The 51,555-nt window shown below is 60.9% G+C and carries 47 protein-coding genes and 2 tRNA genes (1 of these 49 running past the window's edge); 43 read left to right on the forward strand and 6 right to left on the reverse strand.

Annotation, left to right across the window (positions count from 1 at the left end; all coding sequences use genetic code 11):
• The 9 genes from ACKTSJ_RS00575 to ACKTSJ_RS00615 form a co-directional block, all read left to right on the forward strand.
• Positions 1-215 carry the end of an NADH-quinone oxidoreductase subunit M gene (locus tag ACKTSJ_RS00575; protein ID WP_407896336.1) on the forward strand. 1,267 nt of this gene lie to the left of the window's left edge, so 215 of the gene's 1,482 nt are visible here — the last part of the coding sequence; its start codon lies off the left edge, out of view; the stop codon is at positions 213-215.
• 9 nt (positions 216-224) lie between these two features.
• Complete coding sequence (gene nuoN, locus ACKTSJ_RS00580) at positions 225-1,676, forward strand: NADH-quinone oxidoreductase subunit NuoN (RefSeq protein ID WP_407896338.1); 1,452 nt, start codon at positions 225-227, stop codon at positions 1,674-1,676.
• Between the two features lie 99 nt (positions 1,677-1,775).
• A complete protein-coding gene (locus tag ACKTSJ_RS00585) occupies positions 1,776-2,192 on the forward strand; it encodes an NfeD family protein (RefSeq protein ID WP_407896340.1) in 417 nt (138 codons plus the stop codon).
• 11 nt (positions 2,193-2,203) lie between these two features.
• The gene (locus ACKTSJ_RS00590; RefSeq protein ID WP_407896342.1) at positions 2,204-3,109 is read left to right on the forward strand and encodes an SPFH domain-containing protein; all 906 of its coding nucleotides are present in this window, start codon (positions 2,204-2,206) and stop codon (positions 3,107-3,109) included.
• Between the two features lie 188 nt (positions 3,110-3,297).
• Positions 3,298-3,852: an NUDIX domain-containing protein gene (locus tag ACKTSJ_RS00595; RefSeq protein ID WP_407896344.1), complete on the forward strand. Its 555-nt coding sequence runs from the start codon at positions 3,298-3,300 to the stop codon at positions 3,850-3,852.
• 161 nt (positions 3,853-4,013) lie between these two features.
• A complete protein-coding gene (locus tag ACKTSJ_RS00600; RefSeq protein WP_407896346.1) occupies positions 4,014-5,231 on the forward strand; it encodes an ammonium transporter in 1,218 nt (405 codons plus the stop codon).
• Positions 5,232-5,453: 222 nt separating this feature from the next.
• Positions 5,454-6,242, forward strand: a complete 789-nt coding sequence (locus tag ACKTSJ_RS00605) for a 3'-5' exonuclease (RefSeq protein ID WP_407896348.1) — start codon at positions 5,454-5,456, stop codon at positions 6,240-6,242.
• Positions 6,239-7,546, forward strand: coding sequence for a 23S rRNA (uracil(1939)-C(5))-methyltransferase RlmD (gene rlmD, locus ACKTSJ_RS00610; RefSeq protein ID WP_407896350.1), 1,308 nt, complete (start codon positions 6,239-6,241; stop codon positions 7,544-7,546). Before ACKTSJ_RS00605 ends, rlmD begins: the two co-directional genes overlap by 4 nt.
• A 92-nt stretch (positions 7,547-7,638) precedes the next feature.
• Positions 7,639-8,103 carry a rhodanese-like domain-containing protein gene (locus tag ACKTSJ_RS00615; RefSeq protein WP_407896352.1) on the forward strand — a complete coding sequence of 155 codons (465 nt, stop codon included), beginning with the start codon at positions 7,639-7,641 and terminating at the stop codon, positions 8,101-8,103.
• Positions 8,104-8,162: 59 nt separating this feature from the next.
• Here ACKTSJ_RS00615 and ACKTSJ_RS00620 read toward each other — a convergent pair whose 3' ends face one another.
• The 3 genes from ACKTSJ_RS00620 to ACKTSJ_RS00630 form a co-directional block, all read right to left on the reverse strand.
• Complete coding sequence (locus tag ACKTSJ_RS00620; protein ID WP_407896354.1) at positions 8,163-8,849, reverse strand: Bax inhibitor-1/YccA family protein; 687 nt, start codon at positions 8,847-8,849, stop codon at positions 8,163-8,165.
• Positions 8,850-8,942: 93 nt separating this feature from the next.
• Positions 8,943-9,491, reverse strand: coding sequence for an NUDIX hydrolase (locus tag ACKTSJ_RS00625; protein ID WP_407896356.1), 549 nt, complete (start codon positions 9,489-9,491; stop codon positions 8,943-8,945).
• Entirely contained in the window at positions 9,491-10,282 is a 792-nt protein-coding gene (locus ACKTSJ_RS00630) for an outer membrane protein assembly factor BamD (RefSeq protein ID WP_407896358.1), read from the reverse strand. The genes ACKTSJ_RS00625 and ACKTSJ_RS00630 overlap by 1 nt, the downstream gene beginning before the upstream one ends.
• Between ACKTSJ_RS00630 and rluD the strand changes: the two genes are divergently transcribed.
• The 5 genes from rluD (at position 10,281) to ACKTSJ_RS00655 (ending at position 14,866) form a co-directional block, all read left to right on the forward strand.
• Positions 10,281-11,267, forward strand: coding sequence for a 23S rRNA pseudouridine(1911/1915/1917) synthase RluD (gene rluD / locus ACKTSJ_RS00635; RefSeq protein WP_407896360.1), 987 nt, complete (start codon positions 10,281-10,283; stop codon positions 11,265-11,267). The genes ACKTSJ_RS00630 and rluD overlap by 2 nt on opposite strands.
• Positions 11,264-12,001, forward strand: coding sequence for a peptidoglycan editing factor PgeF (pgeF, locus tag ACKTSJ_RS00640; protein ID WP_407896362.1), 738 nt, complete (start codon positions 11,264-11,266; stop codon positions 11,999-12,001). The genes rluD and pgeF overlap by 4 nt, the downstream gene beginning before the upstream one ends.
• Before the next feature lie 178 nt (positions 12,002-12,179).
• The gene (locus ACKTSJ_RS00645; protein WP_407896431.1) at positions 12,180-12,953 is read left to right on the forward strand and encodes a ZIP family metal transporter; all 774 of its coding nucleotides are present in this window, start codon (positions 12,180-12,182) and stop codon (positions 12,951-12,953) included.
• 9 nt (positions 12,954-12,962) lie between these two features.
• Positions 12,963-13,820, forward strand: coding sequence for a cation diffusion facilitator family transporter (locus tag ACKTSJ_RS00650; RefSeq protein WP_407896364.1), 858 nt, complete (start codon positions 12,963-12,965; stop codon positions 13,818-13,820).
• 140 nt (positions 13,821-13,960) lie between these two features.
• Positions 13,961-14,866 (forward strand): crotonase/enoyl-CoA hydratase family protein, encoded by a 906-nt coding sequence (locus ACKTSJ_RS00655; RefSeq protein ID WP_407896366.1) that lies wholly within the window; start codon positions 13,961-13,963, stop codon positions 14,864-14,866.
• Positions 14,867-14,869: 3 nt separating this feature from the next.
• Here ACKTSJ_RS00655 and ACKTSJ_RS00660 read toward each other — a convergent pair whose 3' ends face one another.
• Together ACKTSJ_RS00660 and ACKTSJ_RS00665 are read right to left on the reverse strand one after the other, a co-directional pair.
• On the reverse strand, positions 14,870-17,386 hold the full coding sequence (locus ACKTSJ_RS00660) for an ATP-binding protein (protein WP_407896368.1): 2,517 nt from the start codon (positions 17,384-17,386) through the stop codon (positions 14,870-14,872).
• A complete protein-coding gene (locus ACKTSJ_RS00665; protein ID WP_407896370.1) occupies positions 17,383-18,492 on the reverse strand; it encodes an HD domain-containing phosphohydrolase in 1,110 nt (369 codons plus the stop codon). Before ACKTSJ_RS00665 ends, ACKTSJ_RS00660 begins: the two co-directional genes overlap by 4 nt.
• Positions 18,493-18,809: 317 nt before the next feature.
• On the opposite strand from ACKTSJ_RS00665, the gene rimO reads away from it, so the two are divergent.
• The 18 genes from rimO (at position 18,810) to ACKTSJ_RS00755 (ending at position 39,402) form a co-directional block, all read left to right on the forward strand.
• A complete protein-coding gene (rimO, locus tag ACKTSJ_RS00670) occupies positions 18,810-20,126 on the forward strand; it encodes a 30S ribosomal protein S12 methylthiotransferase RimO (RefSeq protein ID WP_407896372.1) in 1,317 nt (438 codons plus the stop codon).
• A gap of 135 nt (positions 20,127-20,261) precedes the next feature.
• Positions 20,262-21,188 carry a bifunctional riboflavin kinase/FAD synthetase gene (locus ACKTSJ_RS00675; protein ID WP_407896374.1) on the forward strand — a complete coding sequence of 309 codons (927 nt, stop codon included), beginning with the start codon at positions 20,262-20,264 and terminating at the stop codon, positions 21,186-21,188.
• Between the two features lie 35 nt (positions 21,189-21,223).
• On the forward strand, positions 21,224-21,349 hold the full coding sequence (locus ACKTSJ_RS00680; RefSeq protein WP_407896375.1) for a hypothetical protein: 126 nt from the start codon (positions 21,224-21,226) through the stop codon (positions 21,347-21,349).
• Entirely contained in the window at positions 21,346-24,156 is a 2,811-nt protein-coding gene (ileS, locus tag ACKTSJ_RS00685) for an isoleucine--tRNA ligase (RefSeq protein WP_407896377.1), read from the forward strand. Before ACKTSJ_RS00680 ends, ileS begins: the two co-directional genes overlap by 4 nt.
• A gap of 267 nt (positions 24,157-24,423) precedes the next feature.
• Entirely contained in the window at positions 24,424-24,897 is a 474-nt protein-coding gene (gene lspA / locus ACKTSJ_RS00690; RefSeq protein WP_407896379.1) for a signal peptidase II, read from the forward strand.
• On the forward strand, positions 24,878-25,801 hold the full coding sequence (gene ispH / locus ACKTSJ_RS00695) for a 4-hydroxy-3-methylbut-2-enyl diphosphate reductase (RefSeq protein WP_407896381.1): 924 nt from the start codon (positions 24,878-24,880) through the stop codon (positions 25,799-25,801). Before lspA ends, ispH begins: the two co-directional genes overlap by 20 nt.
• Positions 25,802-25,920: 119 nt before the next feature.
• A complete protein-coding gene (locus ACKTSJ_RS00700; RefSeq protein ID WP_407896383.1) occupies positions 25,921-26,412 on the forward strand; it encodes a GspH/FimT family pseudopilin in 492 nt (163 codons plus the stop codon).
• A gap of 9 nt (positions 26,413-26,421) precedes the next feature.
• Positions 26,422-26,949: a type IV pilus modification protein PilV gene (pilV, locus tag ACKTSJ_RS00705; RefSeq protein WP_407896385.1), complete on the forward strand. Its 528-nt coding sequence runs from the start codon at positions 26,422-26,424 to the stop codon at positions 26,947-26,949.
• A gap of 19 nt (positions 26,950-26,968) precedes the next feature.
• On the forward strand, positions 26,969-27,961 hold the full coding sequence (locus tag ACKTSJ_RS00710; RefSeq protein ID WP_407896387.1) for a PilW family protein: 993 nt from the start codon (positions 26,969-26,971) through the stop codon (positions 27,959-27,961).
• A 10-nt stretch (positions 27,962-27,971) separates the two neighbouring features.
• Positions 27,972-28,493, forward strand: a complete 522-nt coding sequence (locus ACKTSJ_RS00715; protein ID WP_407896389.1) for a PilX N-terminal domain-containing pilus assembly protein — start codon at positions 27,972-27,974, stop codon at positions 28,491-28,493.
• A 13-nt stretch (positions 28,494-28,506) separates the two neighbouring features.
• Positions 28,507-32,901, forward strand: a complete 4,395-nt coding sequence (locus ACKTSJ_RS00720; RefSeq protein ID WP_407896391.1) for a PilC/PilY family type IV pilus protein — start codon at positions 28,507-28,509, stop codon at positions 32,899-32,901.
• A 16-nt stretch (positions 32,902-32,917) separates the two neighbouring features.
• A complete protein-coding gene (locus ACKTSJ_RS00725; protein WP_407896392.1) occupies positions 32,918-33,361 on the forward strand; it encodes a type IV pilin protein in 444 nt (147 codons plus the stop codon).
• Positions 33,362-33,437: 76 nt separating this feature from the next.
• A complete protein-coding gene (gene thiO / locus ACKTSJ_RS00730; RefSeq protein ID WP_407896394.1) occupies positions 33,438-34,496 on the forward strand; it encodes a glycine oxidase ThiO in 1,059 nt (352 codons plus the stop codon).
• A 214-nt stretch (positions 34,497-34,710) separates the two neighbouring features.
• Positions 34,711-34,786: transfer RNA gene (locus tag ACKTSJ_RS00735), tRNA-Thr, on the forward strand.
• A 40-nt stretch (positions 34,787-34,826) separates the two neighbouring features.
• Positions 34,827-36,008 carry an efflux RND transporter periplasmic adaptor subunit gene (locus tag ACKTSJ_RS00740; protein ID WP_407896396.1) on the forward strand — a complete coding sequence of 394 codons (1,182 nt, stop codon included), beginning with the start codon at positions 34,827-34,829 and terminating at the stop codon, positions 36,006-36,008.
• Complete coding sequence (locus ACKTSJ_RS00745; protein WP_407896398.1) at positions 36,005-36,679, forward strand: ABC transporter ATP-binding protein; 675 nt, start codon at positions 36,005-36,007, stop codon at positions 36,677-36,679. The genes ACKTSJ_RS00740 and ACKTSJ_RS00745 overlap by 4 nt, the downstream gene beginning before the upstream one ends.
• Positions 36,680-36,819: 140 nt before the next feature.
• The gene (locus tag ACKTSJ_RS00750) at positions 36,820-38,025 is read left to right on the forward strand and encodes an ABC transporter permease (protein WP_407896400.1); all 1,206 of its coding nucleotides are present in this window, start codon (positions 36,820-36,822) and stop codon (positions 38,023-38,025) included.
• 177 nt (positions 38,026-38,202) lie between these two features.
• A complete protein-coding gene (locus ACKTSJ_RS00755; protein WP_407896402.1) occupies positions 38,203-39,402 on the forward strand; it encodes an ABC transporter permease in 1,200 nt (399 codons plus the stop codon).
• Between the two features lie 444 nt (positions 39,403-39,846).
• Here the strand turns inward: ACKTSJ_RS00755 and ACKTSJ_RS00760 are convergent.
• A tRNA-Lys gene (locus ACKTSJ_RS00760) sits at positions 39,847-39,922 on the reverse strand.
• Between the two features lie 343 nt (positions 39,923-40,265).
• Between ACKTSJ_RS00760 and rpsB the strand changes: the two genes are divergently transcribed.
• From rpsB to lpxD, 11 genes are all read left to right on the forward strand, one after another.
• On the forward strand, positions 40,266-40,994 hold the full coding sequence (gene rpsB / locus ACKTSJ_RS00765) for a 30S ribosomal protein S2 (protein ID WP_407896404.1): 729 nt from the start codon (positions 40,266-40,268) through the stop codon (positions 40,992-40,994).
• A 77-nt stretch (positions 40,995-41,071) separates the two neighbouring features.
• Positions 41,072-41,974, forward strand: a complete 903-nt coding sequence (gene tsf / locus ACKTSJ_RS00770; protein ID WP_407896406.1) for a translation elongation factor Ts — start codon at positions 41,072-41,074, stop codon at positions 41,972-41,974.
• A gap of 2 nt (positions 41,975-41,976) precedes the next feature.
• Entirely contained in the window at positions 41,977-42,705 is a 729-nt protein-coding gene (gene pyrH / locus ACKTSJ_RS00775; RefSeq protein ID WP_407896408.1) for a UMP kinase, read from the forward strand.
• Positions 42,706-42,714: 9 nt separating this feature from the next.
• Positions 42,715-43,272: a ribosome recycling factor gene (gene frr / locus ACKTSJ_RS00780; RefSeq protein ID WP_407896410.1), complete on the forward strand. Its 558-nt coding sequence runs from the start codon at positions 42,715-42,717 to the stop codon at positions 43,270-43,272.
• 88 nt (positions 43,273-43,360) lie between these two features.
• Positions 43,361-44,122 carry an isoprenyl transferase gene (locus tag ACKTSJ_RS00785; protein WP_407896412.1) on the forward strand — a complete coding sequence of 254 codons (762 nt, stop codon included), beginning with the start codon at positions 43,361-43,363 and terminating at the stop codon, positions 44,120-44,122.
• On the forward strand, positions 44,115-44,945 hold the full coding sequence (locus tag ACKTSJ_RS00790; protein WP_407896414.1) for a phosphatidate cytidylyltransferase: 831 nt from the start codon (positions 44,115-44,117) through the stop codon (positions 44,943-44,945). The genes ACKTSJ_RS00785 and ACKTSJ_RS00790 overlap by 8 nt, the downstream gene beginning before the upstream one ends.
• A complete protein-coding gene (gene ispC, locus ACKTSJ_RS00795; RefSeq protein WP_407896415.1) occupies positions 44,945-46,117 on the forward strand; it encodes a 1-deoxy-D-xylulose-5-phosphate reductoisomerase in 1,173 nt (390 codons plus the stop codon). Before ACKTSJ_RS00790 ends, ispC begins: the two co-directional genes overlap by 1 nt.
• A gap of 79 nt (positions 46,118-46,196) precedes the next feature.
• The gene (gene rseP, locus ACKTSJ_RS00800) at positions 46,197-47,552 is read left to right on the forward strand and encodes an RIP metalloprotease RseP (RefSeq protein WP_407896417.1); all 1,356 of its coding nucleotides are present in this window, start codon (positions 46,197-46,199) and stop codon (positions 47,550-47,552) included.
• A gap of 5 nt (positions 47,553-47,557) precedes the next feature.
• Complete coding sequence (gene bamA, locus ACKTSJ_RS00805; RefSeq protein WP_407896419.1) at positions 47,558-49,840, forward strand: outer membrane protein assembly factor BamA; 2,283 nt, start codon at positions 47,558-47,560, stop codon at positions 49,838-49,840.
• A gap of 46 nt (positions 49,841-49,886) precedes the next feature.
• On the forward strand, positions 49,887-50,402 hold the full coding sequence (locus tag ACKTSJ_RS00810; protein ID WP_407896421.1) for an OmpH family outer membrane protein: 516 nt from the start codon (positions 49,887-49,889) through the stop codon (positions 50,400-50,402).
• Positions 50,403-50,418: 16 nt separating this feature from the next.
• Positions 50,419-51,498 carry a UDP-3-O-(3-hydroxymyristoyl)glucosamine N-acyltransferase gene (lpxD, locus tag ACKTSJ_RS00815; RefSeq protein WP_407896423.1) on the forward strand — a complete coding sequence of 360 codons (1,080 nt, stop codon included), beginning with the start codon at positions 50,419-50,421 and terminating at the stop codon, positions 51,496-51,498.
• The last annotated feature ends 57 nt before the right edge of the window (positions 51,499-51,555 follow it).

Here is a 51,555-nt window from a genome sequence, read left to right on the forward strand (position 1 = left end):
CCTACACCCTGTGGATGTACAAACGGGTGATCTTCGGCGCCGTCGCCAACGACCATGTCAAGCATCTGCGCGACATCGGCGGCCGCGAAAAACTGGTGATGCTGTCGCTGGCCGTGGCGGTGCTGCTGGTGGGCCTGTATCCCTTGCCGCTATCCGAGATATTGCATGCTTCGGTGAACGACCTGCTGGTGCATCTGGCGCGCTCCAAAATCTAAGAGGACGTTATGAGCTACATCGCAACCCTGTTACCCGCCTACGCCGAGATTTTTTTGCTGACCATGATCGGCGTGATTCTGATCGCCGACCAGTTCCTGCCCGGACAAACGCGCACCCTGACCTATCTGCTGACCCAGTTGACGCTGCTGGGTTGTTCGCTGATCACGGTGAGCAGCCATGTGGACGGGATTGCCTACCTGTTCAACGGCATGTTCGTGGATGACCTGATGTCCGATGTGCTCAAGCTACTGACCTATCTGGCGGTATCCATGATGCTGGTGTATTCGCGCAGCTACCTGATCGTGCGCGGGCTGTTCACCGCCGAGTTCCTCGGTCTGGCCCTGCTTGCCATGCTCGGCATGATGGTGATGATCTCGGCCAGCAACTTCGTCGTGCTGTACATCGGCCTCGAAGTGCAGGCGCTGAGCCTGTACGCCATGGTCGCCCTGCAACGCGATTCCGCCGTAGCCAGCGAATCGGCCATGAAATACTTCGTCCTCGGCGCGATGGCTTCCGGTTTCCTGCTGTACGGCATGTCGATGATCTACGGCGGCACCGGCTCGCTCGACGTGCAGACCATCGCCGCTACGATCCGGAACGGGGAAGCTAATACCCTGCTGCTCGTGTTCGGCCTGGCTTTCCTGGTGGCCGGACTGGCGTTCAAGCTGGGCGTGGCGCCGTTCCACATGTGGGTGCCGGATGTTTATCACGGCGCGCCGACCGCGATGACCTTGCTCATCGGCTCCGCTCCGAAACTGGCCGCCTTCGCCTTCGTCATGCGCATCCTGGTCGAATCGCTGCAACCGCTGCTGATCCACTGGTCCGGCATGCTGATGGTGCTCGCGGTGCTGTCGATGGCGGTCGGCAACATCACCGCCATCGCGCAGACCAACATCAAGCGCATGTTCGCCTACTCGACCATCGCCCACATGGGTTTTCTGCTGGTTGGCGTGTTGAGCGGCTCGCTCGACGGTTACGGCGGTGCCATGTTCTACGCCGTGGCATACGTGCTGATGACACTGGGCGGTTTCGGCATGGTCATGCTGCTTTCGCGCGAGGGCTTCGAGGCGGACAAGATCGACGACTTCAAGGGGCTCAACCAGCGCAGCCCATGGCTGGCCTTCATGATGCTGCTGCTGATGTTCTCGATGGCAGGGGTGCCGCCGACCATCGGCTTTTACGCCAAGTTCTCGGTCTTGAGCGCCGCCGTGCAGACCGGGCACATCACGCTGGTCGTGCTGGCGGTGCTGTTCTCGCTGATCGGGGCGTTCTACTATCTGCGCATCGTCAAGCTGATGTATTTCGATGCGCCGGAGAGCCACGAGAAACTCTATCTGCAACCCGACAGTGCGCTGCTGGTCTCGATCAACGGCCTGGCCGTGCTGCTGCTCGGGATTTTGCCAAACGCCCTGATGACCGTGTGCGCCGCCTCGGTGCAGCAGTCGCTGTTGTTGCATTAAGCGGGCAGGATACGGGGTGTCACTCCCGCTGCGGCGGGAGTTTTTATTTGCGCGACGGGCTGGCACAATGCCCGCTCCGACAACCGGAGGGAAGGCACGATGGAGGCATATTGGATCTGGTGGCTGGTCGCGCTTGCGCTGGTGATTGCCGAGATGTTCAGCGGCACGTTCTATCTGCTGGCGGTGGCATTGGGCTTGGTGGTGGCTGGGTTTTCCGCCTATTTCGGCACGCCCCCGAATGTACAGGGCGTCATCGCCGCCGTGCTTTGCACTGCCAGCGTGGGGTGGATATACGGCTGGAAGAAGCGCACCGCCCGACCGGATGAACGCACCAATCTGGCCAACGACATCGGGCAGGAAGTGAATGTGGTGCACTGGGCCGACGATCACAACCTGCGCGTCAGCTACCGCGGTGCGGAATGGCAGGCGCGCCTGGCGGAGCACGCGGTGGCCGACCGTGGCCGCCGGACCTGGCGCATCAAGGATATTGCCGGCAGTTGTCTGATTGTTGAATAAGGAGCGTACCAATGGATCTATTCGTTATCGTCCTGGGAATCTTTGCCGTCTTTCTGGCTTTTCAGACCATCAAGATCGTGCCGCAGCAGAACGCCTGGGTGATCGAGCGCTTCGGCAAATACAACCGGACACTGGAGCCCGGCCTGAACATCGTCATCCCGTTCATGGACCGCGTCGCCTACCGTCACCGCCTCACCGAGTTTCCGATCGACATCGAGCCGCAGGTCTGCATCACGCGCGACAACACCCAGGTGCAGGTGGACGGCGTGCTGTATTACCAGGTGACCGACGCGGCGCGCGCCAGCTATGGCACTTCCAACTATCTGGCCGCCATCACCATGCTGGCGCAGACCGCGCTGCGTTCCGAATGCGGCAAGCGCGATCTGGACAAATTGCTGGAAGACCGCGAGGCGATCAACCGCACCGTGGTGTTCGCCCTGGACGAAGCCAGCCCCACCTGGGGGGTGAAAGTGCTGCGTTACGAAATCAAGGACATCACCCCGCCGCAGCAAGTGCTGGCCGCGATGCAGAAGCAGATCACCGCCGAGCGCGAGAAGCGTGCGCTGATCGCCCAGTCCGAGGGCAAGAAGCAGGAAGAGATCAATCTGGCCGAAGGCCTGATGACCGCTTCCATCCGCGAATCGGAAGGCACGCGCCAGGCTGCGATCAACAATGCGCAGGGCGAGGCGGAAGCCTTGTTGCTGGTCGCCAATGCGACGGCGGAATCATTGCGCGTGGTGGCTTCCGCAATCCAGAGCGAAGGCGGGCTGACCGCGGTCAATCTCAAGGTCGCGGAAAAGTTCGTCGAGGCTTTTGGCAACATCGCCAAACAGGGCAATACCATGATCCTGCCCGGCAACGCCGCTGACATCGCCGGCATGGTGGCGACCGCGATGCAGGTGATCAAGAAGAGCTGAGAAACGGAACCATTCTGGAAATTGAGCCACGGATGAACACGGATGAAATGCTGATACCCCTCAGTTTGTCTGCCAATTTTACGCACACCATTCAGGTGAGCCGGCAGCTCTTGAGTGACGCACGGTTTTATCTGTGTAAATCCGTGTTCATCCGTGGCTGACAAAGGTTTTTATGGATTTCATCTGATATGGATCTAACCGAAAAGCAGCTGGACAGCCGCGTGGTGTACAACGGCGGCTTCATCGAGGTGTTGAAGGACAAGGTGCAATTGCCGGATGGCAGCCGCAGCACGCGCGAATACATCACCCACCCCGGAGCGGTTGCCATGCTCGCGCTGCTGGACAACGGCAAGCTGGTGCTGGAGCGGCAATACCGCTATCCGCTGCGGCGCGAATTCATCGAACTGCCGGCGGGCAAGATCGACGCGGGCGAAGACATTCTGGTCACCGCGCAGCGCGAATTGCTGGAGGAAACCGGCTACATCGCGCGCGAGTGGACCCATCTCACTACCGCCTGGCCGTGCATCGGTTATTCCGACGAGCGCATGGAATACTTCATTGCGCGCGGACTGACACATCATGGCAGCCGGCTGGATGAAGGCGAATTCCTCGAAGTGTTCGAACTGGCGCCGGATGAAGCGCTGGAATGGGTGCGCAGCGGCAAGATCACCGATAGCAAAACCATCCTCGGTCTGTTCTGGCTGGACAAGGTGCTGAACGGGGACTGGCGCGCACCGGAATAAGGCATCGCCTTGGTGCACGACCTGCCATCAAGCACCAACTTGGTGAATTTGCCGCGCAGGGTTGCGCAGGTTCCCGGGGAAAATCCTGATAAATCAGTCCTCGCATTTCCTGGCATGGACCTTGCATGCATAATAAAGTTTTGAACTTTCCCGGAGATATCATGGAAGAACTGAAAATCAGTACCGATGCGCTCTTCATCCTGCTCGGTGCCATCATGGTGCTCGCCATGCACGCAGGCTTCGCCTTTCTCGAACTGGGCACCGTGCGTAAGAAAAACCAGGTCAACGCACTGGTCAAGATATTGAGCGACCTCGCCGTTTCCACGCTTGCCTATTTCTTCATCGGCTACGGCATCGCCTACGGCATCCATTTCTTCACCGGGGCGGAACAACTCGCGCAAAAGAACGGTTACGATCTGGTCAAGTTCTTCTTCCTGATGACCTTCGCTGCGGCCATTCCCGCCATCGTCTCCGGCGGCATCGCGGAGCGAGCCAGATTCAATCCGCAACTCGGTGCCACCTTCCTGCTGGTGGGTTTCGTCTATCCCTTTTTCGAGGGGATTGCCTGGAACGGCCACTTCGGCATTCAGGATTGGCTGAAAACAACCTTTGGCGCGGGCTTCCATGACTTCGCCGGCTCGGTCGTGGTGCACGCCGTTGGCGGCTGGATCGGGCTTGCGGCGGTGTTGCTCCTCGGCGCCCGGCATGGCCGGTACAACAAGGAAGGACGGATCACCGCGCATCCGCCGTCCAGCATTCCCTTCCTGGCCCTCGGTGCCTGGATCCTCACCGTCGGCTGGTTCGGCTTTAACGTCATGTCGGCGCAGACCATCAGCGGCATCAGCGGCCTGGTCGCCATCAACTCGTTGATGGCGATGGTCGGGGGCACGATTACCGCATTGTGGCTGGGCAAGAACGACCCTGGCTTCGTGCATAACGGTCCGCTGGCCGGACTGGTCGCGGTATGCGCCGGCTCGGATGTCTTCCACCCCATCGGCGCGCTCATCGTCGGGGGCGTTGCTGGCGCACTGTTCGTGGTCATGTTCACCCTCACCCAGAACCGCTGGAAGATCGACGATGTGCTCGGCGTGTGGCCGTTGCACGGATTGTGCGGCACGTGGGGCGGCATCGCGGTGGGGATATTTGGCACCCGGACGTTGGGCGGTACCGGCGGCAGCGCGTTCGGCGGCATCAGTTTTATGTCGCAACTCGCCGGAACCCTGCTCGGCATCGCCATCGCCTTTGGCGGGGGTTATCTCGTCTATCGCCTGATCAAGCAACTGGTCGGCATCCGTCTCGATCAGGAAGAGGAGTTCAACGGCGCCGACTTGAGCATCCACAAGATCAGCGCCACGCCGGAGCGCGAATCGGGCTGGTGATCAACCGGCTGTGATGTGCCAATACCGCTCTGCGTGGACTCAAGTCTCTTGAATTCAAGTCAACTTCACATCAAGGCCGGGGTGATGCTCCGGACTTTTTGTTTACCCGCTTGTTCAGATTGAGTTTCGCTTCCGCTTGCTGCGGGGCGTCAAGCGGGCGGATAGGAAGGCGGAGCGGCCTCGGGTATCATGCGAACCCTTCCGGAAATAGCGGCGATCATCATGAACCCTACACTCGTCTTCGACATCGAAACCATCCCCGACATCGCCGGGCTGCGCACGCTGTACGAGCTGGATACGGCGGTCAGCGACGCCGAAGTGGCGGAAATGGCGTTTCAGATGCGCCGCCAGAAGATCGGCAGCGATTTTCTGCCGCATCATCTGCAAAAGGTCGCCGCGATCTCCTGCGTGCTGCGCGAGGGCGACAACTTCAAGGTGTGGTCGCTGGGCGAGCCAGGCGATGACGAGGGCAGCATCATCCAGCGCTTCTTCGACGGCATCGAAAAATACACGCCGCAGATCGTGTCCTGGAACGGCGGCGGCTTCGACCTGCCGGTGCTGCACTATCGCGGCCTGATCCACGGCATCCAGTGTCCGCGCTACTGGGATCAGGGCGAGGACGACCGCGACTTCAAGTGGAACAACTACATCAGCCGATACCATGCGCGCCACCTCGACCTGATGGACCTGCTGGCGCTGTACACCGGGCGCGCCAATGCGCCGCTGGACGAACTGGCCAAGCTGATCGGCTTCCCCGGCAAGCTGGGCATGGACGGCAGCAAGGTGTGGGAAGCCTACCAGCAAGGCCGGCTTGCAGAGATTCGCAATTACTGCGAGACCGACGTGGTGAACACGTACCTGGTGTTCGCGCGCTTCCAGTTGATGCGCGGACAGTTCAGCCAAGCGCGCTACGAACAGGAAATGGAGCTGGTGCGCAGCACGTTGAATAAATCCGGCGAGAAACACTGGAAGGAATTCCTCGCGCAGTGGCCTGAAAAGAAATCCGCATGAATCCCGTCATCATTGAATCACTCGACCAAGAAGGTCGCGGCATTGCGCATGCTGACGGCAAGGTGATCTTCATCGAGGGTGCGCTGACCGGCGAGCGCGTGACGTATTCCTCGTATCGCAAGAAGAACAACTACGAGCAGGCCAAGGTTGAACGGATCCTGAAGCAGTCCTATATGCGCGTGCAGCCGAAATGCCCGGTGTTCGGCGTGTGCGGTGGCTGCTCGATGCAGCACCTTGATCCGCGCGCGCAGGTCGATGTCAAACAGCGCGTGCTGGAAGACAATCTGCAGCGCATCGGCAAGGTCAGGCCGGAAACCTTGCTGCCGCCGATCTATGGCCAGCCGTGGGCTTACCGGCAGCGCGCGCGGTTGTCGGTGCGGCACGTGCTGAAGAAGGAGAAGACGCTGGTCGGCTTCCGCGAGCAGAACGGCAAGTACGTGGCCGATATGCGGCACTGCGAGATTCTCACGCCCAAGATCGCTAGCCTGTTGCCGCTGCTGGGCGAGTTGAACGAAAAGTTCACCGTACGCGACATCATTCCGCAGATCGAGGTCGCAGTAGGCGAGCATGTGGATGTGCTGGTGCTGCGCATCCTCGCCGCGCTATCGCCTTCGGATGAGGCACTGATCCGGGAATTCGCCGACAAGCACCAGGTGCAGTTCTGGACGCAGACCAAAGGGCCGGAAACGGTCAAGCCGTTCTATCCGCTGGATGCGCCGGCGCTGAACTACAGCCTGCCGGAATTCGGCATCACCATGCCGTTCGCGCCGACCGAATTCACCCAGGTCAACAGCGACATGAATCGCCTCATGGTGGGACGCGCCATGCGTTTGCTCGGTGCGCAGGCGAACGAGCGCATTGCGGATTTTTTCTGCGGCCTGGGCAACTTTACCCTGCCCATCGCGCGCAGCGGGGCGCAGGTGCTGGGCATCGAAGGCAGCGACGCGCTGGTGCGGCGCGCCCGGCAAAACGCCGAGTCCAACGGCCTGGCGGCGAACACCGGGTTCAAGGCGATGAATTTGTTCGAGATGGATGCGGCGGCGCTGTTGCAACTGGGCAGGTTCGATAAATGGCTGGTCGATCCGCCGCGCGACGGCGCAATCGAGCTGATGAAATCCATTGGCGATGAAACCGCGCCGCGCCGCATTGTCTATGTCTCCTGCAGCCCTTCCACGCTGGCGCGCGATGCCGAGGTTCTGGTGCATGTGAAGGGTTATCGATTGCGGAAGGCGGGGGTGATGAACATGTTCCCGCAGACTTCGCATGTGGAGTCGATTGCGGTGTTCGAGAAATGGCCGGGCTGAAACCCGATCCGCAGGATGTCTGCCTGGTTTCACCACAAGGGTGCAAGAACCCCTGGTAACCCGACAGGAACGTTGAGGAAGGACTCATTACCATGCAAAGTTACGACGATCTGGTGGCAGACGCGCTGACCCTGGTGCGCGAGGTGACGCCGTGGGATTTCGGGCGGCGCTACCGCGCGGGCGACGTACCGCTGCTGCTCGATGTGCGCGAAGCGGCGGAGTTTGCCGCGCTGCACATTCCCAGCTCGCTCAATGTCCCGCGCGGCGTGCTGGAGCAATCCTGCGAATGGGATTACGACGAGACCGTGCCGGAACTGGCGGGCGGGCGCGAACGCGAGATCGTGGTGATCTGCCGCTCCGGCAAGCGCTCGGTACTGGCGGCGGATGTGATGCAGCGCATGGGGTTCGGCAACGTGGTGTCGCTCATGCTCGGCATCCGTGGCTGGAATGACGCGGAGTTGCCGCTGCGGGATGCAGCCGGGAGGATGATCGACGCGGACACGGGCGATCAGTTGCTGGTCTCGAGCGTGAGACTGGAGCAGCGCAAACCGAAGTGAGGTTGCTGGCAATGAAAAAAGCGGCCATTGGGCCGCTTTTTTCATGAAGGCGAAGAAACTTACTCGCGTTCGCCGCTGAATGCCATCAGCAGTTGCAGCAGGTTGACGAACAGGTTGTAGAGGCTCATGTAGATGGACAGGGTGGCCATCACATAGTTGGTTTCGCCGCCGTGCACGATACGGCTCACATCGAACAGGATGTAAGCGGAGAAGATCAGCACGGCGATGGCAGAGATCGTCAGCGACAGGGCAGGGATCTGGAAGAACAGATTCGCCAGGGAAGCGATGATCAGCAGGATCAGGCCGATGAACAGGAACTTGCCCATGAAGCTGAAATCCTTCCTGGTCACGGTGGCGAGGGTGGCCAGCGAGAAGAAGATCAGGCCGGTGCCGCCGGCTGCCATGCCGATCAGTTGTGCGCCATTTTTCAGGTGCAGCGCGACTTGCAGGATCGGGCCGAGGAATACACCGGCGACAAAGGTGAAGCCGAGCAGCGCGGCGATGCCCCACACGCTGTTGCGCAAGGCGGCGACCGCGAACAGCAGGCCCATCATCACGCCGAACATCAGCAGTGACGAGATGATCGGACTTTGCGCCATGAACGCCAGATTGATCGAGGTGCCGACGAAAGCGCCGATGATCGTCGGGATCATGGTCAGCGCCAGCATCAGGTAGGTGTTGCGCAGCACCTTGTTCTGTTCGCCCGACAGGGTGCCGAGGGTGGCGGTTTGGGTTGGATAATTCATGGTTTCCTCCTGGTTAAACTATCAGTGCGCCGAAGTGCACACGCGGGTTGAGACTACCGAAGATGCGAAAAAGTTGCAAACCCCCGACAAAACTTAACGGGCCCTCGCCGGAGGAGCCAGATCGCCGCCGTGCAGCGTGAATTGCCCGCGTTTTCGGTCGGCGAAGAAATGCTCCAGCGTGGCCCGCACCGGGCGGAACGCCAGTTGCTCCCAGGGGATTTCCGCCTCGCTGAAGAGTTTCACCTCCAGGCTTTCGATGCCGGGCGAAAAATCCAGATCCAGCAGGGTGGCGCGGAACAGCAGGTGCACCTGGTTGATGTAGGCCAGGTTGTACAGGCCGTACAGTTCGTGCACCTGCACCCGCGCATTGGCCTCTTCCAGGGTTTCGCGTGCCGCGCCCTGCCAGGTCGTCTCGTCGTTTTCCATGAAGCCGGCGGGCAGTGTCCACAATCCGCGGCGCGGTTCGATCGCGCGCAGGCAGAGCAGGATGCGCCCGTCCGACCACTCCGGAATGGTGCCGACGATCATGCGCGGATTCTGGTAATGGATGGTGGCGCAGGCGGTACAGACATAGCGCTCGCGGTGGTCGTCCTGCGGTTTGCGCAATTCGACCGGTGCGCCGCAGGCAGGACAGAACTTCATCACCAGAACTTCCACCAGGGCGTTTCGCTTTCCTGGAAATTGCTGCGCGAAGGGTGCACGCCATCCCGGGCGATATTCAGATCGAGCACGCGCCGGGCATCGCGGCTTAAGTCGTCCAGGCCAAGCGCGGCATAGCCCTGCACCATGATTTGCAGCGCATCGCGTGTCTGCGGCGTGTTCGGATAATCGGCCAGCACGCCTTGTGCGCGATTGACCGCGGCGACATGCGCACCGCGGCGCAGGTAATAGCTGGCGACGGCGATCTCGTGTTTGGCCAGGGTGACTTGCAGATACTGGCGGCGCAGGCGCGCATCCCTGGCGTAGCGACTGTCCGGGTAGCGGCTGACCAGTTCGGCAAAGGCATCGGCGGCGGCATGCAGCGAGCCCGGGTCGCGTTCAGCGGGGTCCTGCCCGAACAACGTGCTCAGGAAGCTGTTCACATTCTCGTCGAAGTTGATCAGGCCTTTCAGGTACAGCACGTAATCCAGGCGCTCGCTGTTGGGGAATTGTTTCACGAAACGTTCGAGGGTGGCCAGTGCAGGAACCGGTTCTTTCTGTTTGTAATAGGCATAGGCAATTTCGATTTGTGCCTGTTGCGCATAACGGCCATACGGGAAGCGCGACTGCAGTTTTTCGAACAACTTGATGGCGTTGCTGTAGCTGCCATCCTGATTGGCGTTCTTTGCAGCGGCATACAACTGGTCGGCGTTCGCCGTCGGATTCTCTTCCGTGGGCAGACTGCCGCACGCGGTTAACGTGAGCAGGAGGAAAACAGATAAACTATGACGCATGATTGAACCCGAAGAAGATTTTTCCGATTATAGCAAAGACGCTGCGTCATCCGGCCCGCTTGAGCTGATTGTGCCGCTTGAACACGGCGGCCTGCGTCTCGACCAGGCGCTGGTCAGACTGCTGCCGGAATATTCGCGCAGCCGCCTGCAAGACTGGATCGTGCAGGGGCTGGTGACTGTCAACGACACGCCCGCCACGGTGAAACAGAAAGTGTGGGGCGGCGAACGGCTCCGCGTCTTGCCGCAGATCCATCCGTCCGAGCAAGCCAGCGCGGCCGAGGACATCCCGCTCGACATCGTGCATGAGGACGACGCCATCCTGATCATCGACAAACCGGCCGGGCTGGTGGTGCATCCGGGCAGCGGCAACTGGCGGGGCACGTTGCTCAACGCGCTGTTGCACCATGCGCCGCAACTGCAGGAAGTGCCGCGTGCCGGCATCGTGCACCGGCTGGACAAGGACACCAGCGGACTGATGGTGGTCGCCAAATCGCTGGTCGCGCAGACCGCGCTGGTGCGCCAGATGCAGGCGCGCAGCGTGAAACGCGAATATCTGGCGCTGGTGTGGGGCGTGCTCAATCACGGCGGGACGGTCGATCTGCCCATTGGGCGCCATCCCTCGCAGCGGGTGAAGATGGCCGTGGTGGAACAGGGCAAGGAAGCCGTCACCCATTACCGCATCGAGCAGACTTTCCCGAGCTGCACCCTTGTGCGTTGCCGCCTCGAAACCGGGCGCACCCACCAGATTCGCGTGCATCTGACCTACCTGGGGCACCCTCTGATCGGCGACCGTGTGTATCAGCGCGGTGTGCAAAAATGCACGCTGCCCCTGCGTGAACTGCTGAACGGCTTCCCGCGCCAGGCCTTGCACGCCACCAGGCTGGCGCTAGCGCATCCGCTGACGGGCGAAACGATGGAGTGGGAATCGCCCTTGCCGGAAGACATGGCAGAATTGTTGGACAAAATCGACGAGGCGCGCGAATGAACCTGCTCGAACATTGCCTTGTTCCGGACTGGCCGGCGCCGTCCCAGGTCAAAGCCTTGCAGACCACGCGCCACGGGGGTGTCAGCACCGCCCCTTACGACACACTTAACCTCGGTTTGCATGTTGGGGATGATCCGGTGCGGGTGAATCAGAACCGCATGCGGCTGGCACCGCTCATGCCGAGCGAACCGGTCTGGCTGGAACAGGTGCACGGCACCGTGGTCGCCAACGCCGATGCCGCCGCTTGCCGGGTGGTGGCCGATGCCTGCATCGCGCGCCGGCGCGGTTCGGTGTGCGTGGTGATGACGGCGGACTGCCTGCCGGTATTGCTGTGCGCGGCAGACGGCAGCGTGGTCGGCGCGGCACACGCAGGCTGGCGCGGCCTGTGCGACGGCGTGATCGAGGCGACCGTCACGGCGATGGGGATTGCGCCACACAACTTGATAGCCTGGCTCGGGCCGGCGATCAGCCAGGCGCATTTTGAAGTGGGCGAGGACGTGCGCGCCGCTTTCGTTGCGCACCGGGCGCAGGCCGCAGAAGCCTTCATCGCGCAGGCCGAACCGGGTAAATATCGCGCCGACCTCTATTTGCTGGCAAGGCAACGTCTGCACGCGCTCGGCGTCAACCGCATCTTCGGCGGTGGGCAGTGCACCTTCGGCGATCGCGATCGCTTTTTCTCTTACCGCCGCGACGGGGTGACTGGTCGCATGGGGACTTTTATCTGGCTGACATGAGGTTGGATAAGGATTAGACCCAGATAATCGACGGAGGCAAACGGGGTGAGCGCCGGGCTAACCCGATACATTGGATGGCAGTCCGATGCGGTGGGATGGGTTTGTCCGTCAGATCGGGTGCGAACCCGACCCGCATCGGGTAGGCTACAATGCGCGCCCTGAAAATGTCTTGTCCGAAATGACCACTCTTGCCTGGATCATCGTTGCCAGTCTGTTCGGCGGCGTGTTGAGCGTACTCGCGGCGGCGCTGTTCGCGCTCAATACGCGCGCGCACTGGATCGGCGCGCTGGTCAGCTACGCGATCGGCGCGCTGCTGGGCGCGGTGTTTCTCGACATCCTGCCGGAAGCGATCGAATTGTCGCCCAACGTGGCGGCGGTGAGCGCGACGGTGCTGCTCGGCATTTTGCTGTTCTTCACCCTGGAGAAAGTGCTGATCTGGCGCCATTGCCACCATGAGCATTGCGAGGCGCACGAGCCGCACGAACCGGATGCGCATGACCACGGGCGCAGCGGCACCATGGTCATGATCGGCGATACGTTCCATAACTTTATCGACGGCATCATCATCGCCACCGCATTCCTGGCGGACACCCAGCTCGGCATCGTCACCGCACTGGCCATCATCGCGCACGAGATTCCCCAGGAAGTCGGTGATTTCGCCATCCTGCTCCATTCCGGCTACAGCAAGCTGCGCGCCTTCCAGCTCAATCTCGTTTCCAGTGTCGCCACGCTGATCGGCGGCGTGCTGGCCTATTTCACCCTGCAGGATTTGCAGGCCTGGACGCCGTATATCCTCGCCCTGGCCGCGGCCAGCATGATCTACGTCGCCGTGGCCGACCTCATTCCGGGGCTGCATAAACGCACCCGGATGCGCGACACCGTGCAGCAGGTGTCGTTGATCGTGTTCGGCGTGGCGACCGTTGCCCTGGTCGGCTTCGTCGCCGCAGTGTAGGGGGCGGACATGGACGACCGCCTCAAACGCTATGTCTGGCTGTCGATTGCGGCGGCCATCGCCACCATTCTGCTCAAGGGCGTCGCGTGGTGGCTGACCGGCTCGGTCGGCCTGTTGTCCGACGCGCTGGAATCCTTCGTCAACCTGGCCGGCGCCTTGATGGCGTTCGCCATGCTGACGCTCGCGGCCGTACCGGCGGATGACAAACATGCTTTCGGCCACGGCAAAGCCGAATATTTTTCCAGTGCGTTCGAGGGATTCCTCATCCTGCTCGCGGCAGCCAGCATCGCTTATGCCGCGATTGACCGTCTGCTGCATCCGCAAGCACTTGAAGCAGTCGGGGTCGGTCTGCTGGTGTCGGTCGTGGCCTCCCTCATCAATCTGTTCGCCGCATTCGAGCTGCTCAAGGCGGGGCGCCAGTTCAACTCGATCACGCTTGAAGCCGATGCCAAACACCTGATGACCGATGTATGGACATCGGTCGGCGTCATCGTTGGCGTGGGGCTGGTCTGGCTCAGCGGCTGGCTGTGGCTGGACCCGCTGATCGCCTTGCTGGTGGCGGCGAACATCGTGTGGACCGGCTGGCAGTTGCTGCACCGCTCCGCCTCCGGCCTGATGGATGAAGTCTTGCCGTCGCAGCAGTTAGCTGCGATTGAACAGGTGCTGGACGGCTACCGCCGGCAGGGACTGGTGTTCGAGGAATTGCGCACCCGCCAGGCGGGGATGCAGGCCTTCATTTCGCTGCACGTGCGCGTTCCCGGCGAGTGGTCGGTCGCGCAAGGGCACGACTGGCTGGAGCGGATCGAGGCGGACATTCGCACCATCGTACCGGGCGGCAATGTGATCACGCATCTGGAGCCGATCTGATTGGGCGGATGTTGCCCGGGGAGTGCAGTCCGATTGCGCGAATTGAGACGGATTCGCCACGCTATCAGGCGGATTGCTATTGGATGCTCAAAGTGTAGTATTCCGGCCAGAATTCCGTTCAGCCAAACCAGGAGGGCATGATGAATCTGATCGAATCTTCGAAAGTTCTACTAGAAACCAGGTATTCCGAGTTGAGGACCCGCTTCGATCCGGAGCAGGGCGTGCTCTGGACCTTGGTCAGCCAGGACGAAGTGCCCTGCGTGACGAACGAACTGCTCGAGAATCTCCTGCATCACCACGGCGCCATCAAGAAATGCGAAGGCCAGGTGATGCTGCAAACCGGGACGTTCGATATCCGGTATTCGGTCATGGCTTCCCTCACTCCCAAGGTTTTCAATTTGGGAGGGCAGTTGGCGCTATTCAGAAAGTTGATCGACCGGCGCGACCGGGCCGGGTTATTGGCATATGCGACAAAATGTATCGACGTGATCTATCCCAGAATAGGCAGGTTTGATTCTGCGCTGTGCACGACGATCACGCTGATTCAGGGGGATGCGCTGGGCGGTGGGCTCGAGGCTGCGCTGGCGAGCGATATCGTCGTGGCAGAACGGCATTGCCAGATGGGTTTCCCTGAAATCCTGTTCAATCTGTTTCCAGGAATGGGCGCTTACAGCCTGATTGCGAGAAAAGTCGGAAGCCGGCTGGCTGAAAAAATGATGTTGAGCGGGAAGATATATTCGGCGCAGGAGCTACACGAGATCGGCTTGGTCGATGTCCTGGCTGAAGAGGGCGAAGGCGAGCAAGCGGTGCATGACTTCATCAAAAAACAGGAACGCCGAGCCAACGGCTTCCAGGCGATTCAACGAGTGCGCCAGCGATACAACCCCGTGACCTATCGGGAGCTTATTGACATCACGACCATTTGGGTCGAGTCCGCCCTGAAGCTGACCGAGAAAGACCTGAAGGTGATGGACCGGCTGGTGCGTTCGCAGGAGCGCAACTTCATTCATTCCAAGGAAGTGCAGCCCCAGCGCAACGCGGCCTGACACTCACATCGACAGCCGGCTGCTGTCCCCGAGATACTGGATCAGCAGCATCCTGGCTGATTTGAAATCAGCTCTCGCTTCATCCATCCACTCCGGCGCGCGGGTCTGCAGTTCAGCAGGGTTGCTCGACAAGATCCTGCCGCAGGTCTGGTGCAACGCTTCGGCGCCGATGTTGCCGGAACTGCCCTTGATCATGTGTGCCAGTTCCTTGAACGTGGCGTACTCCCGGTTGGCCAGTGCGGTCTGCATCGCTTCCAGCAATTTTTCCGTTTCCGCAATGAAACCGTGGATCACCAGGGGCAGGAAGTTGGTTTGTCCTTGTCCGATCAGGGCAAGCTGATGCAGGGTTTGTTCGTTCAGAACGGTCGAATCTGCAGTCGCCGCTTGGTTTGTGCCCTCCGGTTCCGGGATTTCGTCCAACTCCGCCTTGCGCCGGGTCGAGGTCAGTCTGGCAATGGTATCGAGCAGCACGATGGTATCCACCGGTTTTGTCAGATAGCCCTCCACGGCAGCCGCTTCGCATTCGCGCAGCGCCTCGGTGGTCGCATCGGCGGTCAGGATGATGGCGGGCACGGGGGCGCTGCGCAGCGACGTGGCGCGATGGATTTTGATGATTTCCAGCCCGCCCATGTCGGGCATGTTCTTGTCGAGGATCATCAGATCGAAACGTCCCTGTTCCAGCAGGTCCAGCGCCTGTTCGCCGGACTCGGCCAGCTCGACCGTGTGCCCGCCATGTTCGAGGATGCGCGCGATGATTTTGCGGTTGGTGCCGTTGTCGTCGGCAACCAGGATGCGCACCCCCTCCCGCTCGCGGAGGTTGCGCTCGTAGTGTTCGCGGAAAGAGATTGCCCCGGCTGCCGGGTGCGGTGCCATCACACCGTGCAGGGCATTGAACAGCAGGGCCTTGTCCAGCGGTGCGCGCAGGACGCAGGCGTAGCCCGCGCAGAGATAATCCACGCCGTTCTCCGCTTGTGCGTCGAGGTTGAGCAGCATCAGCGAAACTTCGCTTGCGCCCTCAAGCGCGCTGCGGGCGAATTCGGCCGCACTCATGTTGAGATGCGGTTCAGAACCCATCACGACCGTGGATTTCTGCACCGACAGTGGCAGGCTGCGCAGGCGGTAAAACAGCTGCTGTGCGGACGGTTCATGCTCGAAGCGGATTTTCCAGCCGGCCAGTGTGGTGGCGAGAACACTCCTCTCCAAGGGGGAAAAACCAAAGCCGATGACGCGGAGTTGTTCGAGTGAAGTGGGGGCGGCCGCACGCAGTGCAGCCGCTTGTTTTTGCAGGGGCAACTCGAACCAGAATGTGCTGCCGATGCCCGGTTCGCTGTGGACGCCAATCTCCCCGTCCATGAGCCGCACCAGATCGCGCGAGATCGTGGTGCCCAGTCCGGTACCGCCGTAGAGGCGGGCGATGGAAGCGTCGGCCTGGCGGAAGCGCTCGAAGATGGCTGGTTGCGCTTTGGCGGGGATGCCGATGCCGGTATCGATGATCTCGAAGCGGAGACGCGTATCCGCAATGGATTGCCGCACGGTGCCGATGCGCAATTCCACACTGCCCTTGGCGGTGAACTTGATCGCGTTGCCGAGCAGATTGATCAGGACCTGGGTCAGGTGCAGGGCGTCGCCATGCAGGGCGAAAGCGGTATCCGGGGAGAAGCGGATATGCAGGTGCAGTCCCTTGGCATTGGCTTGCGGCATGAATAGCTCGACCGCATTGTTGACCAGTTCATGCAAGTCAAAATCCACTTTCTCCGTCACCATCTTGCCGCTCTCGATCTTCGAGATGTCGAGGACGTTTTCGATCAACTGGCGCAGGATGCTTGATGAGTTTTTCAGGGTGTTGACCAGATCGCGCTGCTCGTTGTTGAGCGGGGTTGCCGTCAGCAGGTCGGCCACCCCGACGACGCCGTTCAGCGGCGTGCGCATTTCGTGGCTCATCTGGGCAAGGAACCGGCTCTTGGCCTGGTTGGCCTGCTTGGCGTTTTCCAGCGCGTAATTGAGTTGGTTTCGCAGCTTGATAAGGTACAAGGGGATCAGCACCAGCGTGATCATCAAACCGATGGACAGGCGCAGGTTGGATGACCAGTAATCGTTAAAAACGATTACGGTAGTGAAACCGATGATGCTCAAGACATACGAACTGACCAAGGCAGGGATGCCGTAGCGCAAGCCATTGCCGACGATCACCCAGAGATAAACCCCGAAGAATAAAGCGCCATTCTCCTGCGTCAACAGCATGCCGTAAGTCGTGGCACCGATGTCGGCGACCATCGTGATGAATCGCCTGGGTACTGAAGTTTTTCCGTTGAGCAAAATGGCCACAAACACCAGACCTCCGGCAAGCAACCATTCTGCGGAAAATATCAGCACTGCCCTGTGGTCAGTCCTGCCCGACAGATACTCCGCCAACAAGTAGAAAAATATCAGCGAGGCGAAAAAAATGCGCAATACAGCTTGTTCATGCTCGCCGTTGCGACGTCTGAGTTGCAGGAAGAAATGAGAAAAAGGGCGTTTCATTTGACCGCCTGCATGCCTGGAGCACGGATGTTGTCTATCAGCTGTTGCTGAACCAGCAGTACCTTGCTGTATTGCGCCACGAAGGCATCCACGCAATCCGGATCGAAGTGCGCGTCCTTGTGTGTCAGCAGGTATTCGAGGGCGTGATCGTTGCTCCAGGCGCTCTTGTAGGGACGCACCGAAGTCAGTGCATCGAACACGTCGGCGACAGCGACGATGCGCGACTCCAGCGGGATGTCCTTGCCGGCCAATCCGTTGGGATAGCCGCTGCCGTCGAATTTTTCGTGGTGGCCGAGCGAGATCTCCGCCGCCAGCACGATGAATTTCGAGCGGCTGTCGTGCAGCATGCGGTGGCCGATGAGCGGGTGTTGCTGCATCACCGCATATTCCTCCGGCGTCAGCTTGCCGGGCTTGAGCAGAATGTTGTCCGGGATGCCGATCTTGCCGATATCGTGCATCGGGGCGGCGATCTCGATCAGTTCGCAACGCTCTTTGGCAAGGCCCAGGCTTTCGGCGATCAGGCGCGCATATTTCGCCATGCGCAGCACGTGGTTGCCGGTGTCCGAGTCGCGATACTCGCCGGCCTTGGCCAGACGGTACAGCGTCTCCCGCTCGCGTTCTTCGATCTGCGCGGTCGCGGCGATCACCGCCTGCTCCAGCGAGCGCGCGCGGCCGTGCACCACTTTCTGGTGCAGGCGCAGGGACAGCAGGTTGCGGCATCTCACCCGGCATTCGTAGGGGTCGATCGGCTTGCTGATGAAGTCCGTCGCGCCGGCATCCAGCACCTGATAGCGCGTCTGTTTCTCGTATGCCACAGTGACCATCACCACCGGCACATCTTCGAGGTGGGGGGTTCGCCTGATGCGGGCGATGACCTCCAGTCCGGACAGTTGATCCATCAGGTAATCGACCAGGATCAGGTCGGGCTGGTGGTGGCCGAGCCAGGCCAGGGCGGCTACCGGGTCGGCAAAGGTCGTTACCTCGACATTGGCATGGATATTCTTGACCACGCGTTCAAGGATGATTCTGCTGGTAAATTCGTCATCGATGATGAGGACAGAGGGCGACGCACCGGAAAGTTCGGATTTCAATAAATCAGCGGGCATGATGTAGCCTCCTTGGGCGGGCAGTGAAACCGGGCATGGGCGGCTGTTCGACTACGATGAATCGACTTCCGGCAGACATGCATAAAGGCATTTTTCCACTGCGTATAAGTAGTTAGGGGGTTCGGAGTAGAACCTCGCCGCTTTTTTCCGTCAAGTTTTGCGCGTTTGCGTAAAACCAACGGCAACTCCTTATCGGCCGGTCTGGCGAATACTTGAGGCCTTATTCTGAAAAATTTACCCGTGGTTGCAGCGTTTCTCGGCACGGTATAATCCGCGCCCGCTTTCATCACTGGTCCCGCTTGCGCGGGTTTCGTTCCATGCATCCTGCTTCTCCCAAGATCGGTTTCGTCTCGCTGGGGTGTCCCAAGGCGACCGTCGATTCCGAGCACATCCTCACCCGCATGCGTGCGGAAGGTTACGAAATCTCGCCCAGTTACCAGGAAGCCGATCTGGTGGTGGTCAACACCTGCGGCTTCATCGACAGCGCCGTGGCGGAATCGCTGGACGCCATCGGCGAAGCCTTGCAGGAGAACGGCCGCGTCATCGTTACCGGCTGCCTCGGCGCCAAGGGCGACATCGTGCAGCAGACGCATCCCAAGGTGCTCGCCGTGACCGGCCCGCACGAGACCGACGCGGTGATGAACGCGGTGCACCTGCATCTGCCGAAATTGCACGACCCTTACACCGACCTGGTGCCGCCGCAGGGCGTGCGCCTGACGCCGCAACACTTCGCCTATCTGAAGATCTCCGAAGGCTGCAACCACCGCTGCACCTTTTGCATCATCCCGTCCCTGCGCGGCGACCTGGTCAGCCGTCCGGTGCACGAAGTCATGCAGGAAGCGGAAAAGCTGGTCGAGTCCGGCGTCAAGGAACTACTGGTCATCTCACAGGACACCTCGGCTTACGGCGTGGACATGAAATATCGCACCGGCTTCTGGAACGGCCGCCCGCTGAAGACGCGCATGACCGACCTGGCCGGCGCGCTGGGCAGCCTCGGTGTATGGACGCGCCTGCATTATGTTTATCCCTATCCGAGCGTGGATGAGGCCATCCCGCTGATGGCAGAGGGGAAAATCCTGCCTTACCTCGACATCCCGTTCCAGCACGCCAACGAGCGCATCCTGAAACTGATGAAGCGTCCGGCCAGCAGCGAGAACGTGCTGAAGCGCATCCGGCAATGGCGGGAGACCTGCCCGGAGATCGTGTTGCGCAGCACCTTCATCGTCGGCTTTCCCGGCGAGACGGAAGAGGAATTCGAAGAACTGCTCGACTTCATCGAAGAGGCGCAACTGGACCGCGTCGGTGCCTTCAAATACTCGCCGGTGGAGGGCGCCGCCTCGAATGCATTGCCCGACCACGTCGATTCCGAGGAGCAGGAAGATCGCCTCGCGCGCCTGATGTATCTGCAGGAAGAGATCAGCGCCGCCAAGCTGGCGAAAAAAGTCGGCCAGACCCTAACCGTGCTGGTGGACGATGTGGACGAGGAAGGCTCGGTCGCGCGCAGTGCCGCCGATGCGCCGGAGATCGACGGGCTGGTTTATATCAACGGCGAAGACCTGGCAGTGGGCGAATTCGTCACGGTGAGGATCACCGACTCGGACGAGCATGATCTGTGGGGCGAGGTTGTCAGGTGATGTAGGTCTGGATTTATCCCGACAACGCCGGTTCATTTTCACGATACCCGTCGGACTAAAGTCCGACCCACAAAACCATCGTCGTGCTCTGTGGGTCGGGTTTTAACCCAACAAGAAATGTATAATCCGCGCCTTATGCAAATCCTGCGCGACTTCCATTCCGACACGCTTCAGCCCTGTGCCGTCACCATCGGCAATTTCGACGGGGTGCACCGCGGCCACCAGTCGCTGCTGCAAGAGTTGCAACAGGCGGCGCAAGCGCGCGGGGTGCAGACCGCCGTCGTTACTTTTGAGCCGCACCCGCGCGAATTTTTTACCCCGCAGCAGGCGCCGGTACGACTGACCAGCTTGCGCGAGAAGCTGGAGCTGTTCCGCGCGCTGGGGGTGGACCGGGTGCATGTGTGCCGCTTCGACGCGGGTTTCGCGCGCATGACCGCCGACGAATTCATCCATGCCCTGCAAGACCGGGTGCACGCCAAGTTCGTGCTGATCGGTGACGATTTTCGTTTCGGCAGCGGACGCAGTGGTGACTTTGCGCTGATGCAGCATATCGGCACGCGGCGCGGTTTCGAAGTTGCGGCAGTGCACAGTGTGCTGCACGACGGGGTGCGCATTTCCAGCACCGCCATTCGCGCCGCCCTGGCGGAGGGCAGGCTGGATCTGGCGCGCGACTATCTCGGGCGCCCGTACAGCATCAGCGGGCGTGTGGTGCACGGCGACGGCCTGGGACGCACGCTCGGTTTCCCCACCGCCAACGTGCAGATGAAACACAATCTGCCGCCGCTCAAGGGGATCTATGTGGTGGAGGCGCATTCGGACGGGGTCGGGGTGTTGCAGGGCGTCGCCAGTCTGGGGGTGCGGCCGACGGTGCGCCACGATGCGCGGCACGTGCTGGAAGTGCACCTGTTCGAATTTTCGCAACAGATTTACGGCAAACATCTGCGCGTGGAATTTCTGCACAAACTGCGCGACGAAGCGCGCTACCCGAATCTGGAAGCGCTGACGCGGCAGATCGCGCTGGATGTCAATAATGCAAAGCAGTGGTTTGCCGAACATGAGTGAATGTGGTCGTCATTCCGGCGTAGGCCGGAATCCAGGTGATTAAACAATCCCGCGAAGCGGGACAAAACCCGACTGCATTTTTGATAAATGCGCTGGATTCCGGCTTTCGCCGGAATGACGTGGCGGAAATTTTGAATGAGTTGTTGTTGAGAAAAATATGAGCGAAGACAAAAAGCAATATCCGCTGAATCTGCCCGACACGAGCTTCCCGATGCGCGGCGACCTGGCCAAACGCGAGCCGCAGATGCTGGCGCACTGGCAGGCGCAACAGCGCTACCGGCGCCTGCGCAAGGCGGCGCAAGGACGCCCGCAGTTCATCCTGCACGACGGCCCGCCCTACGCGAACGGTGACATCCACATCGGCCATGCGGTGAACAAAATCCTCAAGGACATCATCATCAAGAGCAAGACCCTGTCCGGCTTCGACGCGCCTTACGTGCCGGGCTGGGATTGCCACGGCCTGCCGATCGAGTTGCAGGTGGAGAAGCAACACGGCAAGGCGATTCCGGCCTCCCGATTCCGCGAACTGTGCCGCGAATATGCAAAGCAGCAGGTGGAACGCCAGAAGAAGGATTTCATCCGTCTCGGCGTGCTGGGCGATTGGGACCAGCCTTACCTGACCATGGATTTTCAGACCGAGGCCGACATCATCCGCGCGCTCGGAAAAATTCAGGAACAGGGTTATCTGTACCAGGGGCGCAAGCCGGTGAACTGGTGTCTGGACTGCCAGAGCGCGCTGGCCGAGGCCGAGGTCGAATACGAGGACAAGGTGTCGGCTGCGGTGGATGTGGCGTTCGAGGTCAAGGATACCGGGGCTGTGGGGCGCGCGTTCGGCGTGTCGCTGCCCGGCAATGCCAAGGTGTATGCGGTGATCTGGACCACCACGCCGTGGACCCTGCCGGCGAACGAGGCGGTGAGCGTGCATCCCGCACTGGTGTATGACCTGGTGCGCACCGACAAGGGTTATCTGATCCTGGCGGCCGATCTGGCGGCGGCGTGTCTCGAGCGCTATGGTCTTGCCGGCAGCAATGACCGGGGCGACGGCAGGGCCGCCTGTTGCCATGGCGCGGTGCTGGAAAACCTGCCCCTGCAACATCCGTTCTACGACCGCATCGTGCCCGTCATCTGCGGCGAGCATGTCACGCTGGAAGCCGGTACCGGGCTGGTGCACACCGCCCCGGCGCACGGCGTGGACGACTATGTGGTGGGGCAGAAGTACAGTTTGCCGGTGAACAATCCGGTGGGCGATGACGGCAAGTTCATTTCCACCACGCCGCCGGTGGGCGAGACGCCGCTGGCCGGGGTGTTCGTATGGAAAGCCAACGACATCGTGCTGCAAGCGCTGGCGGCCAGCGGGCATTTGCTGCACCAGGAAAAGGTGACACACAGTTACCCGCATTGCTGGCGGCACAAGACGCCGATCATCTTCCGCGCCACGCCGCAGTGGTTCATCGGCATGGAGCAGGGCGGGGAGGGCGCGACGCTGCGCGATCTGGCAAATGATGCGGTGGCGCATACCCAATTTTTCCCGGCCTGGGGGCGCGCGCGGCTGGAGGCGATGATCCGTAACCGCCCCGACTGGTGCGTGTCGCGCCAGCGCAACTGGGGCGTGCCGATGCCGTTCTTCGTGCACAAGGAGACCTTGCAACTGCACCCGCGCACGCCGGAATTGCTGGAACAGATCGCGAAACGGGTCGAGCAATCCGGAATCGAAGCCTGGTTCTCTTTGGAGAGTGCCGAATTGCTGGGCGAGGATGCGGCGCACTACCGCAAGCTGACCGACACGCTGGACGTGTGGTTCGATTCCGGCGCGACGCATTACGCGGTGCTGGCGAAACGCGACGGGCTGCGTTCGCCCGCCGACCTCTATCTGGAAGGCTCCGACCAGCATCGGGGCTGGTTCCAGTCGAGCCTGCTCACCGGTTGTGCCATCAACGGTCGCGCGCCGTATGACGCGCTGCTGACGCACGGTTTTGTGGTGGACGGCAACGGCCACAAGATGTCGAAGTCGAAAGGGAACGTGATCGCGCCGCAGAAGATTCTCGACACCCTGGGCGCGGACATCCTGCGCCTGTGGACGGCTTCGACCGACTATTCCGGCGAACTGACGATCTCGGACGAAATCCTGAAGCGCGTGGTGGAAGGCTACCGCCGCATCCGCAATACCCTGCGCTTTTTGCTGGCCAACGTGAGCGATTTCGACGCCGAACGCGATGCGTTGCCGGTCGCGGAATGGCTGGAGATCGACCGCTATGCGCTGGGGCTGACGCAGCAGTTGCAGGACGGGATGTGCGCCGATTACGCGCGCTACGAATTCCACTTTGCGGTGCAAAAACTGCTGGGCTTCTGCTCGGAAGACCTGGGCGGGTTCTATCTGGACATCCTGAAAGACCGTCTCTATACCGCCGGCGCGCATTCAAAAGCGCGGCGCTCGGCACAGAACGCGCTGTATCACATCAACCAGGCGTTGGCGCGCCTGATCGCGCCCATCCTCTCGTTCACCGGCGAGGAAGTCTGGGCCACCCTGCGCGGCAACGAGGAAGCGAGCGTGTTCGAGGAAGTGTGGTACGCGCTGCCGGATGCGGGCCTGGACGGCGCAACCGTGAGTGTCTGGTGGGCTATCCGCGCCGTGCGCGAACAGGTGAACAAAAAACTGGAAGAACAGCGCGCGGCGGGCGCCATCGGTTCGGCTTTGCAGGCGGAAGTCGATGTGTATGCGCCGCGGGAAACGTTCGAATTGCTGTCCCGGCTGGGCGACGACCTGCGTCTGGTGCTGATCACCTCGCGCGCCAACGTGCACCTGCATGACGGCGAACTGGAAATCAGGGTGACCCCTTCCGCGCACCCGAAATGCGGGCGCTGCTGGCATTACCGCGCGGATGTCGGTGCCGATGCCGGCCATCCCACGCTGTGCGGGCGCTGTGTCAGCAATTTGTTCGGCGCGGGCGAGCCACGGAAATATGCCTAAGTTCATGCCATTCCGGCGCGGATGTGCAGGTCGTGTTTCGACCCGACGTTTTTTTGTCGGGTTGAAACCCGACCCACAGGGAAACGAGAGGCGTTTGTGGGTCGGACTTCAGTCCGACAGGGGCATCAAAAACGATCCGCGGGCAACGACGGGGGGTTTGTGGGTCGTACTTCAGTCCGACAAGGGGGTCAGGAACGATCGGGATTTTGTCGGGTTGAAACCCGACCCACAGGGCGGTACAAGAATGACGATGGCCGGAGCTGAAGCATGACCCGGTGGTTGAGCATCTCCCTGATCGTCATCGTCCTCGACCAGTTGAGCAAGACGGCGATCGGCCATCACTTCGTCTATGGCGAAGTCCTCGCCGTTACCCCGTTCTTCAATCTGGTGCTGGCACACAACACCGGCGCAGCATTCAGTTTTCTGCACGATGCCGGCGGCATGCAGCGCTGGCTGTTTTCCGGTATTGCCGTCGTCGCATCGGTCTGGATCGCGTGGTTGCTGCGCAAACATCAGGCGGAAACATTATTCAGCTTCGCGCTGGCATTCATCCTCGGCGGCGCATTGGGCAATCTGCTCGACCGCATTGTTTACGGCTACGTGGTGGACTTTCTGGATTTCCACTGGGCGGGTTACCACTTTGCCGCATTCAACGTCGCAGATGCGGCGATTACCTGTGGTGCGGCGCTGCTGATTCTGGATAGTTTCAAGGGGAAAAGACATGCAAATTCTGCTGGCTAATCCGCGCGGTTTCTGCGCCGGTGTCGATCGTGCGATCGAGATTGTCGAGCGTGCCCTGGCGCTGCACGGCGCGCCGATCTACGTGCGGCACGAAGTGGTGCACAACACGTTTGTGGTGGAGGGCTTGAAAGCCAAGGGCGCAATCTTCATCGAGGACTTGCGTGAAGTGCCGGATGGCAGCATCCTGATCTTCAGTGCTCACGGCGTGCCGCAGGCGGTACGACACGAAGCCGAAGCGCGCAACCTCACCGTGTTCGACGCCACCTGTCCGCTGGTGACCAAGGTGCATATCGAAGTCTCGCGCATGCGCGGACAGGGCAGGGAGATCGTGATGATCGGCCACAAGGGTCACCCGGAAGTGGAAGGCACCATGGGGCAAAGCGAGGGCGGCATGTATCTGGTCGAATCGCCCGCCGATGTGGGGAAGTTGCAGGTGACAGACGAGCAGAACCTGGCTTACGTGACGCAGACCACGCTGTCGGTGGACGACGCCAGCGCCATCATCGCCGCGCTGAAGACGCGCTTTCCGTTCATCACCGGTCCGAAGAAAGATGACATCTGCTATGCCACGCAGAACCGGCAGGATGCGGTGCGGGCACTGGCGCAGCAATGCGATCTGGTCATCGTGGTCGGCTCGCCCAACAGTTCCAATTCCAACCGCCTGCGCGAAGTGGCGCAAAATCTGGGCGTGCCTGCCTATCTGGTGGATAACGCCGGCGAACTCAAACCGGAATGGCTGCAAGGCAAACAGCGGGTGGGCCTCAGTGCCGGCGCTTCCGCGCCCGAGATACTGGTCAGTGAAGTGATCGCCCGCCTGCGCGAACTGGGCGCGGATGAGGTGCGCGAGCTGGACGGGATAGAGGAGAACGTGGCGTTCCCGATCCCGAAGGCGTTGGCTAATTGATTGTTGCCCTAACTTAACCGTTTATCCGTCCAATCTGCCGCCTGTCCGCCAAATCTTGCATTTCCAGATTTCAGGTTCAATACTGCATGCCAATTCCACTGCCTCGAAAGGGCGGATACATGAAACCGGATGCAACATGCAAAGTGCAACGCGGCGTCACGCTGGCTGAACTGCTGATCGTGATTGCGATTGCCGCGATTCTGGCGGCGCTGGCTGGCCCGTCGTTCACGGACTTCATCAATCGTACCCGGTTGAATTCGCAAGTCAGCCAGCTCGTGAGCGATCTCAATCGTGCGCGCAGCGAGTCGATCAAGCGCAACACGGCTGTGCTGTTGTGTGTGCGCGCCGACGATGCGACGTGCGGCAACACGACCGATTGGCAGAATGGCTGGCTGGTGTGCGTGGACGTGGGTAGTACCGCCTGCACGACACCGGTCGCGGTTCATGCGCCCTTGCCGGCCACGCTGACGTTGACAGGTCCGGCGAACGGGATCCAGTTCAGGCCAAATGGCAGCAGTGGATTGGGTGCTGCCACCCTGACCGCAGGCGGCACCGGACTGGACAACAAGATTATCCAGGTCAGTGTGACAGGCAACATATCCAGGCCGTAGGGGATGAACATGGAACTTCACTCGACAACAATCAGGCCCCATATTTCCCAGCAGGGTTTTTCCATGATCGAGATTCTGATTACCCTGGTCATCATCGCCACGGCGCTGCTCGGGACTGCGGGCTTGCAGTTGTATGCGATGAAAGTGGGCAAGAACAGCGAATTCCGCACCCAAGCCGTTTTTCTCTCCTCCGACCTGGCAGAACGGATGGAAGCCAACAAGCCGGCGGCGATCACAGGCGACTATGCGGCCAGCAGCGTATCTGCGGCCAGTGCGGTGGCGGATTGTGCCGTGAACGCCTGTGATGCCGCCAGCCTGGCGCAGTACGACTTGAGTCAATGGGAGACGGCCGTGGTGAATCGGCTGCCGGGGGCGAGCTGGAATGTCACGCCAACTCTGACCAACACACCGCCCACAGTGACGGCGACTTACCGGATCCAGATCAGTTGGACCGATCGTGATTCCGCCGTGCCGTTTTCCTATACCTTTGACCGTGTCCTGCACTATTGCCCGCCTGCGGTGGCAGGCTGTACTTGAGAGACTGGGATAGCAGATCATGAAACAAATAACACTCAAACCGACTACCTTTCCGGCGCGAACGGTGCAGGGTTTCAGTCTGATCGAGCTGATGATCTCGATTGCCATCGGCTTGATGATCATTGCCGGGCTGGTCGGCGTGGTGACCAGCAATACGCGCAACAGCCAGACCAACGACAAGACCGCCGAGTTGCAGGAAAACGGCCGTTACGCCATGACCCACTTGCAAACACAACTGCGCCATGCGGATTTTCGCGGCTACACCTGGGTCGCGCCCAATCCTTCGACGGTCAGTGTGACCAATGAATGTCTGGCAGGCGGTGCAGGGCCGGGGACTTTCGTCAACAAGATCAGCCAGGGCGTATGGGGAGCGAATGACAGCAATCCTTTTGCTGCCAACTGTTTGTCCAGCGGTTATGTTCAGGGCGATGTGCTGGTGATACGCCGGGTGGCCACGGCGGCGTTGACCAGCGGCCCATTGGTGCCCAACAACGTGTATTTCCGCTCGACCTTTACCAAAGGCGAAATGTTCAAGGCCGCAGCCAGTGCGGTGGCCACCACGGGTGATCCGCAAAACGTGGATGGCACGCCCTTCGGTGAGCCGCTGGCTGATTTTCTGGTGCAGCAATACGTTTATTACATCGGACAGGGGGATTGTGCAGGCGGCGGGGATACCGGCCAGAGCGCATTGTGCCGGCTTGCCTTGCAGGGGGATGCTTTCGTCAAGGAACTGGTGGTGAATGGCATCGAACAACTGCAAGTAGAGTATGGGCGTACCCCATTCGCCAGCAACACCACGCAGTACTACCCTGCCGATCAGATCACTTCCGATGCGGACTGGGAAGATGTCAGTTCGGTCCGCATCAGCTTGTTGTCGAAGAATTCGAAACCCGAGCCGGGTTACGTCAACAGCACCCCTTACAGCCTGGGGGATTGGAGCAACACTTTCAACGACGGTTTCCGCCGCCAACTGTTCACCGCCACCGTGCAGGTGCGCAACTTCCATGAGTAAGGAATACGCCATGATCGTTCAGGCTCAACGCGGCTCAACTTTGGTGATCAGCATGATCATGCTGGTCGTGCTGATGTTGTTGGGGGTCATGGCGATGACCACCTCGGATACCGCCTATAAACTGGCAGGCAACCTGCAGTTCGAAAACAACGCCTTGAGCAATGCCGAAGCCGCTTTGAGTGATGCCGAAAATGCTTTGAAAATCGCTGCGATCGATATCAACAATGCGGATTTTTCGGCAGCCTCCTCGGTGACCGCAGCGCCGAGCGGGCTTTATCCAAAAGGGGCGAACCTTGATCCGTTCGGCATGGCCTGGGATGGCACTGACTCGGTGGGAACAACTACGCAACGCCGCATCGTGCAGCTGATGTCAACGGATGCCGTGCAAATTGGCGAGAACTATGTGGCGGGGGTTCCGCAGAGCACCGCCTGCAACAAGGTCAATACCTATGTCATCACCGCGCGCGGCAGCAGCGCGCGCGGGAGCAGCAAGCTGGTCAGGTCTTATTACAGCGTGTTAACCGCGTGTTGACGGGAGGTTCATCATGAGCGCAATAAACAAGCCGGTGGTTAAACAAATCCAGTCCGTGTCATGGCCGGCCATGATCCTGCTGGCCGGGATCGCCGCGAATGTCGCCTACGCGATCAGCTCGGCCAGCACAGCTTTCGTGCCACAGGATCAGCCGGTCGGCTATGTGGCGCAGGACGATGTGACCAATTTCAGCCTGACTTCCGGCAATGAACGGATATTCCGTCCTGATTACGAGCGCGAATTCTGGAGCGGGAATCTGTTTGCCTATCCGGTTGATTCCGGCGGCAACATCAATTTCTCGGCCGAACCCTGGGTCGGCGGTGCGGCGGCACAACTGGCGTTGCAAAACTGGGATAGCGGCCGTTTCATCGCCACGCGCAATGCGGCCTCGCCTTCCGCGGCCATTCCTTTTCGCTATGCCAACCTGTCGGCCTCGCAGCAGAGTTATTTCCCGACCAGCACGATCAACATCACCAGCTTCAACGGCGACCAGATCGTGAATTTTCTGCGCGGTGACCGCAGCAACGAAAGTCCGGCCGGCATGCGCAATCGTTCTGCCGAGGCGGATGGCACCGGCGGCCCGACCTTGGGCGATATCATTCACTCCCGCCCGTTCTATGTTGCAGATGCCACCAATCCCACAATCTTTGTCGGGGCCAATGACGGCATGCTGCACGCCATCAACGCCACGACGGGCGCGGAGCGCTGGGCATATATCCCTTCCATGTTGCTGAACAAGATGGCGAAGCTGGCACATCCCTACGGCGGCCTGACCAATCCGCACGACTATTTTGTGGATGGGCGGATCAATATTCGCAGCATCGATATTTCCGGCACGCCGACCCGTATTCTGGCGGGGAGCCTGGGGGCGGGCGGGCGCGGTCTGTATGCGCTGAATATCGAGGGCAGCAGCGGGCTCGCGGCAAGCAGCGAGTCTGACGTGGTGGGCAAGGCGCTGTGGGAGATCGACGGCACGACCGGTAAACTGAACAATGCGACGCCGACGGTCAGCACGGCCTATAACAACCTGGGTTTTACCTACGGGGCGCAGGCCATTGCCAAGGTCAATGCGGGCGGCGTGGACGCGATCATTGCGGGGAACGGTTACAACAACAATCCGCTGGGGGATTATCAGGCTTACCTGTACGTGATCAATGCCGCCAGCGGCCAATTGATCGCCAGGATTCAGGCGGGAAGCGGCGGCAGTGCAGCCAGCCCGAATGGCATCTTCAGCGTCGCGCCGATCGACATCAATCGGGACGGCAAGATCGATCGCGTCTATGCCGGCGACCTCAAGGGCACGATGTGGAAATTCGATCTGACCAATGCCTCGGCGGCCAGCTGGAGCGTGAGTGCCCTGCACACCACTTCGCCGGCCCAGCCGATCACCTCAACACCCGGGGTGGCGCTGCATCCCAGCGGTGGATTCATGGTGACCTTCGGCACTGGCGCCATGCTGGATACCGCCGATACCACGGATAGCACGGTGCACTATGTCTATGGCATCTGGGATGGCGCGCCGGTCGCCAATACCACTCTGATGACCTCAAATCTGGAAGAGCGAAATTATGTGGATGGCAGCACGGGCGCGACCACGCGCGTGCGGCGCAGCCTCAACATCCAGACCCCAAACTGGGCGAGCGGGGGGGATAAAGGTTGGGTCGTCGCGCTGCCTGCCGGGGAAAAACTGGTGGGCGAGGGCAGTTTCATTGCCAGCGGGCGCTTCTATTTCACCAGCCACAATCCTACCGTTTCGACGTTGTCGGGCGCCTCTTCCGTGACGGCGGTGGCTGTGACCGCTGGCGGATCGGGTTACACCACGGCGACCGTCAATTTCTCCGGGGGCGGTGGCAGCGGCGCGAGTGCCACGGCAACTTTAAGTGGCGGCGTCATCACCGGCATCAAGGTGGTTTCGTCCGGTACCGGCTATACCTCGGCGCCGACGGTTACCATCACCGGCAACGGCAGCGGCGCGACCGCCACGGCCAGCTTGAGTTCGGGCACCACCGTGCGGGGGGAGAACTGGCTGATGGAGCTGGATTTTCTGACCGGCGGCAGCAAGGATTCCCCCTTCCTCGATCTGGACAACAACCAGATCCTGAACAATGGCGACCGCATCCAGTACATCGCCAGCGACACGCTTCCGGGGGGCGCTGCCGTGGGCGACCCGATTCCCGGGACAGATGGCATTCCGGTCGGGAAATTCCTTTCTTACGGCGTGATGTCGCAACCGATTCTGGTGCAGTTGCAGACCCTCAACACGACGTTCTTCAACCGCAACGCCGATGCCATCTTCCCGGTAAACGAAATCACCTTCGGCGTGACCGGCGGCCACTTCGACGTGGATATCTTCTACAACGGCAGCACGGGGAATCTGTGTACGACACAGACCGGGGTGAATGTACCGGCCGCCAAGGCAACTGCGTTCATCACCGTCGGCACGGATGGCCAAACGCCCTATCTGCCCGCAACGCTTGGGGCGATCACGGTGGATGGCGTCACCGTGATTCCGGCGCAAACCATCGTCAACCTTCCCGACGGTGCGGACACCAACGCCAACGCCGCCACCCTGAAGAATGCGGTGGCAGGGGGTTACACCGCGACAGTGGTGGGCAATGTGATCCAGCTCACCGCGCCTGTTGCGGGCACTAGCTACAATGGCAAAGTGATCGTCGTGGGGGATGGTACCTCGTCGCCGGGTTCGCCCGGCACGCCCGGCACGCCGGCGGTACCCGCGACCTATCCGACCGGGCTGATCACATTCAGTGGCGGCAAGACTCAAGATGTAAGTCCGAGTAGCAAGATCAAAGCCGATTTGAGCAGTGGCACGGCCAGCATCATGGTGGGCACGCTTATCGCCAAAGCAACGGATATTTCGATAGGCAGAAATAAGGATGCAATATCTTCCGCAGCCGCCATTGTGAGTGCCATCGGCACCTCCGGCACGATCAAGGCTTACGTGGGGGGCAGCAGCATCACCCCGACCTGCGCCGCCATGGATAACAAATCGGTGTGTCTGGTGGATACTTCGACCTATGTCAACGGGGCATCGGTCGCGGTGGGGACACAGACTCTGGCTGGCACACAGACCTTCACGGTCACGGCGACTGCGGGAGGTACGCCCGGCAGTGCGGCCGTACCCGGTACTCCCGCCACCGGCTGGAGCAATTTCAAGCCGGCGTTGACGGTAACGACCTTCAGCGGGGGCGCGGCGGCGTTGAGCAATGTCACCGTAACCAAGAGTTGCAGTTCGAAGAACGGCAATTCGGATGCCCACGTGCACCAGTACGATGACAAGTACGACCGCACCGGGGTGGATATGCTGAATCCGAGCAGCGGTACGGCGCACAAGCTGTCCCAGGCGATCACCTCGACGGCCACCAAGTACAAGGTGCTGATCCATAACCAGTACCTCAACCCGGCGGTGAAGTTCCACATCGGCGATGCCACCTATGAACCCAGCCTCGATGTCGGCTATCACAAGAAAGGCGATGGCGGCTATTACGATCAACTGATCGCGCCCACGCTGGATGTGGCCACACTGCCGACCTATAACGGCACCTCCAATGTGACCGGCACGTCCGGAACCGGCTTCCAGCCGATCGGCAGCCTGGTGTTCAACATGCCGACGGATGCCTTGAGTGCCAAGGACTGGTGGGGCAATGGCGATGTGCGGGTCGGCTTGCACCCGATCAATCCGGGTTGCGGCGGACGTGATGGTTCGACCACCGACGGCAATATGTACCAGCCGATCATTCCGCCCGCCAACGGGGTGGATGGACCCGGCATCAACGGCTGGTCGGCCTCCACGGTTTCCCTCAACTCGGTCGGGGTGCGTCATGGCGGCGCGCTGACCATCCAGCTCATCAAGGACACCACGCCGAACAGCGCGCTCGAACTGAACGACCCGCTGGGGCGTCCCGAATATGGCTGGCGCGTCAAGAGTGCGGATCACGCGGCTTATGTCCTGGTCGAATACACAACCTACTGGCACCATCCGGATAACGGCTGTTATGGTGCTGCAGGCTGGACCAAGACGCCTGCTGCGGACAATGGCAGCAGTTCGCCGACCACGCCTGCAGCCGGCTCGACCGACCCGAAGCTGGGGGATCTCTCCGGCACCAGCGGGGCGACCGTGACCAGCGTGGCGCGCAACGTGCTGGGCGATGTCATCACCACCGTTATCACTTTCAGCAACGGGGCGCAGGCGACCATCACCCGTACCCTGTTGACCGGTGGGGATGGGCGTAAAACGATTACGACCGTGACCTGCGATGCGGACGGAAATTGCGTAACGGATGTCGTGCATGAAGATTCGGCGGATTCGAACATTGTCAACGGCGGTGACGAACGCGGCACGCGCGCGCATACCGGACGTGTTTCCTGGCATGAGTTGCGCAACGATTGAGACACGAGGAGAAAACATGAATAAAAGACAACGCGGTTTCACGCTGATCGAACTGATGATCGTGGTGGTGATCATCGGTATCCTGGCCGCGATCGCCGTGCCGAGTTACGGCAGTTACCGCATCAAAAGTTCGCGGGCAGCCGCCCAAACCGAGCTGCTGCAACTGGCGAGTGTGCAGGAGAAGATCTATCTCAATTCGAATGCCTACTCGCCCAATCTGACCACGGCCTACGACGGCAATGCCGCAGGCGGTCTCGGCAAAACCACGGGCAAGACCGAGGACGAGCGCTATACCTTGGCCTTTAGTGGTACGCCGGATCAGACTTTCGAGATTCGCGCGGTACCCGTGGCGGGCAGTGCGCAGGCGGGCGACGGCTGTCTGTTGATCAAGGACAATGGCATCCGCCAGTGGCACGAGAGCAATGATGCTTGCAACTCGGCATCACCGAAGACGTGGTGATCGTCGCAGTCGGTAAATCCTGACAGCGGGTTCGCCCGCTGTTTTGTTTTATATGCCTTGAGACAAGGAAGTTGGCGTGAGTGAAATCGTAATAATCGGTGCGGGCGCACTGGGGCTGGCGACGGCGGAAGCGTTTTTGCGGCAAGGCGCTGCGGTGACCGTGCTGGAACGCGGCGAGGTCGGGCGCGAGGCGTCCTGGGCGGGGGGCGGCATCCTGTCGCCGCTGTGTCCGTGGGATTACTCCGAAGAAGTGACGCGACTGGCGTTGCGCAGCATGTCGCTGTTTGCATCGTGGGCAGAACGTCTGCATGCCGCGACCGGCATCGATCCGGAATACAACCGTTGCGGCATGCGGGTGTTGCCGCCGTTCGATGTTCAGGCGGCCACGCAGTGGTGCGCAGCGCATGGGGTTGCCTGTCTTCCCTCTCCCGCAGGGCGAGAAATTGAGGGAGAGGGAGAAGCCTTGTTCCTCCCCGAGGTTGCACAGGTGCGCAATCCACGCTTGTTGCAGGCGCTGCGGGCAGAGGTGCTGCGCCTGGGCGGGCGCATCGTCGAGCAGTGCGCGGTCGGGCACCTCCCCGCTGCGGGCGGGCGGGTGACCGGTTTGCAGACCACGCGCGGGGCTTTCGTGGCCGACAATTATGTCGTGACGGCGGGGGCGTGGAGCCAGGTGCTGCTGGCCGAGCATGCCTTGCATGCCGAGATCAAGCCGATGCGCGGCCAGATGCTGTTGTTCAAATTCGATGCGCCGCCCTTGCCACACATTCTGCTGCAGGGCGATCTGTATTTCATCCCGCGCCGCGACGGGCACTTGCTGGTTGGCAGCACGCTGGAAGATGTCGGTTTTGATAAATCCACGACCGGTGAAGCGCGCGAGTCGCTGCTGCGCCGCGCCGTTGCCCTGTTGCCGGCCTTGCGCGACCAACCCATCGTCAAACATTGGGCGGGTTTGCGTCCGGGGTCGCCCGGCAATATTCCGACCATCGGCCGCCATCCGGACCTGTCCAATCTGTTTATCAACAGCGGTCACTTCCGGTATGGCGTGACCATGGCGCCGGCCAGCGTGGAGATTTTGCTGAACGAGATGGAAGGTCATCCGCAACCGTTCGATGTCGCCCCCTATCGCTGGCGTTGACAGCGTGGGGCGAACTTCAATCTGACGGTCCGGGTTGTAATCGCACAATCTGTCGGGTTAAAACCCGACCCACGCCGAACGGCAGGGTTTTGTGGGTCGGACTTAAGTCCGACGCGGCGTGAGCAAACTCACCGGCAGCACACGCTTAAAACCGCCAACATGCAAATCTGCATTGCCGCCCCGTGGCCTCTCCGCATATAATCCGCGCCGGTATGCCGATGTAGCTCAGTTGGTAGAGCAACGCACTCGTAACGCGTAGGTCACCAGTTCGATTCCGGTCATCGGCACCATTTCCCCTCGCTTCTAGGTCGCGAACAGTCAGGAGTGTCAATGACGCTGTCATCTTCCGGTTCGCTTTTGTCCCGCCATAAAAAACTTTTCATCTCCCTTTTGGGAGCGGTCGTGCTCGTGGCGGCGTTCGTGTGGCTGACCCGCGCCAAACCGATCCCGGTGGTGTTGCAAGCAGTCGAGCGCGGCGTTGTCGAAGCTTCGGTCAGCAATACCCGCGCCGGTACGGTGAATGCCTGCCGCCGCGCCAAGATGTCGCCCTCGGCCGGCGGCCAGATTTCCAAATTGAAGGTGAAGAAGGGCCAGCATGTGCGCAAGGGCGATGTGCTGCTGGAACTGTGGAACGACGACCTGCACGCGCAGGAGCGGTTGGCGCAGGAACAGCTCAAGGTTTCGCTGACGCGGGTGGAGGAGGTGTGCACGTTGGCCGAAGCCGCGCAACGCGACGCGCTCCGCTCGCAGGAACTGCGCGACAAGGGATTCATCTCCGCGCAACAACTGGACCGCGCTCAGACCGATGCCGCAGCCCGCCAGGCAGCCTGCGCCTCGGCCAGGGGCGACATCGAGCAGAGCCGTTCGCGCATCGCGGTTGCGCGCGCGCAACTGGAACGCATGGTGCTGCGCGCACCGTTTGACGGCGTGGTGGCGGACATCAGCGGCGAACTCGGTGAATACGCCACGCCGTCGCCGCCCGGCATCCTCACTTTGCCGGCGATTGATCTGATCGACGACAGTTGTCTGTACGTAAGCGCGCCCATCGACGAGGTGGACGCGTCCAAGCTCAAGGTCGGCCAGACGGCGCGCATCACGCTGGACGCGATCAAGGGTCGAACCTTCGGCGGAAAAGTGCGGCGCATCGCGCCCTATGTGCTCGATCTGGAAAAACAGGCGCGCACGGTCGAAGTCGAGGTCGAATTCTACAAACTACAGCCGGGAGACGATCTGCTGGTGGGTTACAGCGCCGATGTGGAGATCATCCACGAGGTGCATCAGAACGTCCTGCGCGTTCCGGCGCGGGCGCTGCTGGAAGGCAACCGAGTGTTGCTGCTTGGCCGCGACGGCGTGCTGGAAGAACGCAAATTGACCACCGGTCTGTCGAACTGGGAATATGCCGAAGTGAGCGCAGGGCTGGCCGCAGGGGAGCGTGTGGTGTTGTCGCTGGACCGTGCAGGCGTGAAAGCCGGCGCGCGCGCGGAGGCGGAAGCCGCTGCAATCGCCCCATGATCGAACTGCAGAACGTTTGCCGCACCTTCGTCGTGGGTGACCAGCAGGTCGCCGCCTTGCGCGACATCGATCTGGGTTTTGGCGCGGGCGAATACATCTCCATCATGGGGCCGTCCGGCTCCGGCAAATCCACCCTGCTCAACGTGCTAGGTCTGCTCGACCGGCCGACTGCCGGCACTTACCTGCTCGACGGTGGCAACGTCACTGCGCTGAACGACGAACAACAGGCGCGCGTGCGGCGCGAAAAGATCGGTTTCGTGTTCCAGTCTTTCCATCTGGTGCCGCGCCTGACGGCCGCGCAGAACGTCGAGCTGCCGATGGTTTTGGCTGGCATCCCGGTGGAAGAGCGCAAACAGCGTGTCGAAGTCTTGATGCAGAACTATGGTTTGGGAGCGCGCGCCGACCATCGACCCGACCAGCTCTCCGGTGGCCAGCGCCAGCGCGTGGCCATCGCCCGCGCCACGGTGATGAATCCGACCGTGCTGCTGGCCGACGAACCCACCGGCAACCTCGACCGCAAGACCGGGTGGGAGGTGTTGAAATTGCTGGAAAGCTTGCTGGAGCAGGGCATCACGCTGGTGGTGGTGACGCACGATGCGGAGATCGGCGCGCGTGCGCGGCGGCAGATTCACATGCTGGACGGGCGCATTTTGTCCGATGAATCAAAATGATTCAGCGTAGTGCGCTATCTCGTCATTCCGGCGCAGGCCGGAATCCAGTGCTGTTATTCAATATACATTTGGTTTTTGTCCCGCTGCGCGGGGCTTGTTCAATTCGCTGGATTCCGGCTTGCGCCGGAATGACGCAGTAAATGAGATTCGCCGATACGTTTCATTTCGCTTCCGGCAGCCTGCGCGGCAGCCCGGCGCGCACGCTGCTGATGATGCTGGCGATGTCCATCGGGGTGGCTGCGGTGGTGGTGCTGACCGCGCTGGGCGAGGGCGCGCGCCGCTACGTGGTGGACCAGTTTGCCTCGCTGGGCACCAATCTCGTCATCGTGCTGCCCGGGCGCACCGAGACGGCGGGTGTTTCGCCCGGCATGCTGATGGGGCAGATTCCACGCGAGATTGCGCTGGAGGACGCGCAGGCCATTTTGCAAAGCCGTGCCGTCAGGCGTATCGCGCCGCTGGCCGTCGGCACGGCCACCCTGTCGCGCGATGCGCTGAACCGCGAGGTGGTGGTGCTGGGTTCCACCGCAGACCTGCTCGAAGTGCGCCACATGCGCTTGGGAGCGGGGCGCTTCCTGCCGCCGGGCGATATTCACGACACGACTTCGGTGTGCGTGCTGGGCAACCAGATGAAAGCCGAACTGTTCGGTCAAGCCAACGCCATCGGGCAGTGGGTGCGCCTCGGCGACCGCCGTTTCCGCGTCATCGGCGTGCTGGCCGCGCAGGGCGAATCCATGGGCATGCGCACCGACGAACTGGTGCTCATCCCGGTGGCGGCGGCGCACCAGTTGTTCAACACCGCCGGCCTGTTCCGCGTGCTGGTCGAAGCGAACAGCCGCGAGGCCATCGAGCAGGCGCGCAGCGACGCGGAACGCATCCTGTTCGAGCGCCACCAGGAAAAGGATGTCACGGTCATCACCCAGGATGCCGTGCTGCAAACTTTCGACCGCATCCTCACCGCGCTGACCATGGCCGTGGGCGGCATCGCGGCGATCAGCCTGGCGGTGGCCGGGGTGCTGATCATGAATGTCATGCTCATAGCCGTGGCGCAGCGAGTCAAGGAAATCGGCCTGCTGAAGGCTTTGGGAGCGCCGGGCAGACAGATCCGTCATCTATTCTTCGCCGAGGCCGCTTTGCTTTCGGGTGTGGGCAGCATCGCCGGACTGGGGCTGGGCTACGCCGGCAGCGCGGTGATCGGCCTCCTGTATCCCAGCCTGCCGGTCGCGCCGCCGTGGTGGGCCGTGCTGGCGGCCAGCGCCACTGCGCTCGGCACCGGCATCCTGTTCAGCGTGTGGCCGGCGCGGCGCGCGGCGCGGCTCGACCCGGTCGCCGCCCTGGCGGGGAAATGATGGATAAATCCATAACCACAAACCCCGTCATACCGGCGCAGGCCGGTATCCAGCGCATCGAACAAGCCACGCGAAGCGTGACAAAACCTGACTGCACGTTGAATACCCCCACTGGATTCCGGCCTGACCGTAGGTCAGTTTATCCTGAGCCTGCCGAAGGGCCGGAATGACGATGCCATGTACTTGCGCGACTTCATTACGCTGACGTCATCCAGTTTCCTCACCTACCGCATGCGCAGTTTTCTCACCGGGCTGGGCATCGCCATCGGCATCGCGGCGGTGATTCTGCTCACTTCCATCGGCGAGGGGCTGCACCAGTTCGTGCTGAACGAGTTTTCCCAGTTCGGCACCCACATCATCTCCATCCAGCCGGGCAAGGCGCAGACGCAGGGCGGCAGCATCGGCGTGCTGGGGTCGGTGCGGCAGATCACGCTGGCGGATGCCGACGCTTTGCGCCGCCTGCCTTATGTCGAACAGGTGAACCCGAGCGTGATGGGCAACGCCGAACTCAAATATGGCGGGCGCACGCGGCGCGCCACGGTGTTCGGCGAAGGGCGCAACTTCGCCGCCGCCTTTACCATGCAGGTGCAAAGCGGCAGTTTCTGGCCGGATGCGGACGACGAACAGGCGCGGGCCGTGGTGGTGCTGGGCGACAAGGTGCGGCGCGAACTGTTTGGGGCGCAACATCCGCTGGGGGAATACCTGCGGGTCGGCGGCCAGCGCTTCCGCGTGATCGGGGTGATGCAGCCGAAGGGGCAGGTGCTCGGCCTCGACCTGGACGATGCTGTGTTCATTCCCGCCGCGCGCGCGATGGAACTGTTCAACCGTTCCGGCCTGATGGAAATCCAGGTGAGCTACCGCGCCGACGTGGCGGCCGACCCAGTCATCCGCCTCGTCAAGGATCGGCTCATCGAGCGCCACGGCAGCGAGGATTTCACCCTGATCTCGCAGGAGCAGGCGCTCGACGTGCTGGGCTCGGTGCTCGACGTGATCACTTTCGCCGTGGCGGCATTGGGCGGCATCTCGCTGCTGGTCGGCGCGGTCGGCATCCTGACCATCATGACCATGGCCGTCACCGAGCGCACCGCCGAGATCGGCTTGTTGCGCGCACTCGGCGCGCGCGAACGGCAGGTGCTGCTGCTGTTCCTGGGGGAGGCGATGATGCTCTCCGCGCTGGGCGGGGTGCTGGGGTTGCTGGCCGGCATGGGCATCGCGCAGGGGTTGCATCTGCTGTTCCCGGCGTTGCCGGTGCACACGCCGTGGATGTTCGTGCTGCTGGCCGAACTGACCGCGGTCGGCATCGGCCTGCTGGCCGGGGTTGCGCCCGCCCTGCACGCAGCGCGGCTGGATCCGGTGGAGGCGCTGCATGCGGAGTGAGTTTGGTCATTCCAAACCAGCAAGCCGCGACACCGCAATACGGAAAAATCACCCCGTCCCGGAGGGTTGCCGATAAAAACAGCGTCTGCGGCGTTGCAAATCTTGGCAATGGAATGATCCTTGCCCGCGATTCGCGCCTTGCATCCATCTGTTTTGCCGACAACGCATCTTGCGAAAGAAGTCTGACAGGCTGCTAGTGTAGTGATGCACGCTATCTGGAACTTATGCCAAGGTGCGGGAAGCCCTTGTGGGTCGGGTTTTAACCCGACATGTCGGACTGAAGTCCGACCCACAAAGGTTTGCAATAAGTATCGTTAAGAGTGCAGCACTACACTAGCACTCTGGCAAAGGCGGCGACTCGGTTGGATTCCGTTGTGATTAGCTACGATGCAGCTACGATCGCCAAATAATAAAGGCCTGCATCGATGCAGGCCTTGGTAATATTGGTGGGTCGTGCGGGGATCGAACCTGCGACAAACGGATTAAGAGTCCGCTGCTCTACCAGCTGAGCTAACGACCCGGAAGAGGTCGCGCATTTTAAAGATGTGCCATGACTTGTCAAGTCTTCAGACTCATCTTTGTCCATTCCCAAAATATCCGCCTCTGTTTTTGACAGGGGTGAGTCTAATCACCCGCGGACATTTCTATTTGGGAGAAAGCGGACATTCCTATTTGGGGCTGACAACCAACCAGTGCGGTCCTTGAGTCCGCATCCAGCTTCGGTTACAATGCGCGCCCTGTTTATCCGGCACCCGCCGAATAGGCAGTCATTCACACACTCGTTCATGTTGGGGTGTTCTCTGGGAACCAGGGGATCAGGCTGGCGAGTGGAAGACTTAACCCTTAACGATTGGAGTAATCACATGGCAGCAGTAACAATGCGTCAAATGCTGGAAGCGGGCGTCCATTTCGGACACCAGACCCGTTTCTGGAATCCCAAGATGGCCCCCTATATCTTCGGTCATCGCAACAAGATTCATATCGTCAACCTGGAAAAGACCGTCGTGATGTTCAACGACGCGCTGAAGGAAGCGCGCAAGATCGCGGCGAAGAAGGGCACCATCCTGTTCGTGGCGACCAAGCGCCAGGCGCGTGAGATCATCCGCGAAGAAGCGCTGCGCTGCGGTTCGCCTTACGTTGACTACCGCTGGCTCGGCGGCATGCTCACCAATTTCAAGACCGTGCAGACTTCCATCAAGCGCCTGAAGGAACTGGAAGCGATGATCGAGGACGGCAGCATCGACAAGGTTTCGAAGAAGGAAGGCCTGATGTTCCGCCGCGAACTGGAGAAGCTGGAGCGCAGCTTGGGCGGGATCAAGGATCTGCAAGGTCTGCCTTCTGCCCTTTTTGTTATCGACGTCGGCTACCAGAAGGGTGCCGTCACCGAAGCGCAGAAGCTGGGCATTCCGGTCATCGGCGTGGTGGATACCAACCACAGCCCGCTCGGCGTGGATTTCGTGATCCCCGGTAACGACGACTCCAGCCAGGCGATCCGCCTGTACGCGCGCGGCATGGCCGATGCGATTCTGGAAGGACGCGAGCAATCGGTCAACGAACTGACCGAGCAGTTGGCGGAAAGCGCTGCTGCCTAAGCTGCCTTCCCGCAACAAGGGGGCGCAAGCCCCCTTTTTTGTAACCTGAATTTAGTTGAGATTGTTAGGAGTGTGACATGGCTGAAATCACCGCAACGATGGTGAAAGAACTGCGCGAGGCCACCGGCCTCGGCATGATGGAATGCAAGAAGGCATTGGTCGAGACCCATGGCGATGCGAAAGCGGCGGAAGAGTTGCTGCGCATCAAGAGCGGCGCGAAGGCCAGCAAGGCCGCTTCGCGCGTGACGGCGGAAGGCGTGATCGGTTCGTTCCTGGCGGCTGACGGCAAGATCGGCGCCGTGGTGGAAGTGAACTGCGAAACCGACTTCGTGGCCAAGAACGACGATTTCATGGCGTTCGCCAAGAACGTGGCCGAAACCGTGGCCAAGAACGATCCCGCCGATATCGATGCGCTGCTGGCGATGAACCTGACCCATGGCACCGGGACCGTGGAAGAGGATCGCAAGGCGCTGGTGATGAAGCTGGGCGAGAACCTCACCGTGCGCCGTTTCGAGCGCTATGCGACCACCACCGGCAAACTGTCCACCTATCTGCACGGCAACAAGATCGGCGTGATGGTCAATTACAGCGGCGGCGACGATACACTCGGCAAAGATCTGGCGATGCATATCGCGGCGAGCAAGCCGAAGTCGGTGGATGCCTCGGGCGTCAACCCGGAAGAAATCGCCACCGAGCGGCGCATCGCCATCGAGAAAGCGCGCGAAGCAGGCAAGCCCGAAGCGATGCTGGAAAAGATCGCCGAAGGCACGGTGCAGAAATTTCTGCGCGAAGTGACCTTGCTGGGGCAGGTGTTCGTCAAGGCCGAAGATGGCAAGCAGACCATCGAGCAATTGCTGAAGAGCAAGGGCGCCTCGGTTTCCGCTTTCCAGATGTTCATCGTCGGCGAAGGCATCGAGAAAAAAGTGGAAGACTATGCGGCTGAAGTTGCCGCCGCCGCAGCCGCTGCCAAGAAAGCCTGAACATGACCGCCGCGCGCGCCCCCGCCTACAACCGCATCCTGCTGAAACTTTCCGGCGAAGCCCTGATGGGCGATGACAGCTACGGCATCAATCGTGCCGTCATCGAGCGCATCGTGGCCGAGATCAAGGAAGTGGTCGAATTGGGCGTGGAAGTGGCAATGGTCATCGGCGGCGGCAACATCTTCCGTGGCGTGGCGCCTGCAGCGGCCGGGATGGATCGCGCCACGGCCGATTACATGGGGATGCTGGCCACCGTGATGAACTCGATGGCCTTGCAGGATGCCATGACCCGGGCCGGCGTGGAGTGCCGTGTGCAGTCCGCCCTGAGCCTGGAGCAGGTCGCCGAGCCGTTCATCCGCGGCAAGGCGCTGCGCTATCTGGAAGACGGCAAGGTGGTGATCTTCGCCGCCGGCATCGGCAGTCCGTTCTTTACTACCGATACCGCGGCCGCGCTGCGCGGCGTGGAGATGTCGGCCAACGTGGTGATCAAGGCGACCAAGGTGGACGGTATCTATACGGATGATCCGAAGAAGAATCCCGATGCGATCCGCTATCAGAGCCTGAGCTTTGACGAGGCGATCAGCAAGAATCTGAAGGTGATGGACGCGACGGCGCTGACCTTGTGCCGCGACCAGAAGTTGCCCATCATCGTGTTCAGCATCTTCAAGCCGGGCGCACTGAAGCGGGTGGTATTCGGTGAGGGCGAGGGAACTTTAGTACGGGTGGATTAGGAGCGGAACATGATCGCGGATATCAAAAAGAGCGTCGAGCAAAAAATGAACAAGTCGCTGGAAGCCCTGAAGGTCGATCTGGGCAAGATTCGCACCGGGCGCGCGCACACCGGATTGCTGGACCATGTGATGGTGGATTACTACGGCAACCCGACCCCGGTCAACCAGGTGGCGAACGTGACCCTGGCCGACGCGCGCACCATCGGCGTGCAACCTTATGAGAAGAACATGGTGGGGCCGATCGAAAAAGCGATCCGCGACTCCGATCTGGGGCTGAATCCGGCCACCAACGGGGAGATGATCCGGGTGCCGATGCCGATGCTGACGGAAGAGCGCCGGCGCGATCTGATCAAGGTGGTCAAGAGCGAGGGCGAGGATGCCAAGATTGCGGTGCGCAACATCCGCCGTGATGCCAATGAGCAGTTGAAGAAATTGCTGAAGGACAAGGAAGTCGGCGAAGACGAGGAGCGCCGTGCGCAGGAGGATGTGCAGAAACTCACCGACCGCTTCGTCGCCGAGATCGACAAGGCATTGCAAGTCAAAGAAGCCGACCTGATGGCGGTTTGAGCGCATCGCGCGGATCGCGGGGAGTCACAGGGAGCGCTTTTGCGCGCAAATATGAAGACCGCTGGCTGCAAGCTCACAAGGAATCCCGATGGCGCTATTCAAGAGTTCTACCCGCATCATCCCCGACGTGCCCGCAGTGCCGCGGCACATCGCCATCATCATGGACGGCAACGGGCGCTGGGCGAAACAGCGTTTCATGCCACGCGTGATGGGGCACCAGCGCGGGGTGGAGACGGTGCGCGAAGTGGTCAAAGCCTGCCGCGAGATGGGGGTTGAATATCTGACCCTGTTCGCTTTCAGCAGCGAGAACTGGCGCCGCCCTGCGGAAGAAGTGTCCTTTCTGATGCAATTATTCCTGAAGATGCTGGAACGCGAAGTGGGAAAATTGCACGAGAACAATATCTGTCTGAAAGTCATCGGCGACCGCAGCCGTTTCGACGCGCAACTGGTGGGTTATATCGAGCAGGCTGAACAGCTTACCGCCGCTAACACCAGCCTCACCCTGACCATCGCGGCCAATTACGGCGGGCGCTGGGACATCATGCAAGCCATGCATGCCTTGAGTCAGGCGCATCCCGAGCGCGCTACGGCGTTCGAGGAAGAAGAGCTCGATCCCTATCTTTCCATGCACTACGCGCCCGAGCCGGATTTGTTCATCCGTACCGGGGGCGAGCAGCGCATCAGCAATTTCCTGCTGTGGCAACTGGCCTATACCGAGCTGTATTTCACCGATGTCCTGTGGCCGGCATTCGGGCGCAAGGAACTGGAGGCGGCAATCGCCTCTTACCAGAAACGCGAGCGCCGCTTCGGTCGTACCAGCGAACAACTGAAGGGGGAATCCGGTGCTTAAATCGCGCGTGCTTACGGCCATCGTCCTGTTGCTGTTGTTGCTGGCGGCGCTGTTCCTGCTGCCGCCGCTGGGATGGGCGCTGCTGGTGGTGGCGATGGTGCTGCAAGGCACGTCGGAATGGGCGCGCCTGTCGGTGTTGCAGGGGCGCCAGGCCACTCTGTACTGGGGCGCAACCCTGCTGCTGATGCTGGGCCTGCTGTGGCTGGACGCCAGTGCTGGCGCGGAGCAGATCAGGTATATTCACCTGGTGTTCTATCTGCTCTCCGCCGTGCTGTGGCTGATCGTGGTGCCGGCCTGGCTGATGAGCGGGGTGAAGGTGAACCACAAGGGCTTGATGATGCTGGTCGGCTGGCTGGTGCTGATTCCAACCGGGCTGGCCATGATCGACCTGCGCGAAGCCGTTCCCGGTCCGTGGGTGCTGCTGTTCGTGATGGGCCTGGTGTGGGTGGCGGACAGTGCCGCCTATTTTGCCGGACGCCGGTTTGGCAAGACCAAACTTGCGCCCAGCATCAGTCCCGGCAAGACTTGGGAGGGGGTGGCCGGGGCGGTCTTCGGCGTCTCCATCTATGTGGCACTGGTGTGGACATTCAGTGCGGAATTCTCCCGCCTGCAAGTTTTGCCCGCGCTGATGTTGACGGCCTGGTGGTGGGTGGTGTTGGCGATCCTCGGCGATCTGTTCGAATCAGCCATCAAGCGCCAGGCCGGCGTCAAGGATAGCGGGTCGCTGTTGCCCGGCCACGGTGGCCTGCTCGATCGCATCGACGCGCTGACATCGACCCTGCCGCTGGCGGCGCTGGCGCTGCTGTTTCAGGGGATCAACTAGTGCAGCGCCTCACCATCCTCGGTTCCACCGGCAGCATCGGCCAGAGCACGCTGGATGTGGTTGCGCGTCATCCCGACAAATATCAGGTCATTGCGCTGACCGCGCAGCAACAGGATGAATTGCTGTTCGACCAGTGCCGGCGTTTCCAGCCCCGTTATGCGGTATTGCTGGATGCAGATGCCGCCGAACGTTTGCATGCGCGTCTCGCCCTTGCGGGTCTGACGACCGAAGTGTTGTGCGGCGCGGAGGCGCTGGTGCGGGTGGCGACCCTGGCCGAAGTCGATGCGGTGATGGCGGCGATCGTCGGTGCTGCGGGCATGCCGCCCACGCTGGCGGCGGCGCAGGCGGGCAAGAAGGTGTTGCTGGCAAATAAGGAGACGCTGGTGCTGGCCGGGCATCTGTTCATGGAAGCGGTGCATCGCAGCGGCGCGATTCTGCTGCCGATCGACAGCGAGCACAACGCCATCTTCCAGTCCTTGCCACACAACTATGCGGGCGATATGCGCCACAGCGGCGTCAGCAGGATATTGCTCACTGCTTCGGGGGGGCCGTTCCGCAACACGCCGCTGGAGCAATTGCACAACGTCACGCCGGAGCAGGCGTGTGCCCACCCGAACTGGAGCATGGGGCGCAAGATTTCGGTCGATTCGGCCAGCATGATGAACAAGGGGCTGGAGGTGATCGAGGCCCGCTGGCTGTTCAACGCGGGGGGCGATGATATTCAGGTGGTGGTGCATCCGCAGAGCGTGATCCACTCGCTGGTGCAATACGTGGACGGCTCGGTGCTGGCGCAACTCGGCAATCCGGACATGCGCACCCCCATTGCCCATGCCCTGGCCTGGCCGCAACGTATCGACTCGGGCGTGGCACCGCTCGATCTGTTTGCCGTGGCGCATCTCGATTTTGTCGCCCCCGATTTCAAGCGCTTCCCCTGTCTTGCGCTCGCCTATCAGGCGCTGCGGGCGGGCGGGACAGCCACGGCGCTGCTGAATGCGGCGAATGAGGTTGCGGTGGCCGCCTTCCTTGAACGCCGCATCGCTTTCCTCGATATTCCGCGCCTGATCGAAGCGGTGCTGGGCGGCGTTCCGCGAAGCGAAGTGCATGCCCTGCAGGATGTGCTTGAGGCCGATGCGGCCGCGCGCGAGGCGGCGCAGGCGTGGATCGCGCGATGAAATCCAGCCCCCTTTGCCGCCAGGCCAGCAGCGCATCGGGCGAATTTTTGTGCAGCACGGACGCCGGATTTTCCTGCAGATGACCACCCTGTTTGCGTTCATTGTCGCCATCGTCGTGCTGGTGGTGTTCCACGAATGGGGACACTACGCCGTTGCGCGCTGGTGCGACGTCAAGGTGCTGCGTTTTTCGGTCGGTTTCGGCCGCATCCTCTATTCGCGCCGTTTCGGCAACGGCGAGACGGAATGGGTGATCTCCGCCATCCCGCTCGGGGGCTACGTCAAGATGCTGGACGAGCGGGAGGGAGAGGTTGCGGCGTCCGACTTGTCGCGCGCGTTCAACCGCAAGCCGGTGTTGCAGCGCATGGCCATCGTGGTGGCCGGGCCGCTGGCCAATCTGTTGCTGGCGGTCGTGTTGTATTGGGCGTTGTTCGTCCATGGTGTGGCGGAACTCAAACCGGTCCTGGGCGAGATACGGCCGGGGACACCGGCGGCGCTTGCGCGGCTGCAGGTGCAGGACAGCATTGTTGGCATCAACGGCGAGGCAGTGGCGAGCTGGCAGGAAGTGCGCTGGCGCTTGCTTGATCTGGTCCTGCGGGACGGGCAGGCACAGCTTGCAGTGCGCACCGTGCAGGGGGATACCGCGTTGCGCACCCTGCCTCTGGCCGATTTGAGCGCCGCCGATCTGGATGGCGACTTCATGGCAAAACTGGGGCTGCAGCCGTATCAGCCGCCGGTTTATCCGATCATCGGCAAACTGGCGGCAGACGGTGCGGGGCAACGCGCCGGGTTGCGCGAGGGCGACCGCATCATCGGCGTGGATGGCAAGACGATGGAGTATTGGCGCGACTGGGTCGAAGTGGTGCGCGCGCATCCGCAGCAGCCCCTGCACATCGAAATCGACCGCGCCGGACAGGTGCAGCCGTTGGTGATCACGCCGGATCGGATCGAGGAAAACGGGGTCATCATCGGGCGCATTGGCGCCGCGCCACAAATCGACCGCGCCGCATTCGACGCCCTGCTGACCGAGGTGCGCTATTCCCCCGCGCGCGCCCTGCAGCGGGCACTGCAAAAAACCTATGAAACCTCGTTCATCAGCCTGAAGATGATGGCGAAGATGGTGGTGGGCGAAGTGTCGCTGAAGAATCTGTCCGGCCCGATCACGATTGCCGACTATGCGGGGCAGTCGGCGCAGATGGGGGTGGCCGCCTATCTTGGCTTTCTTGCGCTGATCAGCATCAGCCTGGGCATCCTCAATCTGCTGCCCATCCCGTTATTGGATGGGGGGCATTTGCTGTATTATGTCGTCGAATTTTTCAAAGGCAGTCCGGTGTCGGACACACTGTGGGAAGCCGGACAAAAAGTGGGCATTGCGCTCCTGCTCACCCTCATGGGTTTTGCCTTGTACAACGACATCAGTCGCCTGATCTTGGGTTGAAAATAATGGATTTGAGAAAACTTGCAGGCGTATTGACGCTCCTGTACGGCGCATCCGTCTGGGCTGGCGAGCCGTTTGTGGTGAAGGATATCCGGGTCGAGGGAATACAGCGCACCGAAGCCGGCACGGTGTTCAGCTATCTGCCGCTGAAAACCGGCGATACCCTGAATGACGAACGTGCCGCCGCCGCGGTGCACGCCTTGTTTGCCACCGGCTTCTTCAAGGATGTGCAGTTGCTGGCCGAGCAGGGCGTGCTCGTGGTCAGGGTGCAGGAGCGGCCGACCATCGCCAGCGTCGAATTGAACGGCATCAAGGATTTTCCCAAGCCGCAGTTGCTGGACAATCTCAAGCTGGTCGGCCTGGCCGAAGGGCGTATCTTTGACCGGGCGATGCTGGAGAAGTCCGAACAGGAACTGAAACGCCAGTACATCGCGCGCGGCAAATATGCGGTGGTGGTGAAGACTACGGTGACCGAACTCGAGCGCAACCGGGTGTCCGTCAAGCTGGATGTAACCGAAGGCAACCCCGCGAAAATTCGCCGGATCAACATTGTGGGCAACGCGCGTTACCGGGAAAACGATCTGCTGGATGAAATGAAACTGACTACGCCCGGTTTGTTCACCTGGATAACCAGTAATGATCAGTACTCAAAACCCAAGCTGGAAGCAGATATGGAGGCGTTGCGCAGCCTGTATCTCAATTCCGGTTATATGGATTTTTCCATCGACTCGACCCAGGTCTCGATCTCGGTGGACAAGCAGGATATCTACATTACCCTGAATATCACCGAAGGCGATCAATACACGGTGTCCGACGTCAAGGTGGCGGGTGCGAAAGGCGTTTTCTCGAACGAGGCGTTGCGCGCCATGATCGACATCAAGCCCGGGCAGATTTTTTCACGCGAGGCATTGACGGCGGCTTCCGACAAGATACGCGAGGAGATGGGCGACAAGGGCTATGCGTTCGCCAATGTCGGCGCGATTCCGGATATCGACAAGGAAAAGCATCAAGTGGCCTTTACCTTCATGGTCGATCCGATGCAGCGCGCCATTGTGCGCCGCATCAATGTGACCGGCAACGAGAAGACCAAAGATGAAGTGGTGCGGCGCGAATTCCGCCAGATGGAAGGCGGCTGGTTCTCCACCTCGAAGATCAAGAAATCAAAGCAACGTCTGGACAGGCTGGGTTTTTTTGGCGCGACCAACGTTGAAACACAGCCGGTCACGGGAAGCAACGACCAGCTCGATCTGAATTTGAGCGTGGAGGAAAAACCGACTGGTAACTTCCAGATCGGCGCGGGATTCAGCAACGGAGAAGGATTGACCCTGCTGGGCGGCGTTAGCCAGTCCAATCTGTTTGGCACGGGCAATGCGCTCTCGACGCAAATCAACACTAGCAAAATCAACCAGGTTATATCGATTTCCTATACCAATCCCTATTTCACTGACGACGGTATCAGTCGCGGTTTCGACGTGTTCAGGCGCAGAACCGATGGCACAACGACCTCGATCAGCCAGTTTTCCTCACTGACTTATGGGGGCGGCGTACGTTTTGGCGTGCCGGTCAATGATGACGAGACTTTCCAGTACGGCTTGTCGCTGGAAGATACCACGCTGAATCTCAACAGCAACAGCCCGCAGCGTTTTGTTGACTACATCAACACGTTTGGCTCGCACAACCAGAACGTGCTGGGAACCATCGGCTGGACACGAGACACGCGCAACAACGCGGTTAATACCACCCAAGGCGATACGCAACGCGCTTTTCTGGAAGTGGCGCTGCCGGTCTCCGGCCAGAATTTCTATAAGCTCACCTATAACCAGCAATGGTTTCAACCCTTGAGCCGCATCATGACCTTGCATTTGAACGGCGAGCTGGGTGTCGCGGGCGGCTATGGGGGGCAGGAATTGCCCTTCTTCAAGAATTTGTTTGCAGGCGGAACGGGTTCGGTGCGCGGGTATGACCTGAATTCACTCGGTCCCCGCGATATCAACAACGATGCCCTGGGGGGAAGCAGGCGCGTGGTGGGTAATGCCGAAGTCCTGTTTCCGGTTCCGGGGATGGAAAAGAATCAATCCGTGCGCTTGAGTACGTTTCTGGATGGCGGCGCAGTGTATGGTGGCAAGACCGAGGTGCCCGCTTCCGAGGGAATGCGCTACTCGATCGGTTTGGGTTTAAACTGGTTCTCGCCGGCGGGGCCGATGCAATTCAGTTGGGCGAAGCCGCTGAACCCGCAGTCCCAGGATAAAATACAGAATTTCCAATTCACCTTGGGCGGTTTCTTCTGAACTGCCAGACAATGACGGAACGGGGGATGCCCACAAAGGAGGCAGCATGAAAAACGGAATAGTGACAGGCATTCTTCTGTGCGCTTTCGCCACTGGCGCACTCGCCGAAACCGCCCGGATCGGCTTTGTCGATACCGAGCGGATTCTGCGCGAATCGGAACCGGCGCTGGCCGCGCAGAAATTGATAGACAAGGAATTTTCCGTGCGCGAACAGGAAGTCAAGGCGCTGGCCAAGCAATTGCAGGATGCCAAGGAGAATCTGGAATCGGCGCGGGCAAAGCTGTCGGATTCGACACGCCGGATCCAGGAGCGCGAGATTGACAATTTGAATCTGCTGCTGCAAACGCGGCAACGCGAGTTGCGCGAGGATCTTTCGTTGCGCCAGAACGAAGAGCTGGCGCGGATTCTCGCCAGGGCAGATCAGGCGATCAGGCAGATTGCGGAAACCGAACAATACGATTTCATCCTGCAGGAAGCCGTTTATCGCAGCCCGAAAGTGGATATCACGGACAAGGTGCTGAAATACCTGGCGGGTGAACAGACCGAACCGGCGGAAAGATAAAGCGCGGTTCCACCCTATGAAAAATCCGAGTTTCCGTTTGTCCGAAATCGTCGCCCGCCTGGGCGGCAAAGTGCTGGGCAATCCTGAAACCGAGGTGTTTCAGGTGGCGACGCTGGAGAAGGCGATGCCCGGCAATATCGCTTTCCTGGCCAATGCCCAATATCGCAAGCAACTGGCGGACAGCCACGCGGCGGCGGTGATCGTGGCCGAAAGCGACGCCGCACTGACCGGCTTGCCGCGCATCGTGGTCGCCAACCCGTATTCCTATTTTGCCAAACTGTCCGCGCTGCTCAATCCCCTGCCGGCACCGCCGCCCGGAATTCACCCGACGGCGGTGGTCGGCGCAGGCGCCGTCATTGCACCGGATGCGCACATCGGCGCGCACGTCTGCATCGGTGCCGGTGCGCGCATCGGTTCCGGCACCGTCGTGATGGCGGGTTGTGTCATCGGCGACCGCACGCAATTGGGGGAGCATGGCCGGCTGTATCCGAACGTGACGATCTATCACGACTGTGTCATCGGCCGGCACGCGATCCTGCATGCCGGGGTGGTGATTGGCGCCGACGGTTTCGGCATTGCCATGGACGAGGGACGCTGGCTGAAGATTCCGCAGATCGGCCGCGTGGTCATCGGCGATCAGGTGGAGATCGGCGCGAATACCACGGTCGATCGCGGCGCGCTGGACGACACCGTGATCGAGGACGGCGTGAAAATGGACAACCAGATCCAGGTTGCGCATAACGTGCGCATCGGCGCGCATACGGCCATTGCGGGCTGCGTCGGCATCGCCGGCAGCGCCACCATCGGCAAATATTGCCGTATCGGCGGCAGCGCCGGCATTCTCGGGCACTTGCAGATCGCCGATAACGTCGAGATTGCCGCCTTCACCCTGATCGGAAAATCCATCCACGAGGCGGGCAGCTATGCCGGTGTCTATCCGTTCAGCAAGAACGAGGCGTGGCGCAACAACGCCGTGCACTTGCGCCATCTGGACGAACTGGTCAAGCGTGTCAGCGTCCTGGAAAAACAGATTGAATCGTTGAAAGGAGATGGGATGGACGCCTCCCTCCCCACGGGGAGCGAGGTAAGTAAGTAAGAATGAGGTAGCCCCTCGCGGACCTGACGGCATCTAGGTGCCAAGGTGGAGATAATG

The sequence above is a fragment of the Ferrigenium sp. UT5 genome, from assembly GCF_045866295.1.
GTDB lineage: Bacteria > Pseudomonadota > Gammaproteobacteria > Burkholderiales > Gallionellaceae > Sideroxyarcus.

Coding starts and splice junctions, on each gene's coding strand:
- nuoN (WP_407896338.1), top strand. CDS start 225: ATGAGCTACATCGCAACCCTGTTACCCGCCTACGCCGAGATTTTTTTG.
- ACKTSJ_RS00585 (WP_407896340.1), top strand. CDS start 1,776: ATGGAGGCATATTGGATCTGGTGGCTGGTCGCGCTTGCGCTGGTGATT.
- ACKTSJ_RS00590 (WP_407896342.1), top strand. CDS start 2,204: ATGGATCTATTCGTTATCGTCCTGGGAATCTTTGCCGTCTTTCTGGCT.
- ACKTSJ_RS00595 (WP_407896344.1), top strand. CDS start 3,298: ATGGATCTAACCGAAAAGCAGCTGGACAGCCGCGTGGTGTACAACGGC.
- ACKTSJ_RS00600 (WP_407896346.1), top strand. CDS start 4,014: ATGGAAGAACTGAAAATCAGTACCGATGCGCTCTTCATCCTGCTCGGT.
- ACKTSJ_RS00605 (WP_407896348.1), top strand. CDS start 5,454: ATGAACCCTACACTCGTCTTCGACATCGAAACCATCCCCGACATCGCC.
- rlmD (WP_407896350.1), top strand. CDS start 6,239: ATGAATCCCGTCATCATTGAATCACTCGACCAAGAAGGTCGCGGCATT.
- ACKTSJ_RS00615 (WP_407896352.1), top strand. CDS start 7,639: ATGCAAAGTTACGACGATCTGGTGGCAGACGCGCTGACCCTGGTGCGC.
- ACKTSJ_RS00620 (WP_407896354.1), bottom strand. CDS start 8,849: ATGAATTATCCAACCCAAACCGCCACCCTCGGCACCCTGTCGGGCGAA.
- ACKTSJ_RS00625 (WP_407896356.1), bottom strand. CDS start 9,491: ATGAAGTTCTGTCCTGCCTGCGGCGCACCGGTCGAATTGCGCAAACCG.
- rluD (WP_407896360.1), top strand. CDS start 10,281: ATGATTGAACCCGAAGAAGATTTTTCCGATTATAGCAAAGACGCTGCG.
- ACKTSJ_RS00630 (WP_407896358.1), bottom strand. CDS start 10,282: ATGCGTCATAGTTTATCTGTTTTCCTCCTGCTCACGTTAACCGCGTGC.
- pgeF (WP_407896362.1), top strand. CDS start 11,264: ATGAACCTGCTCGAACATTGCCTTGTTCCGGACTGGCCGGCGCCGTCC.
- ACKTSJ_RS00645 (WP_407896431.1), top strand. CDS start 12,180: ATGACCACTCTTGCCTGGATCATCGTTGCCAGTCTGTTCGGCGGCGTG.
- ACKTSJ_RS00650 (WP_407896364.1), top strand. CDS start 12,963: ATGGACGACCGCCTCAAACGCTATGTCTGGCTGTCGATTGCGGCGGCC.
- ACKTSJ_RS00655 (WP_407896366.1), top strand. CDS start 13,961: ATGAATCTGATCGAATCTTCGAAAGTTCTACTAGAAACCAGGTATTCC.
- ACKTSJ_RS00660 (WP_407896368.1), bottom strand. CDS start 17,386: ATGAAACGCCCTTTTTCTCATTTCTTCCTGCAACTCAGACGTCGCAAC.
- ACKTSJ_RS00665 (WP_407896370.1), bottom strand. CDS start 18,492: ATGCCCGCTGATTTATTGAAATCCGAACTTTCCGGTGCGTCGCCCTCT.
- rimO (WP_407896372.1), top strand. CDS start 18,810: ATGCATCCTGCTTCTCCCAAGATCGGTTTCGTCTCGCTGGGGTGTCCC.
- ACKTSJ_RS00675 (WP_407896374.1), top strand. CDS start 20,262: ATGCAAATCCTGCGCGACTTCCATTCCGACACGCTTCAGCCCTGTGCC.
- ileS (WP_407896377.1), top strand. CDS start 21,346: ATGAGCGAAGACAAAAAGCAATATCCGCTGAATCTGCCCGACACGAGC.
- lspA (WP_407896379.1), top strand. CDS start 24,424: ATGACCCGGTGGTTGAGCATCTCCCTGATCGTCATCGTCCTCGACCAG.
- ispH (WP_407896381.1), top strand. CDS start 24,878: ATGCAAATTCTGCTGGCTAATCCGCGCGGTTTCTGCGCCGGTGTCGAT.
- ACKTSJ_RS00700 (WP_407896383.1), top strand. CDS start 25,921: ATGAAACCGGATGCAACATGCAAAGTGCAACGCGGCGTCACGCTGGCT.
- pilV (WP_407896385.1), top strand. CDS start 26,422: ATGGAACTTCACTCGACAACAATCAGGCCCCATATTTCCCAGCAGGGT.
- ACKTSJ_RS00710 (WP_407896387.1), top strand. CDS start 26,969: ATGAAACAAATAACACTCAAACCGACTACCTTTCCGGCGCGAACGGTG.
- ACKTSJ_RS00715 (WP_407896389.1), top strand. CDS start 27,972: ATGATCGTTCAGGCTCAACGCGGCTCAACTTTGGTGATCAGCATGATC.
- ACKTSJ_RS00720 (WP_407896391.1), top strand. CDS start 28,507: ATGAGCGCAATAAACAAGCCGGTGGTTAAACAAATCCAGTCCGTGTCA.
- ACKTSJ_RS00725 (WP_407896392.1), top strand. CDS start 32,918: ATGAATAAAAGACAACGCGGTTTCACGCTGATCGAACTGATGATCGTG.
- ACKTSJ_RS00740 (WP_407896396.1), top strand. CDS start 34,827: ATGACGCTGTCATCTTCCGGTTCGCTTTTGTCCCGCCATAAAAAACTT.
- ACKTSJ_RS00745 (WP_407896398.1), top strand. CDS start 36,005: ATGATCGAACTGCAGAACGTTTGCCGCACCTTCGTCGTGGGTGACCAG.
- ACKTSJ_RS00750 (WP_407896400.1), top strand. CDS start 36,820: ATGAGATTCGCCGATACGTTTCATTTCGCTTCCGGCAGCCTGCGCGGC.
- ACKTSJ_RS00755 (WP_407896402.1), top strand. CDS start 38,203: ATGTACTTGCGCGACTTCATTACGCTGACGTCATCCAGTTTCCTCACC.
- rpsB (WP_407896404.1), top strand. CDS start 40,266: ATGGCAGCAGTAACAATGCGTCAAATGCTGGAAGCGGGCGTCCATTTC.
- tsf (WP_407896406.1), top strand. CDS start 41,072: ATGGCTGAAATCACCGCAACGATGGTGAAAGAACTGCGCGAGGCCACC.
- pyrH (WP_407896408.1), top strand. CDS start 41,977: ATGACCGCCGCGCGCGCCCCCGCCTACAACCGCATCCTGCTGAAACTT.
- frr (WP_407896410.1), top strand. CDS start 42,715: ATGATCGCGGATATCAAAAAGAGCGTCGAGCAAAAAATGAACAAGTCG.
- ACKTSJ_RS00785 (WP_407896412.1), top strand. CDS start 43,361: ATGGCGCTATTCAAGAGTTCTACCCGCATCATCCCCGACGTGCCCGCA.
- rseP (WP_407896417.1), top strand. CDS start 46,197: ATGACCACCCTGTTTGCGTTCATTGTCGCCATCGTCGTGCTGGTGGTG.
- bamA (WP_407896419.1), top strand. CDS start 47,558: ATGGATTTGAGAAAACTTGCAGGCGTATTGACGCTCCTGTACGGCGCA.
- ACKTSJ_RS00810 (WP_407896421.1), top strand. CDS start 49,887: ATGAAAAACGGAATAGTGACAGGCATTCTTCTGTGCGCTTTCGCCACT.
- lpxD (WP_407896423.1), top strand. CDS start 50,419: ATGAAAAATCCGAGTTTCCGTTTGTCCGAAATCGTCGCCCGCCTGGGC.